Source organism: uncultured Winogradskyella sp., assembly GCF_937958655.1.
Classification (GTDB): Bacteria; Bacteroidota; Bacteroidia; order Flavobacteriales; family Flavobacteriaceae; genus Winogradskyella.
In genome coordinates, this window is record NZ_CALGNH010000032.1 from 1 (window position 1) to 57,671 (window position 57,671).

General features: G+C 33.5%; 46 protein-coding genes and 1 pseudogene (1 of these 47 running past the window's edge). 19 read left to right on the forward strand and 28 right to left on the reverse strand.

Translation table 11 applies throughout. The annotated features are described in order from the left end of the window. The 3 genes and pseudogenes from Q0800_RS06675 to Q0800_RS06685 all read left to right on the forward strand — a co-directional run. A pseudogene (locus tag Q0800_RS06675) lies at positions 1–135 on the forward strand (30S ribosomal protein S6--L-glutamate ligase); the annotation flags it as partial. Positions 136–207: 72 nt separating this feature from the next. Then, positions 208–1,173, forward strand: a complete 966-nt coding sequence (locus tag Q0800_RS06680) for a succinylglutamate desuccinylase/aspartoacylase family protein (RefSeq protein WP_299128481.1) — start codon at positions 208–210, stop codon at positions 1,171–1,173. After that, positions 1,173–1,739 carry a 5-formyltetrahydrofolate cyclo-ligase gene (locus Q0800_RS06685; RefSeq protein WP_299128633.1) on the forward strand — a complete coding sequence of 189 codons (567 nt, stop codon included), beginning with the start codon at positions 1,173–1,175 and terminating at the stop codon, positions 1,737–1,739. Before Q0800_RS06680 ends, Q0800_RS06685 begins: the two co-directional genes overlap by 1 nt. On the opposite strand, the gene Q0800_RS06690 is transcribed toward Q0800_RS06685, so the two are convergent. The 11 genes from Q0800_RS06690 to panC all read right to left on the reverse strand — a co-directional run bounded on the left by Q0800_RS06690 (position 1,734) and on the right by panC (position 14,684). Continuing rightward, complete coding sequence (locus tag Q0800_RS06690) at positions 1,734–2,738, reverse strand: cellulase family glycosylhydrolase (protein WP_299128484.1); 1,005 nt, start codon at positions 2,736–2,738, stop codon at positions 1,734–1,736. The genes Q0800_RS06685 and Q0800_RS06690 overlap by 6 nt on opposite strands. A gap of 10 nt (positions 2,739–2,748) precedes the next feature. Next, positions 2,749–3,363, reverse strand: a complete 615-nt coding sequence (locus tag Q0800_RS06695) for a lipoprotein signal peptidase (RefSeq protein ID WP_299128486.1) — start codon at positions 3,361–3,363, stop codon at positions 2,749–2,751. Between the two features lie 55 nt (positions 3,364–3,418). Beyond that, the gene (locus Q0800_RS06700; RefSeq protein ID WP_299128488.1) at positions 3,419–3,973 is read right to left on the reverse strand and encodes a hypothetical protein; all 555 of its coding nucleotides are present in this window, start codon (positions 3,971–3,973) and stop codon (positions 3,419–3,421) included. A gap of 148 nt (positions 3,974–4,121) precedes the next feature. Beyond that, on the reverse strand, positions 4,122–4,505 hold the full coding sequence (locus Q0800_RS06705; RefSeq protein ID WP_299128489.1) for a TraR/DksA C4-type zinc finger protein: 384 nt from the start codon (positions 4,503–4,505) through the stop codon (positions 4,122–4,124). Between the two features lie 5 nt (positions 4,506–4,510). Beyond that, on the reverse strand, positions 4,511–7,915 hold the full coding sequence (gene ileS, locus Q0800_RS06710) for an isoleucine--tRNA ligase (RefSeq protein WP_299128490.1): 3,405 nt from the start codon (positions 7,913–7,915) through the stop codon (positions 4,511–4,513). Positions 7,916–8,599: 684 nt separating this feature from the next. Then, the gene (gene radA, locus Q0800_RS06715) at positions 8,600–9,958 is read right to left on the reverse strand and encodes a DNA repair protein RadA (RefSeq protein ID WP_299128491.1); all 1,359 of its coding nucleotides are present in this window, start codon (positions 9,956–9,958) and stop codon (positions 8,600–8,602) included. 6 nt (positions 9,959–9,964) lie between these two features. Then, complete coding sequence (locus Q0800_RS06720) at positions 9,965–11,251, reverse strand: alpha/beta hydrolase-fold protein (protein ID WP_299128492.1); 1,287 nt, start codon at positions 11,249–11,251, stop codon at positions 9,965–9,967. A gap of 65 nt (positions 11,252–11,316) precedes the next feature. After that, positions 11,317–12,465, reverse strand: a complete 1,149-nt coding sequence (locus Q0800_RS06725; RefSeq protein ID WP_299128493.1) for an alpha/beta hydrolase-fold protein — start codon at positions 12,463–12,465, stop codon at positions 11,317–11,319. A gap of 40 nt (positions 12,466–12,505) precedes the next feature. Then, positions 12,506–13,465 (reverse strand): lysylphosphatidylglycerol synthase transmembrane domain-containing protein, encoded by a 960-nt coding sequence (locus Q0800_RS06730; RefSeq protein ID WP_299128494.1) that lies wholly within the window; start codon positions 13,463–13,465, stop codon positions 12,506–12,508. A gap of 3 nt (positions 13,466–13,468) precedes the next feature. Continuing rightward, a complete protein-coding gene (gene panD / locus Q0800_RS06735; RefSeq protein WP_299128495.1) occupies positions 13,469–13,819 on the reverse strand; it encodes an aspartate 1-decarboxylase in 351 nt (116 codons plus the stop codon). A gap of 13 nt (positions 13,820–13,832) precedes the next feature. After that, positions 13,833–14,684: a pantoate--beta-alanine ligase gene (panC, locus tag Q0800_RS06740; protein WP_299128496.1), complete on the reverse strand. Its 852-nt coding sequence runs from the start codon at positions 14,682–14,684 to the stop codon at positions 13,833–13,835. Between the two features lie 110 nt (positions 14,685–14,794). On the opposite strand from panC, the gene Q0800_RS06745 reads away from it, so the two are divergent. From Q0800_RS06745 to glmS, 3 genes are read left to right on the forward strand one after another with little or no spacing between them, the layout of a single operon-like run. Continuing rightward, positions 14,795–15,607, forward strand: a complete 813-nt coding sequence (locus Q0800_RS06745) for a glycogen/starch synthase (protein ID WP_299128497.1) — start codon at positions 14,795–14,797, stop codon at positions 15,605–15,607. A gap of 5 nt (positions 15,608–15,612) precedes the next feature. Next, positions 15,613–17,307, forward strand: coding sequence for a DUF4270 domain-containing protein (locus Q0800_RS06750; RefSeq protein ID WP_299128498.1), 1,695 nt, complete (start codon positions 15,613–15,615; stop codon positions 17,305–17,307). Positions 17,308–17,318: 11 nt separating this feature from the next. Then, positions 17,319–19,166: a glutamine--fructose-6-phosphate transaminase (isomerizing) gene (gene glmS, locus Q0800_RS06755; protein WP_299128499.1), complete on the forward strand. Its 1,848-nt coding sequence runs from the start codon at positions 17,319–17,321 to the stop codon at positions 19,164–19,166. 52 nt (positions 19,167–19,218) lie between these two features. On the opposite strand, the gene Q0800_RS06760 is transcribed toward glmS, so the two are convergent. Next, positions 19,219–20,613 (reverse strand): sulfotransferase domain-containing protein, encoded by a 1,395-nt coding sequence (locus Q0800_RS06760; protein WP_299128500.1) that lies wholly within the window; start codon positions 20,611–20,613, stop codon positions 19,219–19,221. Positions 20,614–20,767: 154 nt separating this feature from the next. Next, positions 20,768–22,072 carry an arylsulfotransferase family protein gene (locus tag Q0800_RS06765; protein ID WP_299128501.1) on the reverse strand — a complete coding sequence of 435 codons (1,305 nt, stop codon included), beginning with the start codon at positions 22,070–22,072 and terminating at the stop codon, positions 20,768–20,770. Positions 22,073–22,382: 310 nt separating this feature from the next. Here Q0800_RS06765 and Q0800_RS06770 point away from each other — a divergent pair, with 310 nt between their 5' ends. From Q0800_RS06770 to Q0800_RS06785, 4 genes are all read left to right on the forward strand, one after another. Continuing rightward, positions 22,383–25,190, forward strand: a complete 2,808-nt coding sequence (locus Q0800_RS06770) for a TonB-dependent receptor (RefSeq protein WP_299128502.1) — start codon at positions 22,383–22,385, stop codon at positions 25,188–25,190. Between the two features lie 20 nt (positions 25,191–25,210). Further along, a complete protein-coding gene (locus tag Q0800_RS06775) occupies positions 25,211–26,716 on the forward strand; it encodes a G-D-S-L family lipolytic protein (protein WP_299128503.1) in 1,506 nt (501 codons plus the stop codon). A gap of 183 nt (positions 26,717–26,899) precedes the next feature. After that, positions 26,900–28,408 carry a F0F1 ATP synthase subunit beta gene (gene atpD, locus Q0800_RS06780; RefSeq protein ID WP_299128504.1) on the forward strand — a complete coding sequence of 503 codons (1,509 nt, stop codon included), beginning with the start codon at positions 26,900–26,902 and terminating at the stop codon, positions 28,406–28,408. A gap of 83 nt (positions 28,409–28,491) precedes the next feature. After that, entirely contained in the window at positions 28,492–28,785 is a 294-nt protein-coding gene (locus tag Q0800_RS06785; RefSeq protein WP_299128505.1) for a hypothetical protein, read from the forward strand. A gap of 90 nt (positions 28,786–28,875) precedes the next feature. Here Q0800_RS06785 and Q0800_RS06790 read toward each other — a convergent pair whose 3' ends face one another. Both Q0800_RS06790 and Q0800_RS06795 read right to left on the reverse strand, forming a co-directional pair. Continuing rightward, positions 28,876–29,592 (reverse strand): hypothetical protein, encoded by a 717-nt coding sequence (locus Q0800_RS06790; protein ID WP_299128506.1) that lies wholly within the window; start codon positions 29,590–29,592, stop codon positions 28,876–28,878. A 76-nt stretch (positions 29,593–29,668) separates the two neighbouring features. Further along, on the reverse strand, positions 29,669–30,478 hold the full coding sequence (locus tag Q0800_RS06795) for an NAD(P)-binding domain-containing protein (protein WP_299128507.1): 810 nt from the start codon (positions 30,476–30,478) through the stop codon (positions 29,669–29,671). Positions 30,479–30,591: 113 nt separating this feature from the next. Here Q0800_RS06795 and Q0800_RS06800 point away from each other — a divergent pair, with 113 nt between their 5' ends. Continuing rightward, entirely contained in the window at positions 30,592–31,080 is a 489-nt protein-coding gene (locus tag Q0800_RS06800) for a CBS domain-containing protein (RefSeq protein ID WP_299128508.1), read from the forward strand. Here the strand turns inward: Q0800_RS06800 and Q0800_RS06805 are convergent. Beyond that, positions 31,077–31,427 carry a hypothetical protein gene (locus tag Q0800_RS06805; protein WP_299128509.1) on the reverse strand — a complete coding sequence of 117 codons (351 nt, stop codon included), beginning with the start codon at positions 31,425–31,427 and terminating at the stop codon, positions 31,077–31,079. The two genes, Q0800_RS06800 and Q0800_RS06805, sit on opposite strands and share 4 nt — an antisense overlap. Positions 31,428–31,737: 310 nt before the next feature. Between Q0800_RS06805 and ssb the strand changes: the two genes are divergently transcribed. Next, complete coding sequence (gene ssb / locus Q0800_RS06810; RefSeq protein ID WP_299128510.1) at positions 31,738–32,070, forward strand: single-stranded DNA-binding protein; 333 nt, start codon at positions 31,738–31,740, stop codon at positions 32,068–32,070. A gap of 440 nt (positions 32,071–32,510) precedes the next feature. Here the strand turns inward: ssb and Q0800_RS06815 are convergent, their stop codons facing one another. The 3 genes from Q0800_RS06815 to Q0800_RS06825 all read right to left on the reverse strand — a co-directional run bounded on the left by Q0800_RS06815 (position 32,511) and on the right by Q0800_RS06825 (position 38,406). Then, complete coding sequence (locus Q0800_RS06815; RefSeq protein WP_299128511.1) at positions 32,511–33,914, reverse strand: OmpA family protein; 1,404 nt, start codon at positions 33,912–33,914, stop codon at positions 32,511–32,513. A 126-nt stretch (positions 33,915–34,040) separates the two neighbouring features. Then, positions 34,041–35,234: a glycine C-acetyltransferase gene (kbl, locus tag Q0800_RS06820; protein ID WP_299128512.1), complete on the reverse strand. Its 1,194-nt coding sequence runs from the start codon at positions 35,232–35,234 to the stop codon at positions 34,041–34,043. Between the two features lie 40 nt (positions 35,235–35,274). Continuing rightward, positions 35,275–38,406: a UvrD-helicase domain-containing protein gene (locus Q0800_RS06825; RefSeq protein WP_299128513.1), complete on the reverse strand. Its 3,132-nt coding sequence runs from the start codon at positions 38,404–38,406 to the stop codon at positions 35,275–35,277. 113 nt (positions 38,407–38,519) lie between these two features. On the opposite strand from Q0800_RS06825, the gene Q0800_RS06830 reads away from it, so the two are divergent. After that, a complete protein-coding gene (locus Q0800_RS06830; RefSeq protein ID WP_299128514.1) occupies positions 38,520–39,128 on the forward strand; it encodes a superoxide dismutase in 609 nt (202 codons plus the stop codon). Positions 39,129–39,692: 564 nt separating this feature from the next. Here the strand turns inward: Q0800_RS06830 and Q0800_RS06835 are convergent. From Q0800_RS06835 to Q0800_RS06855, 5 genes are all read right to left on the reverse strand, one after another. Further along, entirely contained in the window at positions 39,693–41,591 is a 1,899-nt protein-coding gene (locus tag Q0800_RS06835) for an amidophosphoribosyltransferase (RefSeq protein WP_299128515.1), read from the reverse strand. A gap of 45 nt (positions 41,592–41,636) precedes the next feature. Beyond that, positions 41,637–42,563: a PfkB family carbohydrate kinase gene (locus Q0800_RS06840; protein WP_299128516.1), complete on the reverse strand. Its 927-nt coding sequence runs from the start codon at positions 42,561–42,563 to the stop codon at positions 41,637–41,639. Between the two features lie 55 nt (positions 42,564–42,618). Continuing rightward, a complete protein-coding gene (locus Q0800_RS06845; RefSeq protein ID WP_299128517.1) occupies positions 42,619–43,239 on the reverse strand; it encodes an START domain-containing protein in 621 nt (206 codons plus the stop codon). Positions 43,240–43,302: 63 nt separating this feature from the next. Then, the gene (locus Q0800_RS06850; RefSeq protein WP_299128634.1) at positions 43,303–43,944 is read right to left on the reverse strand and encodes a ribonuclease H family protein; all 642 of its coding nucleotides are present in this window, start codon (positions 43,942–43,944) and stop codon (positions 43,303–43,305) included. A gap of 35 nt (positions 43,945–43,979) precedes the next feature. After that, a complete protein-coding gene (locus Q0800_RS06855; RefSeq protein WP_299128518.1) occupies positions 43,980–44,549 on the reverse strand; it encodes a phosphoribosylglycinamide formyltransferase in 570 nt (189 codons plus the stop codon). A gap of 181 nt (positions 44,550–44,730) precedes the next feature. On the opposite strand from Q0800_RS06855, the gene Q0800_RS06860 reads away from it, so the two are divergent. The 5 genes from Q0800_RS06860 (at position 44,731) to pyk (ending at position 49,019) form a co-directional block, all read left to right on the forward strand. Further along, positions 44,731–44,964 (forward strand): acyl carrier protein, encoded by a 234-nt coding sequence (locus tag Q0800_RS06860; protein WP_008269813.1) that lies wholly within the window; start codon positions 44,731–44,733, stop codon positions 44,962–44,964. 12 nt (positions 44,965–44,976) lie between these two features. Further along, positions 44,977–46,227: a beta-ketoacyl-ACP synthase II gene (gene fabF, locus Q0800_RS06865; RefSeq protein WP_299128519.1), complete on the forward strand. Its 1,251-nt coding sequence runs from the start codon at positions 44,977–44,979 to the stop codon at positions 46,225–46,227. A gap of 7 nt (positions 46,228–46,234) precedes the next feature. After that, entirely contained in the window at positions 46,235–46,978 is a 744-nt protein-coding gene (rnc, locus tag Q0800_RS06870; RefSeq protein ID WP_299128520.1) for a ribonuclease III, read from the forward strand. 120 nt (positions 46,979–47,098) lie between these two features. After that, the gene (locus tag Q0800_RS06875) at positions 47,099–47,575 is read left to right on the forward strand and encodes an IPExxxVDY family protein (RefSeq protein WP_299128521.1); all 477 of its coding nucleotides are present in this window, start codon (positions 47,099–47,101) and stop codon (positions 47,573–47,575) included. 1 nt (position 47,576) lies between these two features. After that, positions 47,577–49,019 carry a pyruvate kinase gene (gene pyk / locus Q0800_RS06880; protein WP_299128522.1) on the forward strand — a complete coding sequence of 481 codons (1,443 nt, stop codon included), beginning with the start codon at positions 47,577–47,579 and terminating at the stop codon, positions 49,017–49,019. Here the strand turns inward: pyk and dinB are convergent, their stop codons facing one another. Continuing rightward, positions 49,020–50,129, reverse strand: coding sequence for a DNA polymerase IV (gene dinB, locus Q0800_RS06885; RefSeq protein ID WP_299128523.1), 1,110 nt, complete (start codon positions 50,127–50,129; stop codon positions 49,020–49,022). It lies immediately after the preceding gene. 40 nt (positions 50,130–50,169) lie between these two features. On the opposite strand from dinB, the gene Q0800_RS06890 reads away from it, so the two are divergent. Next, positions 50,170–50,646 (forward strand): CYTH domain-containing protein, encoded by a 477-nt coding sequence (locus Q0800_RS06890; RefSeq protein ID WP_299128524.1) that lies wholly within the window; start codon positions 50,170–50,172, stop codon positions 50,644–50,646. 51 nt (positions 50,647–50,697) lie between these two features. Here Q0800_RS06890 and Q0800_RS06895 read toward each other — a convergent pair whose 3' ends face one another. The 3 genes in view from Q0800_RS06895 to Q0800_RS06905 are tightly spaced (at most 28 nt apart) and all read right to left on the reverse strand, a layout consistent with a single transcriptional unit that may run on beyond the window. Further along, positions 50,698–52,614 carry an OmpA family protein gene (locus tag Q0800_RS06895; RefSeq protein WP_299128525.1) on the reverse strand — a complete coding sequence of 639 codons (1,917 nt, stop codon included), beginning with the start codon at positions 52,612–52,614 and terminating at the stop codon, positions 50,698–50,700. A 19-nt stretch (positions 52,615–52,633) separates the two neighbouring features. Next, complete coding sequence (locus Q0800_RS06900; RefSeq protein WP_299128526.1) at positions 52,634–53,545, reverse strand: type IX secretion system membrane protein PorP/SprF; 912 nt, start codon at positions 53,543–53,545, stop codon at positions 52,634–52,636. Between the two features lie 28 nt (positions 53,546–53,573). Next, positions 53,574–57,671: the 3' portion of a GEVED domain-containing protein gene (locus Q0800_RS06905; RefSeq protein ID WP_299128527.1), read on the reverse strand. The gene runs 987 nt beyond the window's last position; 4,098 of the gene's 5,085 nt are visible here — the last part of the coding sequence; its start codon lies beyond the right edge, outside the window; the stop codon is at positions 53,574–53,576.

Consider the following 57,671-nt stretch of genomic DNA (forward strand, 5'->3'; position numbering starts at 1 on the left):
GATATGTTACAATCTACAAGAGGCCCATTAATTATGGAAGTTAATTCTACACCTGGTTTAGAAGGTATTGAAGGGGCTACACAAAAAAATATTGCAAGAGCTATTATTACGTTTATTGAGCGCAATCGACGATAGAGATAAGATAAATAAAGAAATTCCTGCTTTCGCAGGAAGTAAATAAGATTCCCGTTTTCACGGGAAGTAAACATGAGCGAAAAAGAAGTATTACACATATTAGGAGAAAGCGTTGCGCTTGGCGAAAGTGTTAAGGTAAGCTTTAATGTAGCTAAACTCCACACACAAAATACCATTGATGTGCCAGTAATTATTGAACGCTCTAAAAAGCCAGGCCCTACCGTTTTAATTACGGCAGGCATACACGGAGACGAAGTTAATGGTGTAGAAATCGTTAGACAAATCATTGCTAAAGGCATAAATAAACCCAAAAAAGGAACTATTATTTGTATTCCGGTAATTAATGTGTTTGGGTTTATTCAGATGGATCGAGAGTTTCCAGATGGTCGCGATTTAAATCGGGTATTTCCTGGAGGAAAAGGAGGCTCACTAGCAAGCAGAGTGGCTCATAAATTAATGACTGAGATTGTACCTCATGCAGATTTAATATTAGATTTTCATACTGGAGGTGCAGATCGATTTAATGCCTCACAAATTAGAATTGTAAAGAACGAAGCTGTTTTAGATGAGTTGGCAAAAGTATTTGGCGCCCCTTTTATTTACTATTCAAAAAATTTAAATAAATCGTTTAGGAATTCATGTTATAAACTAGGAATACCTATGTTATTGTTTGAAGGTGGTAAATCCTCACATATTAATAATACCGTAACCAATACTGGCGTTAATGGCACAAAGCGTGTATTGCATCATTTAGGCATGTTAAACCACAAATTTAAGGTCTCTAAGCCTAAGAAAAATGGCATTATTATAGCAGATAGTAAATGGGTAAGAGCTAATCATTCTGGCATGTTTAAGTCTAACGTTTCAGTTAACACTCTGGTTAAAAAGGATGAAGTACTAGGTCATATTACAGATCCTTATGGTAGTTTTAATCACTTTGTTAAAGCCCCTAACGATGGTTATATTTTTAACGTGAATGAATCTCCAATAATTTACCAAGGCGATGCTATTTTTCATATATCTACAAAGTTTGAATGATGACAAAGTCAGAACTTAGAAAACGATATAAACAACTACGTAAGAAACTCTCAATAGAAGACCTTGAAAATAAAAGCCTAATGATTGCCAATCGTTTATTGACTCTCAATATATGGGATAAATCATTTTATCATATCTTCTTGACTATTGAAGAACAGAAAGAAATCAACACCGAATATATACTAAACATATTAGCAGGAAAAGATAAAAACATTGTCATTTCTAAAAGTAATTTTGAAGATTACAGTATGACGCATTATCTACTGACAGATAATACTAGAATTAAAAAAAATGACTACAATATTCCTGAACCAATTGATGGTATCGCTATCGCTTCAGAAATTATAGATGTTGTTTTTATCCCTCTTTTGGCTTTTGATTATACAGGTAACCGCATTGGTTATGGCAAAGGATTTTACGACCGATTTTTAAGTCAGTGTAAACCTGAAACTCTAAAAATAGGTTTGTCGTTTTTTGAAGCTGTAAGCACTAGCATAAAAACATTAAAAGAAGATATTAGATTAGACTATTGCATAACACCTCACAAGATTCATAGCTTTTTATAAACGATCCTTAAATGCAAAAAATCTAAAAAGTGTTCCCCAATTATTGTTATTAAAATTATTAGGTGATCCATCTGAAGTTAATAAAGCATCCTGATCTGTTTCGTCGTATTTCCAAAGCCAAGCAGCATAAGATAATTGATTATTATGTATGATATCTAAAAACACTTCTGGGTTCATTAAAACGCCAGAATTTACAGGAGCTACTTCACCAAAAAATAATGGTAAATTTAAATCAACTAAATTTTGAATTCTATTTTCTATTTCGGCTGTGGGTTCTAAAAGCCATTTTTCATAAGCGTGTATATCAAATAACACATTGTCTGTTGTATCTAAAAACAGATTACCAATATTAATTAATACACTTTCATCTTGCCCTTGCTCTGCGCAAGGAATTAAAACAATATTGGTATTACCTGTATTTCTAATTATAGTGTAAAGTTCGGTCATAGTACTTAACCAATTTTGATCTGTATAACCATCCATACGATCAAACCTGTAGGGCTCATTCCAAACCTCTATCCAAACATCTGATTGCTCTTTAAAATGCTCTGCCCAGAGTGCTAACTTAACCTTATACGCTTCCCAAAAAGCAGTTTCTGCAGGAAATTTTCCCGTCAGTAGATTACTAGCTTGTCCATCCCAGCCAAATGGACATAGAATTGTAACTAAATTATTAGCTCTATTATCGTCTACTATGGCTTGTAGTGAATGTAAAAATTGACCGTTCGCATCTTGTACTGGTGTTCCTTCAATAGGATTTTCATTTACATTACCAACAAACTCTCTGGCAATATTTAAATTCCATAATGGCATATCCTCACTGCCCGTTCCAAAGCTATGCAACGCATTGGCACCTACAAACTGTTTTGCATTAGAATTGAAGGTAATTTTTGAATCCACAATACTATATGTAGTATTAGAAATAACGGAATCCTCCTTGGTATTGCAAGAGAGAAAAAAACTAAGTAAAAACAATACAAATACGATCCTAAATCTCATTACAAAAATTTTATTTAAACGCTCTCTTATTAAACACAATCAAAATACCAATACCTGTACTTATAGCCATATCTGCAACATTAAAAACAGGATCAAAGAATGAAAAATACTTACCGCCAACAAAAGGCAACCCTTCTGGTAATACACCACTCCAAATAGGAAAATGTAACATATCTACAACGTTACCATGAAAGACCTCCGTATATCCCCCTTTTTCTGGTAAAAAGGTGGCTACCTCAAACGTACTATCACCAAACATTAGTCCGTAAAATACAGAATCAATAATATTACCTAAAGCACCAGCAAAAATAATAGCAATAGCAAAAATTAAAATTTTAGGCTTTTGCTTTTTGGTAACATCCACTAACCAAAAGCCAATCCCTGTTACAGCTACAATTCTAAATAAGGTTAAAATTAACTTGGCAGATTTATCTGAAATAGAAGTAAAAAAATCACTCAATTTTGCTCCCCAAGCCATACCGTTGTTTTCCACAAAAGCTATTTCAAACCATGATAGTACTTTAATGGTTTCACCCAATTGAAAATGTGTTTTTATATAAATTTTACTAACCTGATCTATTAGCAAAATTAGGGTAATAATAATTGAGGCTTTCTTTAGAGACATATCATTTCCCTATTAAGATTTAATGTTATAGTATTGAAGCAAATGTAACCGTTTATTATGGTTTAACAACTGTTATATTACCATTAATAGAATTCAAAGTCCAAACAAAATAGGGCGATTCAAAATCATCTATCATAATTTTACCTTTATAAGATGAAGCACTAATTTTTGCATTCTTTGTAATAACTTTTATGTTGCCTTCAATTGTATTTATAACTGCGCTTTTTGATAATCCTTTTACATTACAATAGCCTTGCTTAAGTTTCACAAAAACTGTTTTAAAATTACCATCTAAATTAACTGAGCCAACATCGCTCACAATATTTAAGTTTAACTGTTCTGGAATTTCTAGATGAAGTTCTGCTGCAATAACCTTATGCGCATTTCGTTTATCGTCTGCTATATTCTCAAAGGACATAAGTTCTAAACTTAAAGTAAGTTGATTATTCTCTTCTTTTGAAACTATTTGATAATCGTTTTGGTATTCACCATCGAGTATCGATGCTATCGAGATATTAGTTGTATTAGATGTAGTAATAAAAATATTAAAGATTTGATTACCATTAATTATAATATTTTCAATAGGTTTTGCCTCAATTTGTTTTTTCAAAATATTTTGCCCTTGAGCCGACAAGTTTATAATGCAAATGAGAACAAAAAAAGCCTTGACATTAAGAATACAAGGCTTTATAGTTTTATTTTGTTTCAAAATATAAGTAACATCATTATTATGATGAAATCCCTTTTAAATAGGGACTTTACTTCTGCATATTTTTTGCTTCAATACTCAGCGTAGCATGCGGCACTAGCTTAAGACGCTCTGGATTTATTAATTTACCCGTTACTCTACATACACCATAAGTCTTATTCTCAATACGAATCATTGCATTTTTAAGATCGCGAATAAATTTTTCTTGGCGAATAGCTAATGCAGAATTTGCTTCCTTACTCATAGTAGCACTACCTTCTTCAAAAGCCTTAAACGTTGGCGAGGTATCATCGGTACCATTGTTATGATTATTCATATACGCACTTTTAATCAACTCTAAATCGTGCTCTGCCTTGTCTATTTTTTCTTGAATTAAAACTCTAAATGCTTCCAGATCTTTATCTGAATATCTGTTTTTTACATCTTCTGCCATATCTATTAGTGTTTTTGTATAAATAATTTGGTATTGACCTCATCAAAAGCAATTTCTATACCATCATTTATAGTATCCATTATTTTTAAATCTTCTGTTAATGTTTCAGACTTAATATAGGCTTCGTTAGAGGCTACTGCTGCTGAAACTAAATCGTCTTTTTGAAGCTGCACTTCTATACGATCTGTAACTTCAAAACCAGAATCTTTACGTAAATTTTGAATACGATTAACGAGCTCTCTTGCGATACCTTCTTTGCGTAATTCTTCTGTTATAGTTACATCTAAAGCTACTGTTAAAGCACCTTCATTGGCTACTAACCACCCTTCAATATCTTGTGATGTAATCTCTACATCACTCAATTCTAAAGTAATATTTTTTCCGTTAATTTCGACATCTAAATTACCATTTTGTTCAATTTTTTTGATGTCCTGTGCCGAAAACGTATTTATAGTGTTGGAAACCAGCTTCATATCTTTACCAAATCGAGGCCCTAAAGCTTTAAAATTAGGTTTTATTTGTTTTACCAAGATATCTGAGGCATCTTCTAATAACTCTATATCTTTTATATTAACTTCTTGTTTTATTAAATCAGAGACCGCTTCAATTTCTTCTTTTTGCTGTTGATTATCTACAGGAATCATAATTTTTTGCAAGGGTTGACGCACTTTAATCTTTTCCTTAGCTCTTAACGATAATACTAAGGACGATATTGTCTGTGCATTTTCCATTTTACGCTCTAGCACTTTGTTAATAGCCGATGTATTTACTTTAGGAAAATCGGCCAAATGCACACTTGTAAATGACTCTTTTTTGGTAACTGCATTTAAATCTAAATATAATCGGTCCATAAAAAACGGTGCAATTGGTGCGCCTAGCTTGGCAATGGTACTCATACATGTGTATAAGGTCTGGTATGCCGAAATTTTGTCTGCTTGGTAGTCGCCTTTCCAGAAACGTCTTCTACTTAAACGTACGTACCAATTGCTTAAATAATCTTGTGTAAAATTAGATATTGCACGCGCAGCCTTTGTTGGTTCGTAATCTGCATAAAAGGCATCTACTTTTTTAATAAGTGTGTTTAATTCTGATAAGATCCAACGGTCTAATTCTGGTCTTTTATTCATGGGAACTTCATCCTCAGAATAGTTAAAACCATCTAAGTTAGTGTATAGCGAAAAGAATGAGTACGTATTGTACAGTGTACCAAAAAATTTACGGCTTACTTCTGCAATACCATCGCTGTCGAACTTTAAGTTATCCCATGGATTTGCATTCATTATCATATACCAACGTGTGGCATCTGCTCCATATGTTGATAGGGTTTTAAAAGGATCTACAGCATTGCCTAATCGTTTAGACATCTTCTGCCCATTTTTGTCTAAAACTAATCCATTAGATACCACATTTTTATAGGCTACAGAATCAAAAACCATAGTTGCGATGGCATGAAGCGTGTAAAACCAACCTCTTGTTTGGTCCACACCTTCGGCAATAAAGTCTGCAGGGAAAGCCCCTTTTTTGTCAATAAAGTCTCGGTTTTCAAAAGGATAATGCCACTGCGCATAAGGCATAGAGCCAGAATCGAACCAAACATCTATTAAATCGCTTTCACGCTTCATAGGCTTGCCAGATTGTGAAACTAATACAATCTTATCAACCACATTTTTATGCAGATCAATTGTCTCGTAATTTTCATCAGACATATTACCAACTTGGAAATCGGCAAAAATATCTTCGGTCATTAATCCTGCTTTTACTGACTTTGCCATTTCGGTTTTAAGCTCTTCAACCGAACCTATACATAGTTGTTCTTTACCATCTTCGGTTCTCCAAATTGGTAATGGAATGCCCCAATAGCGTGAGCGCGATAAATTCCAATCATTAGCGTTAGCCAACCAATTACCAAAGCGTCCTTCGCCTGTTGATTTAGGTTTCCAGTTTATGCTTGTGTTTAACTCATGCATTCTCCCTTTTACATCTGTAACTTTAATAAACCATGAGTCTAGTGGATAATATAATATTGGCTTATCTGTTCTCCAACAATTAGGGTAACTGTGTTTATATTTTTCAACCTTAAAGGCTTTATTTTCTATCTTTAATTTAATGGCTAATTCTACATCTACTGACTTATCTGGTGCTTCACCATCATTGTAATATTCATTCTTTACGTACTTGCCAGAAAACTCACCTAACTCTGGTCTAAAACGCCCTTGTAAATCTACTAACGGTACTAAATTATCATACTCATCTTTTACCAATAGTGGTGGAATTTCTGGTGTGGCTTGTTTAGCTACCAAAGCATCATCTGCACCAAAGGTTGGTGCCGTATGTACTATACCTGTACCGTCTTCTGTGGTTACAAAATCACCAGAAATTACGCGGAATGCATTTTGTTTGTTTTCAAATTGAAGATTAAAGTCTAGCAACTGTTCGTAAGTAATTCCAACTAAATCTTTTCCTTTGAATTCTTTAACTACATAAAAAGGAATCTTTTTATCTTCTTCTTTAAATTCTAAAAGTTCTGGCTTGGCTTCAACTTGTTTGTATTTTCCATCAAATTGCTTACCTATTAAACTCTTTGCTAAAACCACATTCATTGGTCTGAATGTGTACTGATTATAGGTTTCTACTAAAACATAATCAATCTTAGGCCCAACGGTTAATGCTGTGTTACTCGGTAAGGTCCAAGGTGTTGTTGTCCAAGCTAAGAAATAAATATCGCCTTCGTTTTGCAAAAAATCAGGTAATGACGCTTCATTTGCCTTAAACTGAGCTACAACCGTAGTATCTGTTACGTCTTGGTAGGTGCCTGGCTGGTTTAATTCGTGCGAGCTTAAACCAGTACCTGCCTTGGGCGAATATGGCTGAATGGTGTAGCCTTTGTACAACAAGTTTTTATCATAAATCTGCTTTATTAGCCACCATACAGATTCCATATACTTAGGTTTATAGGTAATGTATGGATCATCCATATCTACCCAATAGCCCATTTTTTGTGTAAGATCATTCCAAATATCTGTATAACGCATTACAGCTTTTTTACAGGCTTCGTTATACTCCTCTACGGTAATTTTAGTCCCAATGTCTTCTTTGGTAATGCCGAGTTCTTTCTCAACGCCAAGTTCTACTGGTAGTCCGTGTGTATCCCAACCCGCTTTACGTTTTACCTGAAAACCTTTCATGGTTTTGTAACGTGGAAAAATATCTTTTATCGCTCGCGCTAATACATGGTGAACTCCTGGTAAACCATTTGCAGAAGGTGGACCTTCAAAAAACACATAAGGTTCTGCACCTTCTCTTGTAGATACACTTTTTTCGAAGATGTTATTTTCTTCCCAATAGTTACTAATTTCATTAGCAACTCTTGGCAAGTTAAGTCCTTTATATTCAGGGAACTTTTGGCTCATTATTCGCATTTCTTTATAAGTGTGCAAAATTATGAAATTTGATGGATTTTTAGTGATCTTAAAGTCTAAATCACAATTTAAGGCTAAGAAATATTGTATAAAAGAATTTTGAAGTTAGTCCTCGACACAAAAATCATTATAATAATTAACAAGATCAATCAAAGTTGCTCAACGAAATTTATGATTATCAATTCCTTTTTATTAAACAACTGCATTGACCGAAATATGCAATAATAGATTTTTTAAATCCTCCTTTAAGTTTTGTGGCGAGTTACTCTTCATTACGTTTAACTTTTACCTTAGAATATGAATTTGGTACAGTCATAGCAATATCGCCATCTATTGAAGGTGCATTTACCGTTTTATTAACAATATTGCCATAGAGTGTAACTTCACCCTCAGTTAAAATATCTAATAATAAAGGAAAGCGCTTGTGGTTTTTTGCATATATATATTCAAATTTTACATCATGCTCAAAACCATGAAATGTAATTCCATTAACTATTATTTCATCCCAAATAGCAGATTCATCGTCTAAATTTAATTTTGTATCTCTGAAAAATTAGTCCATATCCCTCAATTGATGTGCATCTAAAAAGTGTAATGTTGCTTCTTGTGTTTGGGAGTTACCAATAAAACATAAAAAAACATAACGCTATAACAATACTATTTTTCATTGTATATCTATACCACAAACCCAACTAAATCTTCAATCTTTGAAATTAATTGAATTTTAATACCTGTATTTTTTAAAGCAATTTTATTGTATTTAGACACAAAAATGGTTGAAAATCCTAGTTTTTCGGCTTCCAAGATACGCTGCTCTACGCGTTGCACTGGTCTTATTTCTCCAGATAAACCAACTTCAGCTGCAAAACAATAATTACTTGGTAAAGCAACATCTTCATTAGAAGATAATATGGATGCAACGACTGCTAAATCTATTGCAGGATCATCTACTGTGATACCACCTGTTATATTTAAAAATACATCTTTAGCACCTAAACGGAAGCCAGCTCGCTTTTCTAAAACTGCTAAAAGCATATTTAATCGTTTAGCATTAAAACCTGTTGCTGAACGCTGTGGTGTGCCATAAACTGCTGAACTCACTAAGGCCTGTACTTCAATCATTAATGGTCTTAAACCCTCTAATGTTGCAGCAATAGCATTACCAGATAATTCACCGTCTTTTTCAGAAATTAAAATTTCAGAAGGATTAGTCACTTCTCTTAAACCAGAACCTTGCATTTCGTAAATTCCTAACTCGTTTGTGGAACCAAAACGATTTTTGTGAGCTCTTAAAATTCTAAATACATGATTACGATCTCCTTCAAATTGTAACACGGTATCTACCATGTGCTCTAATATTTTTGGACCAGCAATATGGCCATCTTTTGTTATATGCCCTATTAGCAGAACGGGAGTAGAGGTTTCTTTAGCAAACTTTATAAGCTCTGTAGTGCACTCTTTAATTTGTGAAATACTACCTGCTGAGGACTCTATATAATCACTATGTAGGGTCTGTATAGAATCTATAACAACAATATCTGGCTTTAAACTTTCAATTTGCTTAAATATATTCTGTGTTTTAGTTTCGGTTAAAATATAACAGTTATTATCGTTTGGATTTATGCGCTCTGCACGCATCTTTATTTGTTTTTGGCTTTCTTCACCAGAGACATAAAGGGTTTTATAGCTAAGTTTTAAAGCAATTTGAAGTAGTAATGTACTCTTACCTATACCTGGCTCACCACCTAAAAGCGTTAGTGATCCTTTTACCATACCTCCTCCGAGCACACGGTTAAATTCTGCATCGTACATGTTTAAACGATCCTCTTGCGTGGTATCTATCTCATTTATCTTTAAGGGTTTTGAGGCTCTTTTTGTTGTATCCGCTGAGGGCTTCCAATTACTTTTTTCGGGTTTTTGAATAACTTCTTCGGCTATAGTGTTCCATACTTTACAAGATGTACATTGCCCTTGCCATTTACTATATTGACTACCACAATTTTGACAAAAAAAAGTTGTTTTTACTTTAGCCATTACACATTACTTGTTTTCTTCATTGTCTTCTTTCTTTGTTTTTTTGGCCTTAGCGTCTTCTTTGGCTTTCTGCTTTTTTAGTTTTTCTTCTTCTTTTTTAATCTGTTTCTCTTCTTTTTCAATTTCTTTTTCTAATGCAAGGGTTTCTACAACTCCCTTAAGTTCTTCGAGTTTAGATTCAATATATCCATATGTAATACGGTAACTTTCTTGCAGGGTTAAAGCTTCTTCGTATAATTTTATGGCACGTTTTGTATTGTCTGTTTTCTCGGCGTGCAGAGCTAAATAATGATTTCCTAAAACAAGTTCTGGGCTTAATTTATTGGCAAGTTTACCTATACGCTCTATGGATTCTAAATCCTCTCTTTGTTCTGCAACTTCAACAAATTTTTCGTATTCATTTTCTGAAATTTGTTTTTTAATACCAAAAAAATCTTCTATTCTTTGGTACCTTTCTATTAGATATTTATCTAAAGTATCGTCATAAGGTTTTACTTTTTCTTCTAATTCTTTGTCTCTAATTGGCTTATAGAGTTCAAAAATTTTATCAAAAGATTTTGCAATAGCACTGGTTACAAGTGTATAATGATTATCATCTTCAAAATCATCAAAATAATAGGTTAAGTACTGATTTTTTACTTCTAAAATCTGCGTATTAGCATCTAACACGGCTTCTCTAATGTATGGTAAATCTTTATTTGATGTGGCCATGTAATAAAATATATCACTTTTAAAAACCTCTAAACGTTTCCCTAAATAATCTCTAACCGTACCTACTAAATCTGGACTTATAGATACATAGGCATTAAAAATTGGATCTTCTTTAAAAAGATACGAGTTAATAAAATTACCCATTAGGTCATGCCCAACTGCCACTCTAAAAGGGCTTGTATTGTAATTCTCATCTAAAAAAGGAATAAGCTCATTGGCAATAAAATTATGAAAATTTAAACCAGACTCTTTTGGCAAACCTGTATAGTCATCGCAGTATCCATCGTAACTGCGCTCTGATCCTTGTACAATACCAACAATAATAGAACTTGGCATCTCATCAAAGTAAGTTTGAAAATCAACTTGCCCTGCGACTGGCTCAAATAAATAATCTCCGTCAAAGACTATAATTACAGGATTCTTAACTTCTGAAGAAGGGTCGTAATTTTTAGGAAGCTTTACCTTTAGTTGCCGTACCGCATTTAGTTCGGACGATTTAATTTCTCTATAATCTACTTGGGCGCTAATTGATAAACAAAGTAGAAGCAGTATAAGTGTTATTAGGGCATTTTCTGTTTTCAAAGTTGTTGACTTATGTATATTAAACATATTGGATATTATTAAACTAAAACGTTACTTGACTAAAATTAATTTCCTAATGTATCTTGTGCTTCATACATTTTATCTAACATAATTTCTTTATCAATATACTGAGAAGGCTCATACAGTAGTCCGGATTTATATTGCAATAAGGCTTTTTTATAGTCTCCTATTTCTTCATAAAACATACCCATATAATAAGCTCCTAACATAGAATTAGGAAACTCTTTTTTAATGAGTAATGCAAGATTTTCTAATGAGTTTGTATCGTTTTTCTTTTTAGACGCTACAGCTACCGCTCTTATATCATTTTCGATTAGCCTTTTCTTAAAGCCATAGAAATGTTTAATAGCTTCATATTTATTTATTAAGTAATTATAAGGTGAGTCTTCAGCGTTTAAAAGCTTCTCTTTATACTCACTTCTACTTATAGGTTTATATAACGCGAATATATGGGCTAATGCTTTGGGAATACCTCTACCAACTAACGAATAGTGATTAGCGTCTTCAAAATTTTTGAACTTATAATTTAATTTAGCATTTGTAATCGTTTTTAGCTTAGAATCGCACTCTATTATTTTATTTCTTTGTGCTTTTATATCCGCTTCTGCCGTAACTAAATAATAGAACGATTCTTTTTCTAAACTTAATAACCATTGCGGCAATTGCTCCGATACTTTAGGTGATAAATCTGGACTTAACGCTACAAAGGCTCTAAAAATTGGTTGTTTTACTGCCAAAAAATAATTCATAAAATTTGCACTTAAATCGTGCCCTACCACTACTCTATAACTAGATGTTTTATAATTTCTGTCCATAAAAGCAATTAACTCTTTATCTATAAAGTTATAAAATGCCAAACCATCCGCAGTTAAGTCATTAGTTTCTTCATCAAACGAAAAATCTTTAGCTTTAAATAGATCTTGCTCTACACCAACAATTATACAATCTGGCACATCCTCCCAATATGCATTAAAATCTACATTACCTGCTACGGGCTCAAATAGATAATCTCCATCTAAAACAACTATTAGTGGATAGGCACGTTCGGCTTTAGGGTTATAATTTCTTGGCAATTGTATTTTTAAATTGCGATTGCTATCTAAGCTATTAGATTCTATAGTTTCTCTAATAACTTGTGCGTGTAAACTAACTGTTGTTAGTAGTAATAAAAGTAGTTGGTAAAATTTAGCCATGCTGTAGGTAGATTAAAGATACAGCAAGGTAAAAAAAAATCTAAACAGTGCTTTTCTTTCTGTTATAGATTGGTAAATAAATTAAAGATAGTCCTCCTAATACTATTATCATAAGTGTTTGAGAGCCCCATAACACCCAGCCAAATGCAAAACTAGGATCCTTTGATATACCAAAAATTGAAAATGCAGCATACACCGCAGCAGGATAAGCGCCTGTACCTCCATTTGTTGCGGCAACACTAAAACTGGCTGAAATAAAACCAATCATAACTGCTGCTAAAGGTATGTTCTCTAAAGGCTCAAAAGCAAACGTTGTAGTATAAAACATAAGCAAGTACATTCCCCAAATAAACAACGTATGCGCAATAAATGCCCATTTCTTTTTCATTTTAAAAATACTTAAAGCCCCTTCAATAAGTCCGTTAATAAATGTTTTTATTTTTTTAAAAATTTGCGACTTACTTTGTCTTAAAAAAAGAACTAAACCAGCAAAGACTATCATCAAAATTAATAACAGAACAAATAGATTAGTATTTAGCCGCTCAGAAAAAAATGCTTTTATATAGTCAAATTGAATAACTAATGTAATAGCAACAACAATCATCATCATAAACAAATCTGCCACGCGCTCTGCTACAATAGTACCAAAGCCTTTCTCAAAAGGAACACCCTCATAATTTGATAAAATGGTTGCTCTGGCGACTTCTCCAGATCTAGGAATACCATAATTAATTAAATAAGTAGAAAACACAGCCATTGCACTGTTTTTAAACCTTACATTATAACCCAAAGGCTCTAGCATAAAAAGCCATCTATAAGCTCTAGATAAGTGACTTAGGGACAAACAAATAACGCTGAGAAAAATCCACTTAAAGTCCGCTTTTTTCGCCTCTACAATAATTTGACCTAAAGGAACTTTACTTAAAGAATACCATACTAAACCAACGCTAATTACTATGGGAATTACAATGGTTAGTATTTTTTTATACTTGGGTGTCAAAACCTATTTTAGAAGATTATTATCCTCATTAGGAAATACTAAGGAAGGTTTAAAAACTTTAGCCTCTTCAATATCCATAAAGGCGTATGTTATTAATATTAAAATATCGCCAACTGCAACTTTACGAGCCGCAGCTCCGTTTAACGTTATTTCACCACTGTTACGTGGTCCAGGAATACAATACGTTTCTAAACGCTCACCATTATTATTATTTACAATTTGAACTTTTTCACCTTGAATAATATTGGCTGCATCCATTAAATCCTCATCAATAGTTATACTCCCAATGTAATTGAGTTTAGCACCTGTACATTTTACGCGATGTATCTTGGATTTTACAACTTGAATTTGCATGTGGTAAAGGTAATTAATTTAAGGCGATATTGTCTATAAGTCTTACATCTCCTGCATATACAGCTATAAACGCCCTATATGTTTTTTTAGTTGATTTACGTTTTACTGGTTTTAAGGTTTTGGAATCTGCAATTATAAAATACTCTAACTTTAGTAGTTCTTGTTTTTTAAATTGTTTCTCAACCCATTCCGTTACATTTTTCGCACTTTTTGTGCCAAACTTTACTTTAGCAGCTTTTAAGGTTTTGTATATAAATGGCGCTGCCGTTCTATGATGCTTTGTTAATCTTGTGTTTCTAGAACTCATTGCTAAGCCATCTTCTGCTCTATGAATTGGACAACCTATAACCTCAACAGGCATACGGTGTAATTCTACCAATTTCTTAATGATCTGCAACTGCTGAAAATCTTTTTCACCAAAATAAGCCCTATTTGGTTTTACAATCTCAAACAAGCGTTTAACAATAGTACCAACACCATTAAAGTGTCCATCTCTAAAAGCACCTTCCATCTCATGTTCTAAACCATCAAATCTAAAGGATTGAGATTTTACAGTATCGGTATAAATATCCTCTACACTTGGCGCATAAACAATAATTGTTTTGTCACTTACTGTTTTTAAAAGCGACACATCAGCCTCTAATGTTCTTGGGTATTTAACTAAGTCTTCTGGGTTATCAAACTGAGTTGGGTTAACAAATATGCTCACAACAATATAATCATTTTCACTCAAGCCTTTTGTTACTAATGATAAATGCCCATTATGAAGTGCTCCCATTGTAGGTACAAACCCAACAGAACCTTTATTTACCCTTAAATTGGATAAATGGTGAGATAATTCTGATTTATTGTGAAAAATTTTCAACTTATTAACTAAAATTTAATGCGTGCAAACATAATATTTTACTAGCAATCTGCACAAATTTTTGTAATTTTGCATGTTTTTTACTTTTAATTTTCAAAAGCAGTAGATTTATGAAAGATAAACGAATATTATATGTATCCTCGGAAGTTGTGCCTTATTTACCAGAAACGGAAATTTCGTCCATGTCGTTTGAAGCTCCTAGAATGGTAAACAAGCAAGGAGGGCAAATACGTATATTTATGCCTCGCTTTGGAAACATTAACGAAAGAAGGCATCAGCTGCATGAGGTCATTCGCCTTTCTGGAATAAACTTAGTGATTAACGACCTAGACATGCCTTTAATAATAAAGGTAGCCTCAATTCCTAAAGAGCGCATTCAGGTTTATTTTATAGATAATGAAGACTATTTTAAACGCAAAGCTACATTAACGGATGAAGATGGTAACCTTTTCTCAGACAATGATGAACGCGCTATATTTTTTGCAAAAGGAGTTATAGAAACCGTTAAAAAATTGAATTGGGCACCAGACATTATTCATGTTAACGGATGGTTAGCGTCACTGCTTCCATTGTATCTTAAAGAATTTTATAAAACAGAACCTTTATTTACAGAGAGTAAAATTGTTACTTCGGTATACAATCAAAGCTTCGAAGGTACGTTAGATAAAGGTATGATTGAAAAAGTTAAGTTTGATGGACTAGAAGGTGAAAGTATAGCACCGTTATTAAAACCTAACTACATTAATTTAATGAAAATAGCCATTGATAATTCTGATGCAATTATTAGAGGTTCAGAAGTGTTACCTACTGAGCTAGACGAATACATTAATGATGCAACTAAACCTGTTTTAGATTATCATACTATTGAAGAATTTGCAGATCCATATACAGAATTCTATACTAATACGGTATTAAGTAGTTAAACCCTATGAAGAAAAATAAATTTGCCCTAAAAATAATAGCACCTCTGTTGGTGATTTTAAGTTTTATTGCTTGCGACAGTGATTTTACAACACTAGAGTCTGATGTCATTAACGACGATGTGGCTACTAATTTTGATATTTTATCACTTAGCGAAACCAATCCGTCGTTTACAGAAATAATAAGCTATACAGATGCCCTTGGTCCTGTACAAACCAATTCACTTGGTATTAATAGCTTAGGGGTTTATGATGATTTATATGGTAGAACCACATCAACTTTTGTAACGCAATTGACACCTTCTACTTTAAATTCAGATTTAGGTGAAGAGATTGAAATTGATTCTGTGGTATTAACAATTCCTTATTTTTCATTTGTGTCTGATGTGTCAGAAGATGGTGACTTAACTTATGAAATTGATTCCGTAATAGGAAGAAATCCTATAAAATTAAGTCTTTTTGAAAGCAACTATTTTTTAAGAGATTTCAATCCTGAGGGAGAATTTAATGAGAGTCAAGCTTATTTTTCAAATCAATCTGCATCAGCATCCGAAAGTATCTCTGATGCCGCTTTAGAAGGCACACCAATACCTTTTGTTGCAAACCCTGAAAATAACGAAGAGGTATCCTTAAATGCCGATGGTAATATAAATATTACTGAAAATGGATATATTTTAACTGAAGAAAATGAAGATGGAGACCAGCAATTATTAGAAAGGGTACCACCTGGTTTACGGTTAAAATTAGACCCAGAGTATTGGCAGGGTAAAATTATGGATGAACAAGTGCAACCTTTTTTAAGCAGCCAAAACGTATTTTCAGAATATTTTAGAGGTCTATATTTTAAAGTAGAACCGGTAAATGAAAATGGCAGTTTTTTAATTTTAAATTTTGCATCTCAAAACGCTAATATCACTATATATTATAAGAGATCAAATCTATTAACAGACGATGAGGAAGACAGAGAACGAACAAGTCTTAATTTTTCGTTTGCACCTAATAGAGTAAATTTTTTCAATAATGAGTTTACTACACCAATTAATGAAGGAGAACCAAGTACTGGTGATGCAAGATTATTCCTTAAAGGAGGCGAAGGTTCAGTTGCTAAAATTAAATTGTTTAATGGAGATAATCTTACATTTAATGCTTGGAAAGACTTCTTCGTAGAAACGGATAATGATGGAAAGTTTCAGCGTTCAAGACGTTTAGTTAATGAGGCCAACTTAGTTTTTTATGTAGATAGAGACGCCCTAGATTTAGCAATGCAAAGTGCAGAATCAGAGCCCAATCGCCTCTATATTTACGACGCTGATAATAATGTGCCATTGCCAGATTTTTTCTTTGATCTTACAAACAACACCTTCCCTAATTTTTCTAAAATTAATCACTTAGGTCCTTTAGAGCGCGTGGCTAATGAATCTACAGGAGATGGCATTAAATACAAATTAAAGATTACTGAACATATTAACAATTTATTATTACGAGACTCCACTAATGTAGAGTTGGGTGTAGCCGTATCCCTAAATGTTAATTTAGAAGAACAAGTAGCCCAAAGAAATGTGCAGACTGCAGATGACTCTGATTTAAGGCTACCTGTAAGTTCTATAGTATCACCAAGAGGTACAATACTTCATGGAAGTAATTCAGAAGACGAAAATAAAAGGGTATATTTAGAAATCTTTTATACTGAACCAAACAATTAAAAAACTTAAATATGTGTGGAATCGTTGGATATATAGGTCATCGTGACGCTTATCCTATTATTATAAAGGGACTACAAAGACTAGAATATCGTGGATACGATAGTGCAGGAATAGCACTTTATGATGGTAATACTATTAAATTATCTAAAACAAAAGGTAAAGTTGCTGATCTTAAAGAAAGACTAGAACGAGAAATTACCACTAACGGATCACTAGGTATCGGTCATACACGTTGGGCAACGCATGGTGTACCAAACGATGTTAACTCTCACCCTCATTATTCTAACTCTGGCGATTTAGTTATTATACACAATGGTATAATTGAAAATTATGACGCTCTTAAAAAAGAACTTATTAAAAGAGGTTATACTTTTAAATCTGATACAGACACCGAAGTACTAGTTAATCTTATAGAAGACGTTAAGAAAAATGAGAACACTAAACTTGGTAAAGCGGTACAAATTGCTTTAAACCAAGTTATAGGAGCTTACGCCATTGCTGTCTTTGATAAAAACAAGCCTAACGAAATTGTAGTAGCAAGATTAGGAAGTCCCCTAGCTATTGGTATTGGTGACGATGAATTTTTTATAGCTAGCGACGCATCACCATTTATAGAGTTTACTAAAAATGCCATTTATTTAGAGGATGAAGAAATGGCTATTATTAGAAGAGGCAAAGAGGTAAAGATCAGAAAAATTAAAGATGATGCCCTTGTAGACCCTTATATTCAAGAGCTTCAATTAAACCTTGAACAAATTGAAAAAGGTGGTTATGATCATTTCATGTTAAAAGAAATCTACGAACAGCCAGAGGCTATTTTTGACACTTTTAGAGGACGTCTTTTAAGTAATGAAGCTGTAGTAAAATTAGCTGGTGTAGAGGATAACATGAAGAAGTTTTTAGCTGCAGATAGGATTATAGTTGTAGCTTGTGGTACATCATGGCATGCAGGCTTGGTTTCAGAGTATATATTTGAAGATTTAGCAAGGATACCTGTTGAGGTGGAATATGCTTCAGAATTTAGATATAGAAACCCTGTTATTACAGAAAAAGATATTGTTATTGCCATATCTCAATCTGGTGAAACTGCTGATACGTTAGCTGCCATAAAACTTGCAAAGTCTAAAGGAGCCTTTGTTTTTGGCGTTTGTAATGTTGTAGGCTCATCTATTGCCAGAGAAACAGATGCAGGTGCTTACACACATGCTGGCCCAGAAATTGGCGTGGCTTCTACTAAAGCATTTACAACGCAGATTACAGTATTAACTTTAATGGCACTTCGTTTAGCACGTGCAAAAGGCACTATTTCGAGTTCGGAGTTTAGACATTATTTAATAGAATTAGAAACCATTCCGAGTAAAGTTGAAGAAGCTTTAAAATCTGATAGTTATGTAAAAACAGTTTCGGATATCTATAAAGAAGCTACTAATTTCTTATACCTTGGCCGAGGCTATAATTTCCCTGTAGCTTTAGAGGGTGCTTTAAAGCTTAAGGAGATTTCATATATACATGCAGAAGGCTACCCTGCGGCAGAAATGAAACATGGTCCAATTGCATTGATTGATGAACAGATGCCAGTAGTGGTTATAGCCACCAAAAAAGGACATTACGAAAAAGTTGTTAGTAATATACAAGAAATAAAATCTCGTAAAGGTAAAATCATTGGTATTGTTACAAAAGGAGATGAGAGCGTTAAAGAATTAGCGGATCATGTCATTGAGGTTCCGGAGACATTAGAATGTCTTACGCCATTATTAACCACAATACCACTTCAATTACTATCTTATCATATCGCAGTAATGCTAGGTAAAAATGTAGACCAGCCTAGAAACTTAGCAAAGTCTGTTACTGTAGAATAAATAGATTTAAAACAAACAACTATTTGAAACAATAGTTGTTTGTTTATTTATTTTATTTAAATAAAATCTTTTGTTTCACTAAACTATTGTACACTTCAGAAACAGAAGCTAATAGACTTTTATCACAACTAGAGGTGTCAATATTTTTGGTGTTCGTAAATGGCTCTACATGAGAATAATCAAAATCCATACTCATTTTAGACTCTAAATACTCTAATACAACTTTTGGTTGCTCTAGGTAGTCTTTATATTCTATTAACATAAAGTTAGAATTATCTAATGTTAAAAGATAGCTGTAATAATTAAACCATACAGCCAACCAATAATCGAGCGAATCTCTATCATATTTTATATCTACAGATGCCTCTTCATTAAAACTAAACACCTTGTGATTACCACCAAACTCATGGTGTCCTAACCAATCCATATACGTTTCAATAAAATCATCATCATTTTGAAACTGTTTAAATCTTGTATGTTGATTAAATAAAGAATCGGCATGTTCTACGGGGTTTCTAAAAAGAAAAATGGCTTTAAATTCCTTATTATATTTTCTTAATGAAGGATATCTTAAAATTAAATTATTATTCTTAGACAGGTATAAATGAGAATTATCAGCCCTAATTAATGAATGGTACTTTAAATATTTATCATATACGTCCTCGTTGATGGTATGCTTTACGAGGGTACTGTCTTTAATAAATTCATCATTTAAAAACGCTTTAAAGAAATATTCTTCAAGCGCTTCTATGGTATTTAAACCAAACATCATTTTATCTCCATGCTTTCTTTCCTTTAGCTGCGCTTTCTTTGGATTGTACATTTTTTTCCAAAGGTTTGGTGCTAATAGAAAAGGCATATTAGAATAATCTAAAGAACTAAATTTACCAGCCTTAAATAATTGATCGGTCAAACTTGTGGTGCCTGCACGTGCCAAACCAGAAACGATTAAAAAATTAGAGTTATCATTAATAGTTTCTCCTTTTTTAAATCTTTTGTCAAATGAAAATAAAAATTTAGAAAGATTATAATTGTTGAGTATTAGCTTATGTAAAAGCATAGAAGCTTCAGAATAATTCTCAACTTTTTTCTTTTTCTTAAAAACAAATGGAAAAATACTACCTATAGAAAGACTTAATAGAAACCACCCAGAACTAAAGTCTAGATTTTTAAAACTTATATCCGAAAAATAACCGTAAATTAATAACGGTAAAATTGTACCTAAAATAATTACAGTAACAACACCAATTACCTTAAATAAAGCTATTAGAATTCGCTTTAAAGCAGATATAAGTTTAATCTGCTTAATTTGTTCGTCCTCGTTAGAAAGTACTTCATTAGCCAGACCTATTGAGGCTTCTAGCATTTCAAAAAACACTTTTCTAAAGGCAATAATTAGACTTGCAAATACAATACCTGCAATGCCTGCTATAATAAAATAAAGCATTATTCTTTCTTAAATAGTTTACGGAAAAATCTTTTTATAGGAATCCAAAGTACAACTCCAAAAGCAAAGATTACCAATAATAAGATGAAGATAATAATGAGTAATGTTCCAAGCCCTAATCCGGGTCCGATATAAGTTAGCATAAGAGTAGATTTTAAAAATTAATGTTTGTATAAATAGATGTCCAGTTGGGGAGATAATGGTAGCCTTCAATATCACTTTTTAAAGTGGTTTTTAAAACAACACCATTTTCGTTTAAAACCCATAAGATACCTGAATTTTGTTCTTCAACAAAAAGGTCTCCGTTAGGTAAAAGATCGTATAAGCCTTCTGCTCCAGTATATATTTTATTATCTATAAACGCTTTTTCATAAAGTGCGTTATAAGTATCTTCTTCAAAATTATACACAAGGATATTTGAGTTTATAATCTCTCTTTGTACGTTAGTTTTAGGATAAGTATCATAATTTTCGTAGTTACTATTGTCTTTAACCAATCCATTATTATTAAATAAAGCAATAGTGTTTGGCGATAAAATATCAACATCGTGCTGATAGGTAAAAGGACCTTCTATAACCTTAATAACTTTCTCTGTACTTGGCCTGTATTGAATTATGGCTGATAGGTGTCTAAAACTCATAAACACATCGCCTGTATTAAAATATGTAGAGTCCTGCAATACTACAGGTTCTACATCATTTAAATGAAAAGGATCTTCTACAACACTGGCTCTGTTTATAAGCTCAGACAAATTGTTTTCTTTAAAGAGTTCAGTTAAGGATTTGCTGTAAAGCGTTTTACCTGTTTTAGCATCTACATTAACAATTAGATCGTCCCTGTAATTAATTTTTTTACCATCTACAGAAACAGTACTTGGAGCTACACTACCATTTTTATGTTTTGCCCCACAAATCCAAGCATTTCCTTTGGCGTCAAAATTAACAGCATGATGAAATATAAAATCTTTATTGTGCCACACTACATTAGATGCTGAATCTAGTCGTATTAAACCCGGCCTTTCATCACAACTTACAATCACACCTCTATTTTCCATCAGCTTAGAAGGGTATAATCTATCGTTAGTTCCTACTTCATGGTGCTTAGATAAATATTCCACTGGTAAATCCCAAGTTTTAATGAGCTCATCATTCTTAAAATTTTTCAATTCAATTTTAAAAGCGTCACCATTTCTATAAGCATAACTTCCATATAAATCATAACTTAATTTATTGATAGTCTCTTTATCAGCATCCTTTGTTTTTAAATAATAGTCAGGAGCTAAAAAAATAAAGTTGTATGCTGCCTTCATATCGGAAGGCAATTCAGAGAATTTTTTTACCGGTTCTGTTAAAGATCCAAATGTTCTTTGTCCTAAAGTAACGTGTCTAACAATGCCACTCCATATCATCAACAGAAAGATAATGATAAGTCCTATGGCAAATTTCCTAACGATTTTCAATTTTAGTAGGTTTTAATGATTAAATCATGTAATAACAAGGGGTAATGTTAGTTATAAAATTGGTTAAAGCAAAAATTTTATCTACAAAAGGTCATTTTATAAGGTACTCTACTCTAATCAATTCATTTATAACACTAAAAATTCTTTTCAAGAAAACAAATGATTAACCAAACAAAATTGCGGATATCTCAATCTTTTGGTCTAATTATTTTGAAATTTATTATGCATGCATAATTTTTTGAGAATTTCTTACTAAAATACCATATATTTATTTAAATTGCTCACCTAATAAAATAACTAATTCTCTAAAATGAAGGCAACCTTAAAAATTTTTGCAATGCTTTTTTGCGTGGTAGCATATTCGCAAACCACTGTTAAAGGTAAAATTACGGATAATACTGGGCTCCCCTTACCTGGTGCAAATGTTGTAGTTGTTGGCACAAGTTCTGGAACAGTTTCAGATTTTGATGGTAATTACACGTTAACTACAAATATAGATCCACCATTCTCAATCCGTGTAAGTTATACAGGCTTTGAAGCTAAAACCGCTGAGGTCACTACAAATAACCAGACTGTAAATCTTAGCCTTGAAGAAGGAAACGAATTAGATGAGGTGGTTATTTCAGCATCTAGAACTCCAGAACGTATCTTTGAATCTCCTGTAACAGTAGAACGTTTTGGACTTAAAGAAATAAAAAATACAGCTTCTGTAGATTTTTACGACGGCTTAGAAAACTTAAAAGGTGTAGATATAAATACTAATAGTTTAACCTTTAAATCCATAAACACCAGAGGTTTTGCAACATTTGCTAATACTCGTTTTATGCAATTAGTAGATGGTATGGATAACGCTGCACCTGCCCTCAACTTTCCATTAGGAAATCTATTGGGTATGACTGAAACAGACGTATTAAGTGTTGAGCTTCTTCCAGGTGCCTCATCTGCTCTATATGGTGCAAATGCATTTAATGGTATCCTTTTTATGCGAAGTAAAAACCCTTTTGACCACAGCGGTATAAGTGGTTATGTAAAAAGAGGCATTACTTCTCAAGAAGCTGCTGGCGATAATGATTATACAGACTTAGGAATTAGAATGGCCTATAAATTTAGTGAAAAATTTGCGGCGAAGGTTAATTTTGGATACTTAAAAGGAACAGATTGGTTTGCTGATAATGACGCAGACAAACTAAATAGAGGTCTTACCAGGGATGATACTGATTATGACGGAATCAATGTCTATGGTGATGAAGTATCTACAAACATTAGAGATGCTTCTGGCTTAGGTATTATACCAGACGTAGAAGTGAGTAGAACGGGTTATAATGAAAGAGATTTAACCAATTATAATGCAGAGAGTGTTAAAGCAGATTGGGGCTTATATTTCCGTCCATGGGAAAACGATTTCGAAATACAATATGTTGGTAAACTAGGTTTTGGTAATACGCTTTACCAAGGTGCTAACCGTTATAACATTAAGAATTTTTTCCTTCAACAACACAAATTAGAAATTAAAAACGATAACTTCTTTGTTAGAGGTTATATTACCGAGGATAAAGCTGGTGATTCTTACGATATGGTCTTTACAGGTATTAATATTAATCGTGCTTGGAAAAGTGATGCAGATTGGTTTGGAGATTATATAGAAACTTACGCTGGTATAGAGCTTTCTGGTAACCCGCAAGGATTAACCACAGCTCAAAAACATGCTTTTGCAAGACAAGTTGCTGACGAAGTCATAGATCCTACTGGAGATGATGGAATTGAAAGATTAGTGCCTGGCACGCCAGAATTTCAAGCCGCTTTTGATAGAATTACAAGCAACCCAGATTTAGGTACGGGTTCTAGATTTCAAGACAACTCTCAAATATACCATGCTGATGCTAATTATAATTTTGGTGATAATATAGAGTTTGCAGAAGTACAAGTTGGTGGTTCGTTTAGAACGTATCGCTTAAATTCTTTTGGTACTATTTATACCGATATAGATGGTCCTATTACATATTCTGAATTAGGAGTTTACACACAATTACAAAGATCGTTAGAGTTATCTGAGTCTGTTGAACTTAAGTTAACAGGATCACTTCGTTATGATAAATCCGAATTATTTGATGGCTTCTTTTCACCGAGACTATCAGCAGGTTTTACTATCAACGACAATCATAATATTAGAGCTTCATTTCAAACTGGTTTTAGAAACCCAACTACTCAAGACTTATATATTGGCTTAGACGTTGGACGTGCTATATTAATTGGTGGTGCATCAGATAATCCTGCAAGAGATATTAGAAACTACGATTTAAGTACTAATGGTACGGCAATTACTGGTCAAACCAATATAGATGTGGATGGCACAGGAGCTTACAATAATTCATTTTTTGCTAACTCTGTTACAGATTTTGGTGATTCTGGTAATCCTGCAGATTTGCGAGTTGCTAACTCAAATTTAGCACAACCTGAACAAGTAAGTTCTTTTGAGCTTGGTTATCGTGGAAAATTCGATGGTGTAATTATAGATGCTTCAGCATATTATAACCAATATCAAGATTTCTTAGCTAATGAAACTGTGGTGTCACCTTTCTACGGAGACGTAGCATTGACACAAACCCTACCAAATGGTACTCCTTTAGCTATTGCTGCTATTGCCAATGGTGATTTTGAAGCTTACCAGACATATACCAACTCGGATGAAGAAGTTAATTCTTATGGAGCTGCTATACAGGTTTCTACTAAAGTATTTGGAGGATTTGATTTGAGCGCTAATTACACCTATGCAAAATTAGACTTTGATGTAAATAATAACCCTGATTTTAGAACAAATTTTAATACACCAGAACATAAGGCAAAAGCCTCTTTTGGTAAAACAGAATTATTTAAAAACTTTGGTTTTAATGTCTCTTGGAGATGGAGTGACAACTACTTCTGGGAAGCGTCTTTTGGTGATGGTGATATCCCTTCATTTAATGTACTCGATGCACAGGTTAATTTTAGAGTTCCTAGTTTAAAATCTACGTTCAAAGCTGGTGCAACCAATTTATTACAAGACGAGTACTTTACCGCATTTGGTACAGGGTTCATTGGATCACAATATTATGTGTCTTGGACCATTAACAATTTATAATAATGAAAAGCATAAAGAATATGAAAACATTAAAATATATAGCATTATCAATTATAACCTTTGGGATGCTCTCGTGCGAAAATGAGTTGGTTGACGATTTAAGAAACAGAAATAGTGAAGACCCTATTGTGCTAGAGGAATTCAATAGAGGTTCCGCAGACTTTTCAAAATTTGTTGCTTTAGGTAACTCACTAACTGCAGGTTTTGCAGATGGTGCATTATACCGTATAGCTCAAGAAAATTCAACACCAGCAATTCTTGCAGAACAGTTTGCCGCTTTAGGAAATGGTGGTGCTTTTACGCAACCATTAACTAATGATAATGTAGGTGGTTTACTCGCAGGTGGCAATCCGCTTCCTGGTTTTGGTCCTAGATTAGTTTTTGATGGTTCTGGTCCTGCTCCATTATCTAGTGTCGTTGGCCCTATACAACCATCTACTGATATTGTCTTAAATAATCCAACAGGTCCTTTTAATAATTTGGGAGTACCAGGTGCAAAAAGTTTTCATTTATTAGCGCCAGGATATGGTAATTTTACAAATTTATTTACTAGCCCACCTACCGCAAATCCTTATTTTGTAAGAATGGCGAGTGACCCTAGCACAAGCGTTTTAGCCGATGCAATAGCACAACAGCCTACTTTTATATCCTTATGGATTGGTAATAATGATGTTTTAGGTTATGCACTATCTGGTGGAGATGGCACTGATCCAATAACCCCAATGGCTGGGCCTCCTGGTGTAGGTTTTGAGCAAACGTATCAGGCATTAGTGGCTTCTTTAGTTGGTAATATACCAAATGTTCAGGGTATATTAGCTAACATTCCAAACGTTACAGCAATACCACATTTTACTACTGTACCTTATAACCCAATACCTTTAAATAGTTCTTCTGCTAGTGCTTTAAACCAAGCTTATGCGACATATAATGGTGGTTTACAATTTGCCGCTCAAAACGGTTTATTATCTGCCGAAGAAGTAGAGCAACGAACAATAACCTTTTTTGAAGGTGAAGGTAATACCATGGTTTTAATTGATGAAGATTTAACAGATCTATCGAGCTTTGGCATCCCAAGTTTTAGACAATCAACTGATGAAGATTTATTTGTACTACCATTAGCCTCTTTAATTCCACAGGGATTTGGTACGCAAATTCAATTAACAGATAATCTTGTTCTAACTCCGCAAGAACAAGAAGAAATTGCGGAAGCTACAGCACAATATAACCAAGTGATTTCAGCAGCAGCTTCAGCTAGTGGTTTTGCATTATTAGATGCCAATACATTATTAGATCAGTTAGCTTCAACAGGTATAGAAACTAGTGGTGTAATTATAACATCAGATTTAGTAACGGGTGGTGCTTTCTCATTAGATGGTGTTCATCCAACATCTAGAGGTTATGCATTTATTGCTAACGAAATGCTTAAAGCTATCGATGCTACCTACGGAACTAATTTTGAAGCATCCGGTAATTTAGTAGACGTTTCTGCCTTCAATACAAATTATTCACCAACACTTTTACAATAAAAAAGTGTTACACTATAATTAAAGAAACACGCTTTTTACGAAGCGTGTTTTTTTATTCAAAAAAAGACATCAATTTTTTAAATAATAACTCTATCTTTGCAGCGCGAAAAACGCACGTACTCAACTTGATTGGGTAAGGTTTTTTTCACATTTAAATTATCGCAAAACAAAAACAAATAAGTAATGTCAAAAGTTACAGGTAAAGTTGCACAAATCGTAGGCCCGGTTATAGATGTAGAATTCGCTGCCGGATCAGAACTTCCAAAAATTTATGATTCTTTAGAAATTAATAACCAAGATGGTTCTAAATTAGTACTTGAGGTACAATCCCATATTGGTGAAGATACAGTACGTACTATCGCAATGGACTCGTCCGATGGTTTAAGCAGAGGTACCGAAGTTATTGCAACTGGCGCGCCTATCCAAATGCCAATTGGAGAAGATGTTTACGGACGTCTTTTTAATGTAATTGGTGATGCTATTGATGGATTAGGTGATTTACCAAAAGCTGGTGAAGCCGGTTTACCTATTCACAGACAAGCTCCTAAATTTGAAGATTTATCAACGTCTACCGAAGTATTATTTACTGGTATAAAAGTTATTGACTTAATTGAGCCATACGCAAAAGGAGGTAAAATTGGATTATTTGGTGGTGCTGGTGTAGGTAAGACAGTACTTATACAAGAGTTAATTAATAATATTGCAAAAGGACATGGTGGTCTTTCTGTATTTGCTGGTGTTGGAGAAAGAACGCGTGAAGGAAATGATTTACTTCGTGAAATGCTTGAGTCTGGCATTATTAAATATGGTGATGACTTTATGCATTCTATGGAAGAAGGTGGATGGGATCTTAAAAAAGTTTATAAATCTATAATGAAAGATTCAAAAGCAACTTTCGTATTCGGACAAATGAATGAGCCTCCAGGAGCTCGTGCTCGTGTGGCACTTTCAGGATTAACTATAGCAGAATATTTCCGTGATGGTGCTGGTGATGGACAAGGAAAAGATGTACTTTTCTTCGTAGATAACATCTTCCGTTTTACACAGGCTGGTTCTGAGGTATCTGCATTATTGGGTCGTATGCCTTCTGCAGTAGGTTACCAACCAACATTGGCAACTGAAATGGGTGCTATGCAGGAGCGTATTACATCAACAAAGAAAGGATCGATTACATCAGTACAGGCGGTATATGTACATGCGGATGACTTAACGGATCCTGCGCCTGCTACAACCTTTGCTCACTTAGATGCCACTACTGTACTATCGCGTAAGATTGCTGAGCTTGGTATCTATCCTGCCGTAGATCCATTAGATTCTACATCAAGAATTTTAACGGCTGATATTTTAGGTGATGAGCATTACGATTGTGCGCAACGTGTAAAAGAGTTATTACAACGTTATAAAGAATTGCAAGATATTATTGCTATCCTTGGTATGGAAGAATTATCTGAAGAAGACAAACTTGCTGTATCTAGAGCTAGACGAGTACAACGTTTCTTATCTCAGCCATTCCACGTAGCCGAGCAATTTACGGGTATACCAGGTGTATTAGTAGATATTAAAGAAACTATTAAAGGGTTTAACATGATTATGGATGGTGAATTAGATCACCTACCAGAAGCTGCTTTTAACCTTAAAGGGTCTATAGAAGAAGCTATTGAAGCAGGCGAGAAAATGCTTGCTGAGGCGTAAATGGTTAATAGTTTATAGTTGTTGGTTGTTAATATTCTTAATATTCCAACAACCAAAAACTAACAACAAATAACTAAAAGAATATGTATTTAGAAATCGTATCACCAGAAGCTACTCTATTAAGTACAGAAGTTGACTCTGTTGTTGTGCCAGGTGTTAATGGTGAGTTTGAAATGCTTAAAAATCACGCTCCTATTATTTCAATTTTAAAAGCTGGTACAATTAAGATTAATACGCACACACAAAACCACTTGGTTTTTGATGAATTACATGCAGATGTTATTCCGCACAAGGATGATAAAAAAGTATTAACTGTGAAAATAAACTCTGGTACCATTGAAATGAAAGATAATAAGCTTATAATACTAGCGGACTAAAGATTTTTAGCAAATTATTTTAGATAAAAAAAGACGAGGTCTATTAATTTAAACCTCGTCTTTTTTATTTAGAGTATATAAAAACCTGTTTTAGTTTTTATTTGCTGCTGCAGCTTTTTGAGCTTTCTGACTTTCTAAAGCTTGTCTGCTTACCTTAGCCATATTAAAATTTGGATCAATTGCTAAAGCCTCATTAAGCAGTTTTAATGCAGGATCAATATTTGTATCCCTATTTTCAGAAAACAATACTATTCCTTTAAGATAAAGTAATGCTGCTTTCATCGTTGTTTCATAGGGTTGTTGTGATTCGTAAAATGCACGTTTCATATCGTCTTTTACATTAGCTAAGCCATATTCAATATCTCGCCTAGCTCCTGCAATATCATTAATCTGAACTTTAATATCTGCCATTTCATAAGCTAAGTATACATTTGGATTTCTTTTAAATAAGACCTCGTAATGCTCAATGGCCATCTTAGGCTGTTTTAAGTTTTTTAAGGCCAATGCTTTCACTTCTACATTCATATCAGAATCAGATACATTCTTTTCTACTCCAATGGTATTAAGTGCCTGTAAATATTTTCCATCCGATAAATAGAGATAAGCTAGCGTATCTTGCCTTTCTATAGACGGTTCTATAATATTTAGATGTGTTAAAGCATTAATAATCCCTTGCACATCTCCTTGTTTTTTCATTTGTTTATAAAAGGTCTCATAATGCGTTTTTAATTCTGCATTAGTCTGTGCATAACTAAAAGCACATAATAACATCACAAAGCATGTTGCAATAATTTTAAACTGTTTCATTTCTATATTAATTTTAAGAGCTAAATCTAAAAAAATTAAATATAATAGGCTTAAAAAACTATTAATATAATTTAATTCAAATAGCGTGTTTGAATTTATAATTCAAAAGCTGTTCCAAGTTGTTATTTTTAATTCGTTTTCCTTTACTTAATTCTTTATTATTAAAACGTGGCAAAGGTAATTTATGACCTTTACAAAAAGATACGTAATAATCTTCTTTTTTAGGATGGTGTGGATATGCAGCATTAAATGTTGTATTCCACATATTCTTATCAATAATTTCAGAGATGATCCCAATACAATCTTTGAGATGAATTAGATTTAATGGAGCACTTGGGTTGGGTATATTATCTTTTCCAGACAAATACTTCCCTGGGTGACGTTGAGCACCAATAAGGCCACCAAATCTCAGAATTGTGGTATTAAAATTTGAGTTTTCACTAAGCATTCTTTCAATAGTTATAAGTTGCTGTGCGATTTTTGATGTAGCATTTGGTAGTGTGGTATCAGTGATTAGAGGCAAACGCTCTTCATTTTTAAATACAGTCGTAGAGCTAATGTATAATACATTTTTTACTTGATGCTTTTCTAACACCTTTATAAAGTGTTCTATTTCAGCGATGTGATTTTTAGAAGGGTTTCTTCTTAAACCTGGCGGAACATTAATAATGACAGTATTACTGCCATCAATAAACCCAGAACTATCACCAACAATTTCAGCTTCCGTTAATTGAACTAAATACCCTTTTATAGAGGCATTTATTAGTAATTTTAATTTATCATTTGAGGTCGTAGACCCCTTAATTTTATATCCTTTTTTAATAAGGGATTTTGCTAGTGGAAAGCCTAACCAACCACAGCCAATTATACTAATATGAGAGTTCAATTACGTATCTGTTTTTAATGTGTAAAGTTAAGTAAGTATTCTATGGTTCGGTTAGATTTTGCTAAACAATTAATTTTCAGTAACTTTAAGTAAACTCTTAAAAAATTAAGGTTATGGGAATAAAAAGTTTTCAGGGTTCGCGCAAACAACAGCAAAGTACTTCGCAACCAGTGGCACTAAAAGTAAAGGACTATATGACCACTAGTCTTATAACGTTTAAGCCCGAACAATCCGTACAAGACGTTGTTGAATCGTTAATAAAACATAAAATCTCTGGAGGCCCTGTTGTGAATGAAAAAAATGAAATAGTAGGTATAATTTCTGAAGGAGATTGTTTAAAACAACTGAGTGAAAGTAGATACTACAATATGCCACTAAAGCATGATAATGTTGAAAAACGAATGGCTAAAAATGTAGAAACTATTGACGGAAATATGGATGTTTTTGATGCGGCAAATAAATTCTTACAATCAAAAATAAGACGTTTCCCTATTGTTGAAAATGGAAAACTTGTGGGGCAAATTAGTCAAAAAGATATATTAAAAGCTGCATTGCAATTAAAAGGTGAAAATTGGAATAGTAGCACCAAGAGTAGTTCTTAGTCATCTCGCTTTACTAAGGCATAATATTCGCCTTTTAAGGGTAAGTAACCTTGGTCGTATACAAAGTAATAGACAGTACCTACTTTTGTTGTGTACAAACTTGTTATATAGTTAAAATCAAAGCCTTTTTCTATTAGTTTGGCTCTAGAGCATTTTGTTTTTTTATTAGGATTTAAAGCTTCTAAGATTCTATAGTTTTTTCTAAGCCTATTATTTGTATTTCTTATAAGGTTTTTAGAATCTTTATTAAGGCGATTATTATAAGTATTCCTGCAGCCATCATTACAGAATTTTTTATCAATTCTGCCAATGATTCTATTGCCACATTCTAAACAATTTACCTGCATCTTATTACTTTATATCTACAAGATATAAAAACATTAATAAGGACCCAAAATATCATAAAAATTCATTTTTAATATTTTAATTATTAAGTCTTAGAGCTAAAGTAAGTTCTTTTTAATCGATTACTTATACCCAATCGAATTTCTATTTAAACATTATATAATTGATATACAAATATTTATTCATTTACAATCATTTACAAACGTATGTAAATGAATAACAACCGAATACTAGAGCAAACACTTATCAACTTTGTACTGTTGAGAATAAATCTCGATATTATTAACTGTTTAACACATAAAATTAGAACACATGAACACATTAAGAAACAAAGTACAGTTAATTGGTAACTTAGGTAATGATCCTCAAATTATCAATTTGGAAAATGGCAAAAAACTAGCAAAATTTTCTTTAGCTACAAATGAGAGTTATAAGAATGCAAAAGGTGAGAAGGTCAATCAGACCGATTGGCATAATCTAATCGCATGGGGAAAGACCGCTGACATTATCGAAAAATTTGTTACTAAGGGTAAAGAAATAGCCATTGAAGGTAAGTTAACAACCCGCAGTTGGGAAGACAAAGATGGTGTTAAACGTTACACCACTGAAGTGGTTTGTAACGAGCTTTTAATGCTTAGTAAATAACGCATAAATAACTATTTAATTTAATAAAAAAAAGGAGATGTTTGTAGCATCTCCTTTTTTTAAAATATTTCATATAATTATTTTAACTACTTTTTTAGTAACGCTTATACCAGAATCTGTCTTAGCTATCTTTATAAAGTAAAGTTCCCTTTCTAAATCTTGCAGATTAGATATCGTTCGCCAGCCGTCATCTGTAGTAGTTGCTTCAATACTTTTAACAAGTCTACCTATTTACATCCAATAAATCTAGATTGTATACTGCACCACTATTACCCTTATTAATCCTAATAGAAACACGGCCTAAAAATGGATTAGGTTTATCAACTCAACAATCTTAGTTGCAATATTTCTATAAAAAAAGCGTCCAAAATATTATTGGACGCTTTTAATTATAATAATAATCAAGTTTTTACACTACGATTATATAGGAGTTGATGAAATTAATTTCTTAATTTAACTTCTACTCTTCTATTTTCTTTTCTACCAGCTCTGGTTTTATTATTAGCAATTGGATTATCTTCACCAAAACCTCTAGCTATTAACCTATCAGCGTTAATACCATTAGCAATTAAATAATCTCTAACTGCATTTGCTCTTCTATCAGATAATGCTTGATTACTAGATTTAGAACCTACACTATCAGTATGTCCTTCGATAGTAAAGTTAGCTCTAGGGTATTCCTTAAATATAGCCACCATTGCTTGTAATACTTGATCAGTCTCTTTTTTAAACGAGGCTTTACCTGTATCAAATAATATACGTCTTGCGTACGAATTTAATTCGTTTACTACCTCTACAGTAGGTGCAACTTCTGGGCATCCATTGTTAGCAACAACACCTGCTTCGTTAGGACACTTATCGTCTTTATCTAAAATACCATCACCATCGGTATCTGGCCAAGGGCAACCTTTGTTAGCAACAGGACCAGCTTCGTTAGGACAAGCGTCGTCACCATCTGCAACACCGTCACCATCAGCATCTGGACAACCCATTAATGCTTTTAAACCTGCAACAGAAGGGCATTTGTCATCTTTATCTACAATACCATCACCATCAGTATCTGGACAGCCGTTAAACTCAGCTAAACCAGCAGTATTTGGACAATCATCTTTAGAATCTTGTATACCGTCACCATCACTATCTGGACAACCATTAAAAATCTCTAATCCTGCTTCTTCTGGACAAGCATCATCTTTATCGTAAATACCATCACCGTCAGTATCAGTGCCACCAAATTGGAATATAATACCTGCAGAGTGTTGAAAATGCTTTGGACGATTATCTTCAAATGAATGCTTGTATGTAGATTGCAATTCAATACCAAACTTTTCAGATAACCAAATTTTAACAGAAGCCTGACCGTTAAGTGATGCTGTGCCTAATTCATCTGCCCAGAAATAACCACCACCAACTCCGATAGATGGGTCAAACCATCCACCTTCGCCGTTAATAAGATTTCTAAAACTATAAGATAAAAGAGCATCTGCGGCATAATAGGTTATTCCGTTTATTTTAGCAGTGGTTTCTTCACCTGTTATAAGGTCAACATTTGAACCAACTTTAGAAATTCTGTTAACAGAACCAGCACCCGTTAACGTAAAACCGTCACTAAGGTATCTAGATACTGTAAATCTCGATATTGAAGGTAAAATATTCCAATGATCATTGGCATTAAAAAACTCATCAAAATAGTCTCCTTGAGGTAAATCCTCTCCAACAGGATAAAGGTCAATAGCATTAGTACCGATACCAAAGGCCCATGGATTGTTTTTATCTTGAGCGTTGGTAGTACTTAATCCTATAAAAAGTACTGCAACAAATAATAATCTGCTAAGATTTTTCATATTCTTAATTAATTTAATTTTTTAAGTGTTAATTGTTGGCAAATGTAAGTTGTTAAACTTTATTAACAAAGACAAATATATAAAAATATTGTTACAACGCCCTAAAATAGTGAGTTTGTAACCATTTTAAATAACTTTAAGTTCTTTGCCTACTTTAACAAAAGCCTTAATAGCTTTGTCTAATTGCTTCTGTGTGTGTGCTGCTGATAATTGCACTCTAATTCTTGCTCTTTCTTTGGGAACTACAGGATAAAAGAAACCAATAACATACACCCCTTCTTCTAAAAGCATGTTTGCCATAGTTTGAGATAATTTGGCATCGTATAACATTACTGGTACTATTGCAGAATCACCATCTACAATATCAAACCCAGCATCTTTCATTCCTTTTTTAAAATATTTTGTATTCCAATCTACTTTATCTCTTAGGCTATTGTCATTTTTTAGCATATCAAATACTTTTATAGACGCCCCAACAATACCTGGAGCTAAAGAGTTTGAAAACAAGTAGGGACGCGAGCGCTGACGTAAGATTTCAATGATTTCTTTTTTTGCTGTGGTATAACCTCCCATAGCTCCTCCCATGGCTTTTCCTAAAGTACCTGTAATAATATCTATTCTACCTAATACTCCTTTTTCTTCGAGGGTACCTATACCTGTTTCACCAATAAAACCTGTGGCATGACACTCGTCTATCATTACCATTGCATCGTATTCATCGGCTAGGTCACAAATTTTATCTAGCGGTGCAACGAGGCCATCCATAGAAAATACTCCATCTGTAACTATGATTTTGAAACGTGCACCATTTTCATTTGCAGCAATGAGTTGTTGCTCTAAATCTGCCATGTTGTTGTTTTGGTAACGATACCTTGCAGCTTTGCAAAGCCTAACACCATCTATTATTGATGCATGGTTTAAAGAATCTGATATAATTGCATCTTCTTTGGTTAATAAGGGCTCAAAAACACCACCATTAGCATCAAAAGCAGCAGCATATAAAATAGTACCTTCAGTACCATAGAAATCTGCTATTTTTTGTTCGAGTTCCTTATGAATGTCCTGTGTTCCACAAATAAAACGCACAGAAGACATACCAAAACCATGAGAATCCATAGTGTCTTTTGCAGCTTTTATAACTTCTGGATGTGAGGATAAACCTAAATAATTGTTAGCACAAAAATTTAAAACTTTTTGGCCAGTATTTAGCGTAATTTCTGCCCCTTGAGGTGATGTTATAATGCGTTCTTCTTTAAAAAGACCAGCATCTTTTATAGATTCTATTTGTTGCTGTAAATGTGTTTTTATATTGCCGTACATCTCTTGAATATTTATTTTTTGTAAAGATACTATCTATAAATTATACTTCAATAACACCTACATCTTCATTTATATAGACTATATACTTATGCTTAGTTGTAAGATCCATAGACTCAACAACAGAGGCATACTGGTTTAGTTGAGACTTATAACTCGGTTTGTGTTCTCCAGTTTTATAATCAATAATTATCACTTCGTTATTAGCGTTTATATTTAGGCGATCTGGCCTTAAAAGTTGACCAGAACTGGTAATAATATCGCGCTCGTTGTAGATTTCATAATTATTGGTATAATAGGGTTTTAAAACAGGGTGCTGAATAACTTCTAAAACCAAGTGTCGTAATTCTTCCTCATCTGTTGTTGTGATATCTCCTGATAATAGTAATTCATTAAACGCAAAATCTAAATCCACTACAGTTTTAATTTTTGATAATAAAAGATGAACCAAATTACCACGCTCTATCGCTTTTTCTTGTTTTGTATCCCAAAGCTGACCAGATTTGGTAATAATATTTAGATTATGTACCTCTTTAGGCACAGATATGAGTTGTATAATTTCTGATGTTTCTTCTTTTTCTTTAGCCTCTTTACTGGTATTAAAGGTGCCAAATTCGTAGCTAAATCGCTGATCGGACCACACGTTTATACTCTGTAAGTACTTAATAAACATACCAGAATATGTATTTTCATTTACATCACCTTTAGCACTTATATCCTTTTTAGATATTACATAAAGTTGGTCTACAGCTCTTGTTAGCGTAACATAGAGTAGATTAATATTATCTAGTTGCAGTTGGGATTCATGCTCATTATATATTTGAGTTCCGGTTTCGCCAAAATGTTCAATATCCTTATTGTAATTTATGAGCAATGATTCAAAATTAGCAAACTTACTTTTATCTACAGGAAACCAGACTTTAGGTTCTAACTCTTTAGAGATATTAAGATCGGCAAAAGGAAAAATAACTATAGGAAACTCTAGCCCTTTAGATTTATGGATAGTTATAATTTGCACCGCATTAGCGTTTTGAGGCGAAACTATACTAAGATTCTCTTTTTTCTTTTCAAAATAAGTGAGAAATGAAGATAAGTCCGATTTTTGTTTTTGAGTAAACTCTAAAACTACGTCTAAGTAAAACTGAATATAAGCATCGGACGTTTCATTAAGCTTAAAAATTCTAATAAGCTGCTCAATAAGTTCATAAAGTGGTAACCGCAAAAGCTGATTTTTATTTACAATAATGTTTAGAGTTTCTAAGCTTTTAAATACCTTTTCTAAGGTATTATGAAGATGGGTTTCAAAAAATAAATGATAGTCTTCTACATGATGTTGTTTTGCCAAGAATGATAACACTTCAATTTTTAAACTATCATTTTCTGGCTGCAGTAATAGTTTTAAAAACGCATTTAAAAATTTTACCCTATTGGAGTTTTTTAGAAGTAAAGTTTCCGAAGATGTAATATTAATACCTCTCTCACTAAGATATTCTGCTACTGCAACACCTTGCTTTCCTTTTCTAACAATAACACAAATGTCTTCTAATTTACAACCACGCTTTACACATGTATTAATAGTGTCATAAACGGCTTTGGTATACAATTCTGTAGAATTATCCTCTTTAGATATCTCTAAAAATTTTAGGTTAACAAAACCATTTAAATTACTATTAAAATCTTGCTCAGCGTTTTTGTAAAGTTCTGTATAATCTTGATTTGAAAAATAGCTAGCACTCAAAAAATTAAAGAAGGCATTGTTAAAATTAATTATTTCTTTGGCACTTCTGTAATTGGTGCCAAGACTTAAAACTTCAGCTTTAATCTGAAATGGGTTTTTGGTTTTATTATATAAGTTTATAAACTGTTCTGCTTCTCCACCTCTCCATCTATAAATGGCCTGTTTTGCATCACCTACCAACATAGCAGATCCGTTTGATGCTGATAATGCGTTGTCTAAAAGTGGCACCAAGTTATCCCATTGCATTTGGGAGGTGTCTTGAAACTCGTCAATAAAATAATGCTTAAATTTTTCTCCTAAACGTTCATAAATAAAAGGGGTAGGTTGATCTTTTATTTCATTGCTTATAATTTTATTAAATTCTGAAATAAGCATTTTATTTTGCTCCTCTTTAAGACTGTTTAACTCTTTTTGAATAGCATTTAATAGAGAAAGTGGTGTTATATGTTTTAAAAATCCTTTCTGTTGTTTGAGTTTATAAATTAAGGTTTTTGTTTTTGTAAAAGCTTTGGCAATATTTGGCTGAATACTATCTATAGTTTCTGCAATGTTACTTGTTACCCGCTTAGGGTATAGTGCACCACCTTCTAATAAATTATCTTGCCAAATATTTCCGTAAGAAACATTAATTGTTTTTTCTGATAATTTAATGAAATATTTAGGTATATACTTGCCACTAAAGTCATCATATTTTAACCCACATTCCTCTAATAGGGTTAAAATTGAAGTTGCCGTTTTTACAATTTCTTCCTCTAAAGTTATTATAGAATTAGATAAAATTTCTTTTAATTGTTTAAAATCCGTTAAGGATTTATCTTTTAAAGCATCTAATGATTTTATATCATTTTCGTTGACTAATAGTTTAGCAATTTTATTAAAGTCGTAACTAATATCCCAGCTTTTATCATCATCCGCCTTTTCTATTGCAAAATCAACAAGTATAGTTGTTAGCGCGTCATCCTTACCAGCTCTAGAAATTAAGCTATCTACTGCCTCATTAATTAAACGATCTTGATCTAGCTCTACTTCAAAGTTTACTGGCAACTTTAAGTCGTGTGCAAACGTTCTAATAATACGATGTGTAAAACCGTCTATTGTTGATATATCAAAAGCTCCATAATTATGTATTATGTGCTTTAATATGTGTTTAGATTTATTGTGTAGGTACTCAGCAGAAATAGATAACTCACAGCAAATTGTGCTAAACATTGGGTGAGGTGCAGTTAAGGATGTTTTGTCAGAAAATAATTTTAGCATGTTAATAACACGCATTTTCATTTCTCCTACGGCTTTGTTGGTAAATGTAATAGCAAGAACAGACTTAAAATGATTATAATTCTTAGCCAAAACCAAAAGTTTTATATACGATTTTGCTATTGTAAATGTTTTACCACTCCCTGCTGAGGCATTATATATAGTGTAAGTAGAATTTTGCAAAAGATAATTTTTATACCAAAATAGTTAATCTTAATGTTTTATTTAGAACATCTTGCGTTCAAAATTGTAAATTTGTTATAATTAAATTACTAACACTAAAAAACATACGTATTATGGCTTTTGAATTACCACAATTAAAATATGCATATGATGCATTAGAACCACACATTGATGCGCGCACAATGGAAATCCACCATTCTAAGCATCATAATGGATATACAACAAAATTAAATGCGGCTATTGAAGGAACCGATTTAGAAGGAAAATCTATCGAAGCGATTTTAAGTAATTTAGATATGAATAACTCTGGAGTTAGAAATAATGGTGGCGGTTTTTACAATCACTCATTATTTTGGGAAGTAATGAACCCGGAAGATAGAGGTTATCTTTCAGGGGATTTAAAAGATGCTATCGATGAAGAATTTGGATCTAAAGAGGCATTTATAGAAGCATTTTCTAAAGCTGCTGCAACTCAATTTGGTTCTGGTTGGGCATGGTTATGTGTACATAAAGGTGGTAAAGTAGAGGTTTGTTCAACTCCTAATCAAGATAATCCACTAATGCCAGGCGTTAGTTGTGGTGGCACACCGATATTAGGTTTAGACGTATGGGAGCATGCATATTACTTAAATTACCAGAATAAAAGACCAGACTATATCGATGCTTTCTTTAATGTAATTAACTGGAATGAGGTTGAGCGTCGTTACGCTGAGGCAAAGTAGTTCTGCATTTTAAATAAACTTTGAAGCTCAAGTAAAATTACTTGAGCTTTTTTTGTTGAAAATTGAAGTTAAGATTGTAGGAAAGAACTCTTTATTATACTTATGAATCGAAATTACAAGATACCTGCCTTTGCAGGTATAAAATGAAAAAAGGTGAACAGAAGTTCACCTTTTTTGCCCCAAATCTACCATAAACTTAACCTACTTATGTTATGGTGAGTCAAATATAGGTTTACAATAATCTAACTTCTGTATTTATTGGATAAACGACCTATATATTAGTCTAAGCGTGGAAACTAGAACGAATCTCTAATATTAAGTAAAAAATTGAAAGTTTCTTTTACTAAACAACTTAAAGTATAACTTTAAGAGGGTGTATAAAAAAAGGTGAACGATGTTCACCTTTTTTTGCCCCAAATCTACCATGAACTTAACCTACTTATGTTATGGTGATACTAATGTAACGCTATTTGTTAATAACTTATTACTTATCGGATGAAATACATTAAAATACGGTTAAATACAATATTTTTCGGATTAAATGCTTCTTAAAGGCTTATAAATTTAATAAGCCCGCTCCTTGTTTCCTTCGTAGAAATTAATAAAGGCTCTGTTTACTACTCTATTTCCTCCATTTGTTGGATAATTTCCGGTAAAGTACCAGTCCCCTAAATTTTTAGGGCATGCTTTATGAAGGTTTTCTACCGGTTGAAAAATAATTTTAACTTCTGCATTAACATCTTTAGCACTTAAGAGTTTAGATATCTTATCTGAAATTTGTTCATCAGAAAAATTATCGTAAATCTCTTTTACGTAATTAACAACGTTTGCATCGTCTAAATTAACCTGTTTTAAACATTTATTATAAACGTCCTCAACAATATGGTATTGATTATTGTCTTTTAGCAATGCCAAAGCTGCTCTAAAGGCTACTAAACTTTCAAGATTTGCCATATCAATGCCATAACAATCTGGATACCGAATTTGAGGAGCAGAAGATACCACTACGATTTTTTTAGGACCCAAACGATCCATCATTTTTATAATACTTTTTTTAAGTGTAGTACCTCGCACAATACTATCGTCAATTATTACCAAGTTATCTGTTGGTTTTATGACACCATAAGTAACATCATATACATGCGCCACTAAATCATCTCTACTACTATCTTCTGTAATAAAGGTTCTTAGCTTAACATCTTTTATTGCTATTTTTTCTATTCGAGGTCTTTCAGATAATATCTCTGTTACTTTAGCTGCGGATAGTTTTCCACCTCCATTTAAAATAGACTTTGTCTTTTTTGTGTTAAGGTGCTCTTCAACAGTATCTATCATTCCAAAGAATGAGGTTTCTGCCGTGTTAGGTATGAATGAAAATACTGTATTCTCTGTATCATTATTTATAGCCTCAAGAACTTTAGGCATTAATAATCTTCCTAGCTCTTTGCGCTCTTCATAAATTTCGGCATCACTACCTCGAGAAAAATAAATACGCTCAAAGGAACACGCTTTTCGTTCTAAAGGTTCTAGAATTTTTTTAATTTTTGTAGCACCAGACTTTTTAGTAATAATAGCATGGCCAGGTTCTAGCTCCTTAACATCCTCAAAAGGTACATTAAACACAGTCTGTATTACGGGACGCTCAGAGGCAACCACCACAATTTCATCATCTTTATAATAATATGTTGGTCTTATACCTGCCGGATCTCTAAGTACAAAAGAATCTCCATGCCCTAGCAAACCAGCCATAGCATAACCACCATCCCAATTTTTTGCGGCACGTTTTAATATTTTTCCAACTTTAAGCCGTTCAGCAATAAGAGGTGATGATTCGTTTTTATTATAGCCTTCTTTTTTTAGATCTCTATATATTTTTGAAACAGCATCATCTAAAAAATGACCAATCTTTTCCATTATTGTTATGGTATCTGTGTATTCTTTTGGGTGTTGACCTAACTCAATAAGGTTACCGAAAAGCTCTTTAACATTGGTCATGTTAAAGTTACCAGCCATAATTAAGTTTCTGTGTTGCCAATTATTTTGTCTTAAAAAAGGATGAACACTTTCTACACTATTTTTACCAAAAGTACCATAACGCACGTGCCCAAGTAAAACTTCACCTATATAAGGAATATTCTTTTTTTGAGCAGTAACATCGTTGTTGTATTCTGGGTGAGCTGTTAATTCTTTATTGATGCGTTCGTTAATTTGTCCAAAAATATCTTGGATGGGTTGTTGCGCAACAGAACGCACTCTACTAATGTAACGTTCTCCTGGTTTAGTATCTAATTTTATACTTGCAAAACCAGCACCATCTTGGCCTCGGTTGTGCTGCTTTTCCATCATTAAATACATTTTATTTACACCATAAAATGCACTACCATATTTTTTTTTGTAATAATCTAATGGTTTTAATAGTCTAATAAGTGCTATACCACACTCATGTTTTAAAGCATCACTCATATTATGTAATAAAAAAACGCGCTTGGTTTTAAAGCGCGTTGGTTTTTAGGTTAATTCTATATCAAATTGTGTTAGACTCTTAAATTGACCTAAGCGTTTATGTATTTCTGTTACTGTTAGGTTTTGCATACGTTCTGTTCCAAATTTCTCAACACAGAAAGAGGCTAACGTAGAACCATATATAACGGCAGTTTTCATGTTTTCAAAAGAAAAGTTTCCTGTTTTAGCTAAATAACCTGTAAAACCACCAGCAAATGTATCGCCAGCACCAGTGGGATCAAATACTTCTTCTAGAGGTAAAGCAGGTGCATAGAAAACATTATCATTATAAAACAACAATGCACCATGTTCTCCTTTTTTAATTACCACATATTTAGGACCCATTTCCTGAATTTTTTTGGCAGCTACTAGCAAAGCATATTCTCCTGTTAATTGCCTAGCTTCTTCGTCATTTATTGTAATGACATCTATATGCTTTATAGTATGATGTAAATCTTCGAGTGCACAATCCATCCAAAAATTCATGGTATCCAAAACAACTAGTTTTGGTTTGGTGCTCATCTGATTAAGAACACTCATTTGTACAGCAGGATGTAAATTACCCAGCATTACAACTTCAGCATCTTTATAGTTTTCTGGAACAACAGGATTAAAATGTTCTAATACATTAAGCTCTGTTACTAAGGTATCTCTAGAATTCATGTCATTATGATATTTACCACTCCAGAAAAAGGTTTTACCTTCTTTTACAATTTCAATACCAGAAACGTCAATATTTTTATTAGACATTAAGTCTAAATATTCTTGCGGAAAATCACCACCAACAACAGATACAACTGTTGCATCTACATTAAAATTTGAAGCTGCTAAGCCTATAAAAGTACCAGCTCCTCCAAGAATTTTGTCGGTTTTACCAAATGGTGTTTCAATAGCATCAAAAGCTACAGTACCGACAATTACTAGTTTACTCATTAAAGTAAGTTTAAATTAGGGTACAAATATAAGGTGATTAATGGTAATCTCCATTTTATTTTTTTGAAACAAAAGCCTCCGTTTTATCTAGAGTTTTTCGTAGATGAGAAAATGTTTTAAACGGCCCTTTTATTAATAATAAATTAATTATAAATGGTGGTAATGAACCTTCAGGGTTAACGAATAATTGTTGCGTTACTTTAGTTTTTCCATTAATTTCTTCTAATAGCCAATGGCCCTGTAAATCTTTTATTCTAATCGTTTGATCTTTTTTAGGTAGCGCATCTGGCAAACCTTCTAAGACCAGTTTTATTTTATGTTCCGAAAGTCTATGAACAGTAAGAAGGGTAATTAAATCCCTATTCTTTATTGGCCAGGGTAGCGCTTTATAAACGTAAAATGTATGCTGATTATTTGAAACTTTATCGACATAGTAACTTACTCCTGGTTGGTAAGATTTATTATAGCTTGGTGCGGTAAGAAGCTCGTCTAAAATTGCTTCAATTGAATTATTGATGATTGTTTCTGCTTTATATTCATCTAATGCTTTTTTCGGAAGTGCTCTTGTCAATATTTTAATATTATTCTCATATTTTCTAAGTTTCCAGTCATCTTTTTGGGAGAAAATAGGTAAAGAAAATAATATTACAAACAGACAGATAAATCTTTTACACATAACGGCAACTTACTTTAAAGCCATATTAGTTGTAATAAAGTTTGTTCCATTACAAAAATGATATTATTTTCTTCCAAAATCTGCAGGAATTTCTCCCCAAGCTTTGGTTTCCCATTTTACTATGGTTGTTTCATATTTATTGGTGTTTAACCATTTTAAGGCTCTATCTACTAACTCAAACAAATCTTTATTTTTTTCGTTTCGCTTTAGTTTAGAGTTGCATGTTTTTTTTCGAACCCAGCTCATGGCTGTTTTAGAATCTGTATAAAGTATTCTATTGCTATTATGTTGTTTCAAAAATGCTAAACCGTGCACAATAGCCAAAAACTCACCTATATTATTTGTACCCTCTTTAAAAGGCCCTTGTATAAAAAGTTGTTTTTTAGTTTTGGTGTCTACACCTCTATATTCCATTTTACCAGGATTACCGCTAGATGCTGCGTCTACGGCAATAGAATTAAAATTAGGTAACCCTATTTTTTTCAACTGCTCGCTAGTCAGTTGGCTCTTAAAAATTTTAGACTTTCCTATATATGCCTTAGCCCCTTCTTTGTAGGCTTTCTTAGCAGCATTAAACGTTAAGAATGATTTGTACTGAGCGCCTTTAAAATCTTTTATTTGTGCTTTGCAGTCCTCCCAAGATTCAAAAACTCCTGTTTTTAGTCCTTTCCAAACAACGTAATATTTCTTCTTCTTTTTTGACATATGTGTCATCTTAAACTTGTTTCAGGATCTTTAGTTTAGTTGTTAAGAAGGAGTTTCTCAACTACCTTGGGAAAATGCTCCATCTCCAACTCATGAATCTTGGCAGCCACATCTTCAGCAGAATCAGAAGCTAAAACCTTGCACTTTGCCTGAAAAATAATAGCACCCTCGTCATAATTTTCATTAACAAAATGGATTGTAATACCAGTTTTCTCTTCTTTATTGGCGACAACAGCTTTATGAACATGCATACCATACATACCTTTACCTCCATAGTTAGGTAAAAGTGCAGGATGAATATTTATGACCTTATTTACAAATTCTTTTAAAATAAATTCGGGGAATTTCCAGAGGAAACCTGCCAAAACAATTAAATCTGGTTTTGAAGCTCTAAGAACATTAAGAACATCATCAGATTTGGAAAATGCAATTCTATTGAATGATAATGCGCTTATTTTCAAACTCTTGCAGCGATGTAGTACTTTGGCATGAGGATTGTTAGTTAGTACCTGAATAACAGACGCATTATCGCTGTTGTGAAAAAACTTAATTAAATTTTCAGCATTAGATCCACTTCCGGACGCAAAAATTACAATACGTTTCATTTACAGGTATATTGATTTATTATTCAAAACAAAAAAAAGAATAATAATTTACAATTAGACGCAAAACAAAAATACTTCTATCGATTTTTTGCAATTAAAGGCACATTTTATCGGTAAAGGTGATTTTTAAAATAAAGTTTTTTATTTTTGCGGTCTAATTAAAACTTAAAATTAAAAGATTATGTCAGACATTGCATCAAGAGTAAAAGCGATTATCGTAGACAAATTAGGTGTTGATGAAAACGAAGTTGTAACTGAAGCGAGCTTCACTAACGACTTAGGTGCAGATTCATTAGATACTGTAGAATTAATAATGGAATTTGAAAAAGAATTTGATATTCAAATCCCAGACGATCAAGCTGAAAATATTGCAACAGTTGGTCAAGCTATTTCTTATATAGAAGAAGCTAAATAAGAACTTTATTTTATGGAATTAAAGCGAGTTGTAGTTACTGGTTTAGGAGCACTTACACCAATAGGCAATACCAAAGAAGAATATTGGGATGGGCTAGTTAATGGTAAAAGTGGTGCTGCGCCAATCACATATTTTGATGCTGAAAAGTTCAAAACACAGTTTGCTTGTGAAGTAAAAAACTTTGAAGTTACTGACTTTATTGATAGAAAGTTAGCACGTCAAATGGACAAGTTTTCGCAGTATGCTATGGTAGCTTCAGATGAAGCTATAGCGGACTCAAAATTAGACCTAGACGCTCTAAATAAATTGAGAGTTGGAGTAATTTGGGGTGCTGGTATTGGCGGTTTGGAGACATTTCAAGACGAAGTGTTAAACTATGCTGCTGGTGACGGTACACCAAGATTTAATCCACGATTCATTCCAAAAATGATTGCTGATATAGCTCCAGGAAACATATCTATAAAATATGGTTTCATGGGACCAAACTACACAACAGTTTCTGCATGTGCCTCTTCTGCTAATTCAATGATTGATGCTTTAAACACTATACGTTTAGGGCATTGTGATGTTGTTATTACTGGTGGAAGTGAAGCCGCAGTTACCATTGCTGGTATGGGAGGTTTTAATGCAATGCATGCTATGAGTACAAGAAATGATAGTCCTCAAACAGCATCTAGACCTTTTGATGCAAACCGCGATGGTTTTGTATTAGGTGAAGGTGCAGGTTCTATTGTTTTAGAAGAGTATGAGCACGCAAAAGCTAGAGGCGCTAAAATTTACGCAGAAGTTGTAGGTGGAGGTCTATCATCTGACGCATATCACATGACAGCACCACACCCTGATGGTATTGGCGTTGTTGCGGTAATGAAAAATTGTTTAGAAAATGCTGGTTTAAATCCAGAAGATGTAGATTATATTAATACACACGGCACATCTACACCATTAGGAGATGTTGCAGAATTAAAAGCTATATCTGAAGTATTTGGCAGCCATGCTAAAAATTTAAATATTAATTCTACAAAATCTATGACAGGTCACTTGTTGGGTGCTGCCGGAGCTATTGAGGCTATTGCTTCAATTATGGCAATGCAACATGGTATTATACCACCAACAATAAACCACGAAACGGTTGATGAAAACATTGATCCAGAATTAAATTTAACACTCAATAAAGCTCAGAAACGAGATATTAAAGTCGCAATGAGTAATACATTTGGATTTGGCGGACACAACGCTTGTGTATTATTTAAAAAATTAGATTAAATCCCGAATGAATTTCATTCGTAACATATTAAAAAATTCCCGTTCTCAAGAAGACGGGAATTTTTTTTTAATACTAAAAGATATTCTTGGTTACAAGCCTAAACACGAGACACTTTATATTAAAGCATTTACCCATAGATCTATGAATATAAAGGACAAAAAGGGTAATCCTATTAATTATGAACGTTTAGAGTTTGTTGGTGATGCTATGATAAGTTCGGTTATTGCAGCCTACCTCTATGAGCAAGTTCCGCATGGTGATGAAGGTTATTTAACAAAAATGCGTTCTAAAGTAGTGAGTAGAGAGCATCTTAATGACCTTGGTAAAGATTTGAAACTCATAGATTTAGTAAAAAGTAGAATTCCTAAATCTAATTTCGGTAATAATATTCATGGCAATTTATTTGAAGCTTTAGTTGGAGCTATTTATTTAGATAAAGGCTATAAAGTTTGTGAAAAGTTTTTATTTGACCGCGTTATTAATCCACATGTAGATATTGAAACATTAGAAGGTAAAGTTATAAGCTATAAAAGCTTACTTATAGAATGGTGCCAAAAAGAAAAAAACACGTTTTCTTATAATGTCTATGAAGATACCGGAAAAGATGAATTAAAACACTTTTCAGTTAAGCTAAGTATTAACGATAAAGTTGTTGCAAAAGCCAGAGCTACCTCAAAGAAAAAAGCAGAAGAAAAAGCCTCTAAGCGTGCCTTTTTTGCCCTCCAAAACCAAATCAATAAACTCATTTAATTAGTTGTATTTTTCTTAGACACTATAACGTTTTCGTTGGTTTTATAGGGTAAGAATACTACTTAGTAGATAATTCTATCCTATTTATACTCTATATTTACGTTTTAAAGTTATAAGTATATGGCTTTACATAAAATTTTGCTCGACGATTTTAATGACGATTCTTATAAACTCATAGCAGTACATTGTGGGTTAAAAGATTATCGTTTAGCATATCTGCTAAATAAACAATTAGAATTAAATCTAGCGCGTAAAGCCAATGACTTAGACTTTGAATATTTGAAAGCGACCTATAGTATTTTTGAATGGAATAATACATCACAATACGTTACTTGGAATTTAATTTCTAACGTATGTAAAAAAGAAGAAGACAGCTTATATAGTGTAGGATTATTTCAAAATAATGAAAAAGGATTAAAGACATTTAATCTTGTACCAGAACATAAAAAGGTCGATTATTTTATTAAGATTTCTGATGAGATTCAGCATGTTAATGAACAATTAATTTTGAATAGGCTACAAACTATTCCACAAATTGTAACGAGCTATTCAATAAATCCGTCAGAACTTAAATCTAAAAATCACTTAATTTTTTGAATTGATGTTAAATAAAAAAACAAAAATAGTAGCCACATTAGGACCTGCAACCAGTAATAAAGAGACTTTAAAAGCGATGTTAGACGAAGGTGCTAACGTCTTTAGAATTAACTTCTCTCATGCGGATTACGACGATGTTATTGAGCGTATTAATATGATAAGAGAACTCAATGAAGAATACGGTTATAATGCTGCCATTCTGGGAGACTTACAAGGACCAAAACTTAGGGTAGGCGTAATGAAAGAGGAAGTTGTAGTAAATGAGGGAGATGAAATTATTTTTGCAACAGGTACACGTTTTGAAGGAACTAAAGAACGGGTTTACATGACGTATGATAATTTTCCTCAAGATGCTAAACCTGGTGAGCGTATTTTGCTAGATGACGGTAAATTGATTTTTGAAGTAGTATCCACTGACGGTAAAAAAGAAGTAACAGCTAGGGTTATACAAGGAGGTCCACTAAAATCTAAAAAAGGAGTAAATCTTCCAAATACTAATATTTCGCAGCCCGCTCTTACAGAAAAGGATATTGACGATGCCATTTTTGCAATAGCTCAAAAGGTAGATTGGATAGCCTTATCCTTTGTACGTCATGCAGAGGACTTAATGCAGTTAGAGGAATTAATTAAAAAACATTGTGACCATAAAATACCTATTATAGCCAAAATAGAAAAACCAGAAGCTGTAGAAAATATTGATAAAATAGTAGCCTACTGTGATGGTTTAATGGTAGCTCGTGGTGATTTGGGAGTTGAAATTCCGGCAGAAGAAGTGCCTTTAATCCAAAAGAAATTGGTGCAAAGAGCCAAGCGTGCAAGAATACCTGTTATCATTGCAACACAGATGATGGAGACTATGATTACAAGTTTAACTCCAACACGCGCAGAAGTTAATGATGTAGCTAATTCTGTTATGGATGGCGCAGATGCGGTAATGCTCTCGGGAGAAACATCGGTTGGTCAGTATCCTGTTCAGGTTATTAGACAAATGGCAAATATTATTCGCAGTGTTGAAGATTCGCCATTAATTGAGGTGCCACAATCACCTCCTCACATTCGCACTAAACGTTATATAACAAAGGCTATTTGTTACCATGCTGCTAATATGGCTAATGAAATTAATGCTAAGGCAATTTCTACATTAACAAATAGTGGTTATACAGCGTTTCAAATTTCGGCTTGGAGACCACAATCTCATATTTTAGTATTTACTTCTAACAAACGAATTTTAACACAGCTAAGTTTGCTTTGGGGAGTAGAAGCGTTTTATTATGATAAGTTTGTAAGTACAGACGAAACTATAGAAGATGTAAATGCTATAGCTTGCAAAAAAGGTTATCTAGAAGTTGGTGATATGCTCATTAGTTTAGCAGCAATGCCTATACAAGCTAAAGGTATGGTAAATACACTACGTGTAACCGAGATAGAAAGTTGTAATTTTTAATTATAAATCAAATTTTAACTGTACACTAACAGACTTTTCTTTTTCTTTTTTTTGTTGTATTTTCTTTAAGTCTGTGTTTAAGTTAGACAGAGAAATACCCAAAAGGCGCACAGAATTATTGAGTTTATCTTGGTATAGAAGACTCTTGGCTGTCTCAAGTATTATGGATGTATCATTAACAAAGTAGGGTAGGGTTTTACTTCTGGTTTGTAATGTAAAATCGCTATACTTTATTTTAAGGGTAATTGTTTTACCGGCAACTTTAGTTTTATTTAGCCGTTTAGCCACTTCATCAGCTATAAGCTCTAATTTTTGAAGCATAAAGATTTCAGAAGATAGGTTTTCACTAAAAGTACGCTCTGCAGCCAATGACTTTCTAATACGATTTGGTTTTACTTCACTCAGATGAATTCCTCTAACAATATTGTAGTAGGAACGACCAGATTTACCAAAGTGCGTTTCTAAATAATCTGCGGATTTAGATTTTAAATCTTTACCCGTAAAAATTCCTTTTTGATACATCTTTTCAGTTGTAACCTTACCAATACCATAGAATTTTCTAATATCTAATTTTTCTAAAAACACTAGCACATCCTCTGGATTAACTGTTTTTTGACCATTAGGCTTATTGATGTCGCTTGCTACTTTAGCAATAAACTTATTAATAGAGATACCTGCCGAGGCCGTTAAACCAATATCTTTAGAAATACGAGTTCTTATCTTTTGGGCTATTAAAGTAGCGCTAGGCAGCCCTATTTTGTTTTCAGTAACATCTAAATAGGCTTCGTCTAAAGAAAGTGGTTCAACTAAGTCCGTATAATCAAAGAAGATTTTACGAATACGCCCAGAGATTTCCTTATAACGTTCAAAATCTGTTTTTACAAAAATTAATTTAGGACACAGTTTTTCTGCTAATCGACCAGACATAGCACTTTTTACACCAAACTTACGTGCTTCATAACTTGCTGCACTAATAACACCTCGTTTACCTCCACCACCTACTGCAATGGGTTTACCTTTTAGCTGTGGATTATCCATTTGAGCTACAGAAGCATAAAATGCATCCATATCTACATGAATTATCTTTCGTATTGGTAAATCGCTTAGCATCCTGTAAATTTAGAAATTAAATGTCTTTTAAATATATCTTATGGCAGTAGAAATAGAACGGAAATTTTTAGTAACATCTAATGCTTTTAAAGAAATGGCCTTTAACTCTTACATTATAAAGCAAGGCTTTTTAAACAGGGATGCTAACAGAACTGTTAGAGTGCGACTAAAAGAGGATAAAGGTTATATAACCGTTAAAGGGAAGTCTTCTAACGACGGTCTATCTCGTTTTGAATGGGAAAAAGAAATTTCAAAAGATGATGCAGAACATCTTTTAACTTTGTGTGAAGACGGAATAATTGATAAAATAAGATATGAAGTTAAATTCGGGAATCATTTGTTTGAGGTTGATGAATTTTTTGGAGATAATAAAGGACTAATCATTGCTGAGATAGAATTAAAATTTGAAAACGAAAGCTTTAATAAACCAAATTGGCTAAGTGAAGAAGTAACCGGAGACGTAAAATATTATAATTCTCAATTAAGCAAATTTCCATATAAACAATGGATCAAATAAAAAAGCTCTGAATAAATCAGAGCTTTTTAATATTGATTGAAGTGTTAAAATTTATTTTTTAGCTTGAGGACCACCACTTATAATCAAAAATTCTGAACGTCTATTTTGTTGATGATCTTCCTCACTACAAGTAGAACCACAGACTACTTTTAAGTCACTCTCTCCTTTACCTTCGGCAGAGATACGAGACGCATCAATACCTTTAGAAATAACATATTGCTGCGTGCTTGTTGCTCTTCGTTGAGATAATCTTTCATTATAAGAAGCTGGGCCTCTGCTATCTGTATGTGATGTTGCATTAATTACTAAGTCTGGATATTTAGTCATTATTTGAACCAGTTTATCTAATTCAAAAGCAGCCGCGGCCGTAATGTTAGATTTATCAAAATCAAAATAAATAGGACTCAATATAATTTCTTCTTTTGTAATGATCTCTTCAATAGGATCTAAAGAAATTTGAACGGCTAATTCTTCTTCACTTGTTTTTTCTACAGGTACTTTTTTACTTTCAAAGCCATCTTTTACCACCTCGAGTTCTACATCTTGTTCGCACTCTACAATAAACTCCACAACACCTTGGTCATTAGTAGTTTTAGTAACTACATTGTTACCTTCAGCATCTAATAAAGTAACAGACGCTCCTCCTACAGGCTCACGGTTGGTATCATCTAAAACTGTAGTTGTAATTAAAACATCACATAAGGGCTGAAGTTTCTTAAATGCATAAATATCGTCGCTTCCCTGTCCTCCATCTCTATTTGAGGATACGAATCCTTCTTCAGCGTCTTCATCAATGGTAAATGCAAAATCATCTCCGTTACTATTAATAGGAATACCTACGTTTCTTATTGGTGCCATTTTACCATCAATGGCTTTAGTATAAAAAACATCCATTCCACCAAGACCTAAGTGGCCATTAGATGAAAAATAAAGCGTATTGTTACTACTAATAAACGGAAACATCTCTTGTCCTTCTGTATTTACTTTTTGTCCTAAATTTTGCGGTTCTCCAAGAGTACCATTAGCTTTGATTGGCGCCATATAAATATCAAAGTTACCGTAGCCACCTGGCATATTAGATGCAAAATAAAGTGTTTTACCATCTGCACTTACCGAAGGATTTTTTACAGAGTAGTTTTCGCTATTTACAGATAGACTTTCTACCGTATCCCAATCTGAGCCTAACTTTGTAGCCTTAAATAGATATAATTGGCCGTAACGTGTACTCGATATAGAATCCTTAATAAAATCTTTTTCAAAATAACTTTCTCTAGAGAAATACATGGTATTACCATCTGGTGAAAATGACACAAGACCCTCATGATATTTTGTGTTTATTTTATCGTTCATTAATTCTGCAGCTTGGTATGAGCCATCAGAATTTTTTGATAATCTGTAAATATCAAGAAACGGTTGTTTATTCCAACCATAGGTTTTACGATTGTCGTTACGTCCCGATGTAATATAAAGTTTACCATCGTGGGTAACACCACCAAAGTCTGACTGCTCAGTATTAAAACCAGCGTCTTGTACATTAAATTTTTTACCTTGTTCTAAAATTTTAGGAAGGTAATTTGGGTTTTTTCTAAATGCAGATGCTCTATCATCTGAAGGGCGCATAGAGGCAAATTTTTCCATTTGCTGATTTGATGCTTCGTAATTACCATTAGCTTTAAGCATCTCAGAGTACTTATAGATCATTTCTGGATCTTGTGAGGATTCTAAGGCTTTAGCATACCAACGTTCGGCCTCAACGGTACTGTAAATATTATAGTAACTCTCTGCTAATTGTGCATAAACATAAGGAGAACCTTTGCCTTTTTCAACAAGCTTTTTATAGTTTTCAGCGGCATCTACAAATTGAAATCTAGCAAATTTTTTATCTGCCTTTTTTGTCGCTTTATTTTGAGCAGTTAAGCATAAACTACTCATCAACGTAATAAATAATAATGTTTTAAAGTTTTTCATAATGGTTTAGCTTAACGGATTAAAAGTATCTAGGCGAACGCGATACACGCTTTGGAAAATTGAGATCAAATAATAACATAACTTCGTGTGAAGCTGGTGCAAAAGCTTTTATCTCTGATGATATAGCATCATAAGCATAACCAACTCTAACCGCAGGTGATATTGCAAAATTAACAAGGCCTGAGAAGGAATCGTTTAATCTGTAAGAGGCTCCGATTTCAAATTTCTTAAAGAATCTAGCATTTAAATTAACATCAAAAGATGTCGGTGCATCAAAAGCTGATTTTACCATAAATGATGGTTTTAATTCTGTATTTGGTGATAAATCAAATACATAGCCACCTGTTAAAAAATAATGCTGGGTTTCTGAACCAATTTTATTACCATTACTATCTAAATGTACAGAGGATAATAAATTAGGTACTGAAAGTGAGAGGTAATATTTATTGGTATAATAAAAGAATCCTGCTCCAAAATTAGGGGTTGTTTCGTTAATACCAATACCAAAGAAAGGATCACCAGGATCAACTACTGCTACATTACCACTTGTAAGGTTAATATCATGAAAAGTAGCACCCGCTTTAACACCAAAGGCTAAACGATGTTCTCCACCAAGTTTTAGGGTATAAGATAGATCAACATAAGCATTCGTTTCTTTTACAGGCCCTATTTGATCTGCAATTAGAGAAACTCCTAAACCTAGATTGTTACCTATTGGTGAGTGTCCAAAGAACGTACCCGTCTCTGGCCCACCATCTATTTTGGTCCATTGATTTCTGTATAATAATCCAAAAGAGAGGTTGTCTCTAGACCCAGCATAGGCTGGATTAATAATATTCATATTATACATGTACTGTGTGTACTGTGGGTCTTGCTGTCCATACATTTGTAATGCAAGGAGTAAAACCGTTATAATCGAAAGTTTTTTCATTATAATTTAAGTTGATTCAGTTAGTTGATTATCTGTTAATGTAAACCCATGCACTTTTCTGTTTAGTGCCTCCTTCGTAAATTACTGTATAAAAATAGGTACCAACTGGCAATTCTTCGCCATCATTAGTTTGCCCCTCCCATTCATCTGTGTAATCCGTTTTAGAATAGACCAATGTTCCATTTCTATTAAATATTTTTAATTCAGTAACTCCAAAACTGCTTAAGTCAAAACGGTCGTTTTGTCCAGGACTAACACCTGGAGAAATTCCTTCTGGGAAAATACAAGACTCTAATTCTTCTACAAAGGTTGTTATTGTATTTACACAACCCGTAGTATTAAATGAAAGCTCTGCAGAATAATCTCCTTCAACCAAAACAGTATCTAAGGTTAAGTCTGTTTCACCAGCTATAACAACTCCATCTAATAACCATGTTACGGTAACGTCTGTTGCCGTAAAGTTATCTGGAATAATACCTATGGTTACAGGTACTGTTGCATTTGGACATACCTGATAATCGAACTGATCATCAAATGTTGCTAATGGAACAACATTTACAACCAAGTTAAATGATGTTGTTTCAAAACAACCCGTAGCGCTATCCTCTACTCTCGCAAATATAGTTTCCCCACTACTCGTATAAGGGCTGCTTAGTGCCCCTACATTAGTATCGGCATCTGCTTGAGATGTATGATAAGTTATTGTAGCATTAGGGTTTGTACTAATTTCATCATCTATTGATGTAAGGTTAAAATCTGTCTGTCCATCTACACTACCGTCTAAATCATCGCAAACAATAAAATCTTGTGGTTGCATAGCGTCTGGTCTCACATTTACAACTAATTCAAGCTGAGATAATTGACGGCATCCTAAGAAACCATCACTTGCTGCATCAGCATCTTCTACCCTTAATATTAAAGTTTCACCAGATGAAGTGTAAGGCGAAGTTACAGCGTTTATAGTCTGATTTGCATCTGAAGTATTGGTGTAATAAGATACTGTAAAGTCAGATCCATAACCTAATGATGCAGAAAATGCATCTAAATCAAAAGTTTCTGAACCATCTGAGCCTGGACCATCACAAACAGTTAAATTTTGCGGATCAACGGTACCAGGATCTTGATAAAGGTTTACGATTACAATCTGAGAAAATGCATCGGAACCACATTGACTATCAAAAGCTTGTACTTGGTAATTGTCTGATTCTGTAACCGTTATAGAAGGCCCTGTTTCTCCCTCTATTACAAAACCATCTCTAAACCATATATAGGAATCAGCAAATGGTGAGTCTGTTTCAATAGTTACGGAATCAAAACCACAAACTGATACTTCATCTACTTCTGTAGGGTCATTAGACGGATCTATAAAAACATCATTACTAACAATTTCGGCTTCTATATCTGCAATCGTTGAACCTGCATCATTATCACCAATATTGGTTTGTCTTACTTGAATAACCCCTGCATCTTGAGCAAAGTTGGTGATTAATAATAAATAAATTTCACCTTGCTGTGCATTTAATAACGTTACATTTTCAACAGGTGCCGCAGAGTAACTACAGTCAACAACAGCTCCAAGATTACATAGATCATCACCTGGTGCATATGGTCCCCAAAGTAAGAAATCCACATCAAGTTCATCACCTATAGGATTGTCGTTTTCATCAAAAGCAGTGTTTTGTACCATTTCTATAAGTATATCTCCTGATGACCCTATCTCTAATGTACTAAACGTAGGATTAGGAGTCGTAAATAAACAGTCTATTTGTCCGTCGCCAGGTGAAATACCTATTGTATTATAAGTATATAAAATATCCGTTGCGTCACTACCACTACAGAAGTTTGCAGCTACGTCGCAGGTAACATTGGAAGGTGCAATGTAAGGTGTAATACATAATTCAAAAAAGGTGTCTTCATCGTCGGTGCCACCAGAATATATTCTAACAAAATAAGTTTCTCCTACAGTAAGCCCACTTGCAACACTAGATAATTCATCAAAACCAGAGGTACAAGATATTTCTGTTAGATTATCGCAAGTACCTTCATATACCGAGTGATCCGTATCAAACACACTACTGCCATTGACATTAGCTAAAGAGATTAGGTGACTTTCACTTTCTGCAACAAACTGAAACCAAACATCATCATCTGGTGAACCACCACAGGTAGGATCTGGTACTCCGGATGCGGACGCACCAAATATAGTTCCAGGTGTGGTACTTTCACATAAAATGCCTTCATTTACTACTGCAATTGTTGCTTCACAAGGAGTATCGTTACTTGGTGGACATATAAATTGTAATTCTGGACTTGTTATTGTGCAAAGACTCTCTGAAGTATTCGCAACTGAGACATTTAACGTTGTTAGAGAAGGATAAGGCCCTAGCTGCACAACTCCAGTTGTTGTAACTATTTGAGTATTTGTATTAAAGGTATTTGAGATTTCAAGAGAAGGCGCATCACCAAAATCTGTGATGTCAACATCGATAAAAAATTGTTGGTTATCACAATCATCTACAATATTAAAACTAACTTCATGAAGTACACATGGTAAAACCCCTACGTTTACAGTGAAGTCCAATGTAACACCAAAAGCTCCATTAAAACATGGGTCAGGTGTAGATTGCCCAAAATCAGCTGTACCCATACGCATCCTGTGCTGCCCTGGTGTAGCTGTAACAGGCATAACAAAAGAAGCGTCTAGAGTTGTAGGATTTGCATTTGTTGACTCTCCTTGGAAAACCAATTCAGAAGCTTCAAACGTTAGGTTATCATTAAAATCTATCCAGATATTCGTATTATAAGTAAACCCAGTTGCAAAAGTAATAGCTACACTGGTATTTACTCCTGGTAAAACATCAATCACTGGCGATGTTTGATCTTCGTAGGTAACATCTCCTAGACTAGGAAAATCTATTGTTTCAATTGTTACGTTAGTTACACCTTGTCCATCATTACTTGTCGGTTCAGAATCACAATAATCAATATTAAATTCAAATGGCCCAGACCAGTCACTTACATCACCTCCGTCACAGATAGATTGTACGTAAAATTCATAGGAGGTTTGTGTAGCTAGTCCTGTAACTTCAAGAGGATTATCTGTTGTACCATTTATTAATGTTCCAGTACCTTGCGTAAATCCTGTAAGGCCATATTCTACATTCCAATTGGTAGCTGTACCAAATTCTGTCCAACCTAGTTCTACAGAAGTTGTAGTTAGGATATTAAAAGTTAAATCTACTGGCTGGGGACAAGTTGGACCAGCTTCAATGCAAATATCAGCAGTACCTGAAGCAGTATCTCTCCAAATTACGGCAACGTATGTATCACCAGGAACAAGACCACCAATAATACCTGAATCATCACCTGCATCAAAAGCATTATTAGTACAATCCGAAACAGCTGTACCACCACAAGAATCGTAAACTTCTAAACCAATGTTATCTGCAGCACCATCAAAATTAATAACTACTGAACCCACAGCAGGTGCTGTAAAACTTATAAAATAACCAAAATTACCAAAGGCATCACAAGTTGGATTTTCATCATTAGCATCTATATCTCCTCCATTAGCGAAATTGAATGTTACTGCGTTTGTCCCATCGCAATCTGTTTCTACAGTCATAGGAAAAGCATTTGCACATGTCTCACCTGGCGTATCTGTAATAAAGTTAGATGGTCCAGAAAGTGTAGAAGATGTAGTAGCACAATTTGTTAATACATAGTAATCATAAGATGTACCTGCCGTTAAACCAGTAAGTAAATAATTTGTTACGGTTAAACCAGGGACTTGTGTTCCTGTACCTGGTGTAAAACCAGCTGGCCCCCATTCTAAATCCCAAGTTACGCCTGTTCCTGCTATATCAGTCCAAGAAAGATCTGCTGTGGTTTCCGTAATATTTTCAGCAATTAAAGAAGATGCAGGTGCACATTCAGGTGCTGCTGTTACATTGACAGTAAAGTCCGCGGTTACCCCAAAAGATCCATTGTAGCATGGATTAGGGGTTCCCTGACCAAAATCTGCTGAACCCATTCTCATATTGTAAACACCCAAAGGTGCGTTAGGCATTACAAAAGAAGCATCAAAGACTGTTGGGTTATCATTTGTAGTTTCTCCTTGAAATAC

Bases quoted from the DNA above. Each gene is read 5' to 3' on its own strand.
- fabF (WP_299128519.1), top strand. From the start codon at position 44,977: ATGGAATTAAAGCGAGTTGTAGTTACTGGTTTAGGAGCACTTACACCA.
- Q0800_RS06705 (WP_299128489.1), bottom strand. From the start codon at position 4,505: ATGGCAGAAGATGTAAAAAACAGATATTCAGATAAAGATCTGGAAGCA.
- Q0800_RS06855 (WP_299128518.1), bottom strand. From the start codon at position 44,549: ATGAAACGTATTGTAATTTTTGCGTCCGGAAGTGGATCTAATGCTGAA.
- Q0800_RS06770 (WP_299128502.1), top strand. From the start codon at position 22,383: ATGAAGGCAACCTTAAAAATTTTTGCAATGCTTTTTTGCGTGGTAGCA.
- Q0800_RS06895 (WP_299128525.1), bottom strand. From the start codon at position 52,614: ATGAAAAACTTTAAAACATTATTATTTATTACGTTGATGAGTAGTTTA.
- dinB (WP_299128523.1), bottom strand. From the start codon at position 50,129: ATGCTAAGCGATTTACCAATACGAAAGATAATTCATGTAGATATGGAT.
- Q0800_RS06860 (WP_008269813.1), top strand. From the start codon at position 44,731: ATGTCAGACATTGCATCAAGAGTAAAAGCGATTATCGTAGACAAATTA.
- Q0800_RS06815 (WP_299128511.1), bottom strand. From the start codon at position 33,914: ATGAAAAATCTTAGCAGATTATTATTTGTTGCAGTACTTTTTATAGGA.
- glmS (WP_299128499.1), top strand. From the start codon at position 17,319: ATGTGTGGAATCGTTGGATATATAGGTCATCGTGACGCTTATCCTATT.
- Q0800_RS06690 (WP_299128484.1), bottom strand. From the start codon at position 2,738: ATGAGATTTAGGATCGTATTTGTATTGTTTTTACTTAGTTTTTTTCTC.
- Q0800_RS06845 (WP_299128517.1), bottom strand. From the start codon at position 43,239: ATGTGTAAAAGATTTATCTGTCTGTTTGTAATATTATTTTCTTTACCT.
- Q0800_RS06800 (WP_299128508.1), top strand. From the start codon at position 30,592: ATGGGAATAAAAAGTTTTCAGGGTTCGCGCAAACAACAGCAAAGTACT.
- radA (WP_299128491.1), bottom strand. From the start codon at position 9,958: ATGGCTAAAGTAAAAACAACTTTTTTTTGTCAAAATTGTGGTAGTCAA.
- Q0800_RS06875 (WP_299128521.1), top strand. From the start codon at position 47,099: ATGGCTTTACATAAAATTTTGCTCGACGATTTTAATGACGATTCTTAT.
- Q0800_RS06785 (WP_299128505.1), top strand. From the start codon at position 28,492: ATGTATTTAGAAATCGTATCACCAGAAGCTACTCTATTAAGTACAGAA.
- Q0800_RS06695 (WP_299128486.1), bottom strand. From the start codon at position 3,363: ATGTCTCTAAAGAAAGCCTCAATTATTATTACCCTAATTTTGCTAATA.
- Q0800_RS06850 (WP_299128634.1), bottom strand. From the start codon at position 43,944: ATGTCAAAAAAGAAGAAGAAATATTACGTTGTTTGGAAAGGACTAAAA.
- Q0800_RS06900 (WP_299128526.1), bottom strand. From the start codon at position 53,545: ATGAAAAAACTTTCGATTATAACGGTTTTACTCCTTGCATTACAAATG.
- Q0800_RS06775 (WP_299128503.1), top strand. From the start codon at position 25,211: ATGAAAACATTAAAATATATAGCATTATCAATTATAACCTTTGGGATG.
- rnc (WP_299128520.1), top strand. From the start codon at position 46,235: ATGAATTTCATTCGTAACATATTAAAAAATTCCCGTTCTCAAGAAGAC.
- Q0800_RS06840 (WP_299128516.1), bottom strand. From the start codon at position 42,563: ATGAGTAAACTAGTAATTGTCGGTACTGTAGCTTTTGATGCTATTGAA.
- Q0800_RS06760 (WP_299128500.1), bottom strand. From the start codon at position 20,613: ATGCTTTATTTTATTATAGCAGGCATTGCAGGTATTGTATTTGCAAGT.
- Q0800_RS06680 (WP_299128481.1), top strand. From the start codon at position 208: ATGAGCGAAAAAGAAGTATTACACATATTAGGAGAAAGCGTTGCGCTT.
- Q0800_RS06750 (WP_299128498.1), top strand. From the start codon at position 15,613: ATGAAGAAAAATAAATTTGCCCTAAAAATAATAGCACCTCTGTTGGTG.
- Q0800_RS06830 (WP_299128514.1), top strand. From the start codon at position 38,520: ATGGCTTTTGAATTACCACAATTAAAATATGCATATGATGCATTAGAA.
- Q0800_RS06725 (WP_299128493.1), bottom strand. From the start codon at position 12,465: ATGGCTAAATTTTACCAACTACTTTTATTACTACTAACAACAGTTAGT.
- Q0800_RS06890 (WP_299128524.1), top strand. From the start codon at position 50,170: ATGGCAGTAGAAATAGAACGGAAATTTTTAGTAACATCTAATGCTTTT.
- Q0800_RS06835 (WP_299128515.1), bottom strand. From the start codon at position 41,591: ATGAGTGATGCTTTAAAACATGAGTGTGGTATAGCACTTATTAGACTA.
- ileS (WP_299128490.1), bottom strand. From the start codon at position 7,915: ATGAGCCAAAAGTTCCCTGAATATAAAGGACTTAACTTGCCAAGAGTT.
- Q0800_RS06790 (WP_299128506.1), bottom strand. From the start codon at position 29,592: ATGAAACAGTTTAAAATTATTGCAACATGCTTTGTGATGTTATTATGT.
- kbl (WP_299128512.1), bottom strand. From the start codon at position 35,234: ATGTACGGCAATATAAAAACACATTTACAGCAACAAATAGAATCTATA.
- atpD (WP_299128504.1), top strand. From the start codon at position 26,900: ATGTCAAAAGTTACAGGTAAAGTTGCACAAATCGTAGGCCCGGTTATA.
- Q0800_RS06745 (WP_299128497.1), top strand. From the start codon at position 14,795: ATGAAAGATAAACGAATATTATATGTATCCTCGGAAGTTGTGCCTTAT.
- ssb (WP_299128510.1), top strand. From the start codon at position 31,738: ATGAACACATTAAGAAACAAAGTACAGTTAATTGGTAACTTAGGTAAT.
- Q0800_RS06685 (WP_299128633.1), top strand. From the start codon at position 1,173: ATGACAAAGTCAGAACTTAGAAAACGATATAAACAACTACGTAAGAAA.
- panD (WP_299128495.1), bottom strand. From the start codon at position 13,819: ATGCAAATTCAAGTTGTAAAATCCAAGATACATCGCGTAAAATGTACA.
- Q0800_RS06805 (WP_299128509.1), bottom strand. From the start codon at position 31,427: ATGCAGGTAAATTGTTTAGAATGTGGCAATAGAATCATTGGCAGAATT.